41 protein-coding genes and 1 tRNA gene (1 of these 42 cut by a window edge) are annotated in these 46,279 nt (G+C 67.9%); 12 read left to right on the forward strand and 30 right to left on the reverse strand.

Annotated elements, in window-relative coordinates:
* The 15 genes from U1H99_RS09435 to wrbA all read right to left on the reverse strand — a co-directional run.
* Window positions 1–87, reverse strand: the 5' end (the start) of a protein-coding gene (locus tag U1H99_RS09435) for an ATP-binding protein (RefSeq protein ID WP_323141479.1). It extends 1,284 nt beyond the left edge of the window; the window shows 87 of its 1,371 coding nt (coding positions 1–87); it begins with the start codon at window positions 85–87; the stop codon falls past the left edge of the window.
* Window positions 63–737: a response regulator transcription factor gene (locus tag U1H99_RS09440; RefSeq protein WP_323141480.1), complete on the reverse strand. Its 675-nt coding sequence runs from the start codon at window positions 735–737 to the stop codon at window positions 63–65. The genes U1H99_RS09435 and U1H99_RS09440 overlap by 25 nt, the downstream gene beginning before the upstream one ends.
* Complete coding sequence (locus U1H99_RS09445; protein WP_323141481.1) at window positions 734–1,930, reverse strand: YbdK family carboxylate-amine ligase; 1,197 nt, start codon at window positions 1,928–1,930, stop codon at window positions 734–736. Before U1H99_RS09445 ends, U1H99_RS09440 begins: the two co-directional genes overlap by 4 nt.
* Window positions 1,927–3,138, reverse strand: a complete 1,212-nt coding sequence (locus U1H99_RS09450) for a cation:proton antiporter domain-containing protein (RefSeq protein ID WP_323141482.1) — start codon at window positions 3,136–3,138, stop codon at window positions 1,927–1,929. Before U1H99_RS09450 ends, U1H99_RS09445 begins: the two co-directional genes overlap by 4 nt.
* The gene (locus U1H99_RS09455; protein ID WP_323141483.1) at window positions 3,131–4,234 is read right to left on the reverse strand and encodes a hypothetical protein; all 1,104 of its coding nucleotides are present in this window, start codon (window positions 4,232–4,234) and stop codon (window positions 3,131–3,133) included. The genes U1H99_RS09450 and U1H99_RS09455 overlap by 8 nt, the downstream gene beginning before the upstream one ends.
* Window positions 4,235–4,328: 94 nt before the next feature.
* Window positions 4,329–5,165: a thymidylate synthase gene (locus U1H99_RS09460; protein WP_323141484.1), complete on the reverse strand. Its 837-nt coding sequence runs from the start codon at window positions 5,163–5,165 to the stop codon at window positions 4,329–4,331.
* A 40-nt stretch (window positions 5,166–5,205) separates the two neighbouring features.
* Window positions 5,206–6,294 carry a threonine aldolase family protein gene (locus tag U1H99_RS09465; RefSeq protein ID WP_323141485.1) on the reverse strand — a complete coding sequence of 363 codons (1,089 nt, stop codon included), beginning with the start codon at window positions 6,292–6,294 and terminating at the stop codon, window positions 5,206–5,208.
* 222 nt (window positions 6,295–6,516) lie between these two features.
* A complete protein-coding gene (locus U1H99_RS09470) occupies window positions 6,517–8,541 on the reverse strand; it encodes a methyl-accepting chemotaxis protein (RefSeq protein WP_323141486.1) in 2,025 nt (674 codons plus the stop codon).
* Between the two features lie 160 nt (window positions 8,542–8,701).
* On the reverse strand, window positions 8,702–10,558 hold the full coding sequence (locus U1H99_RS09475; protein WP_323141487.1) for an ABC transporter transmembrane domain-containing protein: 1,857 nt from the start codon (window positions 10,556–10,558) through the stop codon (window positions 8,702–8,704).
* 37 nt (window positions 10,559–10,595) lie between these two features.
* Entirely contained in the window at window positions 10,596–11,663 is a 1,068-nt protein-coding gene (locus U1H99_RS09480; protein WP_323141488.1) for a lipocalin-like domain-containing protein, read from the reverse strand.
* The gene (locus U1H99_RS09485; protein WP_323141489.1) at window positions 11,663–14,236 is read right to left on the reverse strand and encodes an ABC transporter permease; all 2,574 of its coding nucleotides are present in this window, start codon (window positions 14,234–14,236) and stop codon (window positions 11,663–11,665) included. The genes U1H99_RS09480 and U1H99_RS09485 overlap by 1 nt, the downstream gene beginning before the upstream one ends.
* Entirely contained in the window at window positions 14,224–14,688 is a 465-nt protein-coding gene (locus tag U1H99_RS09490) for a DUF4124 domain-containing protein (protein ID WP_323141490.1), read from the reverse strand. Before U1H99_RS09490 ends, U1H99_RS09485 begins: the two co-directional genes overlap by 13 nt.
* Before the next feature lie 12 nt (window positions 14,689–14,700).
* Window positions 14,701–16,113: an FAD-binding oxidoreductase gene (locus U1H99_RS09495; RefSeq protein ID WP_323141491.1), complete on the reverse strand. Its 1,413-nt coding sequence runs from the start codon at window positions 16,111–16,113 to the stop codon at window positions 14,701–14,703.
* Window positions 16,106–16,504, reverse strand: coding sequence for a DUF2069 domain-containing protein (locus tag U1H99_RS09500; protein WP_323141492.1), 399 nt, complete (start codon window positions 16,502–16,504; stop codon window positions 16,106–16,108). Before U1H99_RS09500 ends, U1H99_RS09495 begins: the two co-directional genes overlap by 8 nt.
* Before the next feature lie 2 nt (window positions 16,505–16,506).
* A complete protein-coding gene (gene wrbA, locus U1H99_RS09505) occupies window positions 16,507–17,118 on the reverse strand; it encodes an NAD(P)H:quinone oxidoreductase (protein ID WP_323141493.1) in 612 nt (203 codons plus the stop codon).
* 61 nt (window positions 17,119–17,179) lie between these two features.
* On the opposite strand from wrbA, the gene U1H99_RS09510 reads away from it, so the two are divergent.
* Window positions 17,180–18,592: a YihY family inner membrane protein gene (locus tag U1H99_RS09510; protein WP_323141494.1), complete on the forward strand. Its 1,413-nt coding sequence runs from the start codon at window positions 17,180–17,182 to the stop codon at window positions 18,590–18,592.
* Here the strand turns inward: U1H99_RS09510 and U1H99_RS09515 are convergent.
* Window positions 18,582–18,890 (reverse strand): Mpo1-like protein, encoded by a 309-nt coding sequence (locus U1H99_RS09515; RefSeq protein WP_323141495.1) that lies wholly within the window; start codon window positions 18,888–18,890, stop codon window positions 18,582–18,584. The genes U1H99_RS09510 and U1H99_RS09515 overlap by 11 nt on opposite strands.
* Window positions 18,891–18,909: 19 nt before the next feature.
* The gene (locus U1H99_RS09520; protein WP_323141496.1) at window positions 18,910–19,671 is read right to left on the reverse strand and encodes an alpha/beta fold hydrolase; all 762 of its coding nucleotides are present in this window, start codon (window positions 19,669–19,671) and stop codon (window positions 18,910–18,912) included.
* Window positions 19,672–19,874: 203 nt separating this feature from the next.
* On the opposite strand from U1H99_RS09520, the gene U1H99_RS09525 reads away from it, so the two are divergent.
* On the forward strand, window positions 19,875–20,330 hold the full coding sequence (locus U1H99_RS09525; RefSeq protein ID WP_323141497.1) for a CBS domain-containing protein: 456 nt from the start codon (window positions 19,875–19,877) through the stop codon (window positions 20,328–20,330).
* Between the two features lie 175 nt (window positions 20,331–20,505).
* Here the strand turns inward: U1H99_RS09525 and U1H99_RS09530 are convergent, their stop codons facing one another.
* Entirely contained in the window at window positions 20,506–22,806 is a 2,301-nt protein-coding gene (locus U1H99_RS09530) for a putative bifunctional diguanylate cyclase/phosphodiesterase (protein WP_323141498.1), read from the reverse strand.
* A 226-nt stretch (window positions 22,807–23,032) separates the two neighbouring features.
* Between U1H99_RS09530 and aroC the strand changes: the two genes are divergently transcribed.
* Window positions 23,033–24,127, forward strand: coding sequence for a chorismate synthase (gene aroC, locus U1H99_RS09535; RefSeq protein ID WP_323141499.1), 1,095 nt, complete (start codon window positions 23,033–23,035; stop codon window positions 24,125–24,127).
* A 164-nt stretch (window positions 24,128–24,291) separates the two neighbouring features.
* On the opposite strand, the gene U1H99_RS09540 is transcribed toward aroC, so the two are convergent.
* Both U1H99_RS09540 and U1H99_RS09545 read right to left on the reverse strand, forming a co-directional pair.
* On the reverse strand, window positions 24,292–25,788 hold the full coding sequence (locus U1H99_RS09540; RefSeq protein WP_323141500.1) for an HDOD domain-containing protein: 1,497 nt from the start codon (window positions 25,786–25,788) through the stop codon (window positions 24,292–24,294).
* Window positions 25,785–27,551 carry a putative bifunctional diguanylate cyclase/phosphodiesterase gene (locus tag U1H99_RS09545; RefSeq protein ID WP_323141501.1) on the reverse strand — a complete coding sequence of 589 codons (1,767 nt, stop codon included), beginning with the start codon at window positions 27,549–27,551 and terminating at the stop codon, window positions 25,785–25,787. Before U1H99_RS09545 ends, U1H99_RS09540 begins: the two co-directional genes overlap by 4 nt.
* A gap of 323 nt (window positions 27,552–27,874) precedes the next feature.
* On the opposite strand from U1H99_RS09545, the gene U1H99_RS09550 reads away from it, so the two are divergent.
* From U1H99_RS09550 to U1H99_RS09565, 4 genes are all read left to right on the forward strand, one after another.
* On the forward strand, window positions 27,875–29,572 hold the full coding sequence (locus tag U1H99_RS09550) for an isovaleryl-CoA dehydrogenase (protein WP_323141502.1): 1,698 nt from the start codon (window positions 27,875–27,877) through the stop codon (window positions 29,570–29,572).
* Window positions 29,573–29,680: 108 nt separating this feature from the next.
* Complete coding sequence (upp, locus tag U1H99_RS09555) at window positions 29,681–30,331, forward strand: uracil phosphoribosyltransferase (protein WP_323141503.1); 651 nt, start codon at window positions 29,681–29,683, stop codon at window positions 30,329–30,331.
* Window positions 30,332–30,349: 18 nt separating this feature from the next.
* Window positions 30,350–30,724 (forward strand): Hpt domain-containing protein, encoded by a 375-nt coding sequence (locus U1H99_RS09560; protein ID WP_323141504.1) that lies wholly within the window; start codon window positions 30,350–30,352, stop codon window positions 30,722–30,724.
* Window positions 30,725–31,038: 314 nt separating this feature from the next.
* Window positions 31,039–31,242: a cold-shock protein gene (locus U1H99_RS09565; protein ID WP_050408059.1), complete on the forward strand. Its 204-nt coding sequence runs from the start codon at window positions 31,039–31,041 to the stop codon at window positions 31,240–31,242.
* 109 nt (window positions 31,243–31,351) lie between these two features.
* Here U1H99_RS09565 and U1H99_RS09570 read toward each other — a convergent pair whose 3' ends face one another.
* Window positions 31,352–32,266 carry a LysR family transcriptional regulator gene (locus tag U1H99_RS09570; protein ID WP_323142097.1) on the reverse strand — a complete coding sequence of 305 codons (915 nt, stop codon included), beginning with the start codon at window positions 32,264–32,266 and terminating at the stop codon, window positions 31,352–31,354.
* A gap of 137 nt (window positions 32,267–32,403) precedes the next feature.
* Between U1H99_RS09570 and aceB the strand changes: the two genes are divergently transcribed.
* Complete coding sequence (gene aceB, locus U1H99_RS09575) at window positions 32,404–33,993, forward strand: malate synthase A (RefSeq protein WP_323141505.1); 1,590 nt, start codon at window positions 32,404–32,406, stop codon at window positions 33,991–33,993.
* A 136-nt stretch (window positions 33,994–34,129) separates the two neighbouring features.
* Here aceB and gloB read toward each other — a convergent pair whose 3' ends face one another.
* Window positions 34,130–34,939 carry a hydroxyacylglutathione hydrolase gene (gene gloB / locus U1H99_RS09580; RefSeq protein ID WP_323141506.1) on the reverse strand — a complete coding sequence of 270 codons (810 nt, stop codon included), beginning with the start codon at window positions 34,937–34,939 and terminating at the stop codon, window positions 34,130–34,132.
* A gap of 30 nt (window positions 34,940–34,969) precedes the next feature.
* Here gloB and U1H99_RS09585 point away from each other — a divergent pair, with 30 nt between their 5' ends.
* The 4 genes from U1H99_RS09585 to U1H99_RS09600 all read left to right on the forward strand — a co-directional run bounded on the left by U1H99_RS09585 (window position 34,970) and on the right by U1H99_RS09600 (window position 37,165).
* A complete protein-coding gene (locus tag U1H99_RS09585; RefSeq protein ID WP_323141507.1) occupies window positions 34,970–35,767 on the forward strand; it encodes a class I SAM-dependent methyltransferase in 798 nt (265 codons plus the stop codon).
* A gap of 15 nt (window positions 35,768–35,782) precedes the next feature.
* Window positions 35,783–36,223, forward strand: a complete 441-nt coding sequence (rnhA, locus tag U1H99_RS09590; protein ID WP_141829590.1) for a ribonuclease HI — start codon at window positions 35,783–35,785, stop codon at window positions 36,221–36,223.
* A gap of 81 nt (window positions 36,224–36,304) precedes the next feature.
* On the forward strand, window positions 36,305–37,012 hold the full coding sequence (gene dnaQ / locus U1H99_RS09595; RefSeq protein ID WP_323141508.1) for a DNA polymerase III subunit epsilon: 708 nt from the start codon (window positions 36,305–36,307) through the stop codon (window positions 37,010–37,012).
* 78 nt (window positions 37,013–37,090) lie between these two features.
* A tRNA-Val gene (locus U1H99_RS09600) sits at window positions 37,091–37,165 on the forward strand.
* 475 nt (window positions 37,166–37,640) lie between these two features.
* Here the strand turns inward: U1H99_RS09600 and U1H99_RS09605 are convergent.
* The 8 genes from U1H99_RS09605 to U1H99_RS09640 are packed head-to-tail and all read right to left on the reverse strand — an operon-like array spanning window position 37,641 to window position 46,127.
* The gene (locus tag U1H99_RS09605; protein WP_323141509.1) at window positions 37,641–38,330 is read right to left on the reverse strand and encodes a class II aldolase/adducin family protein; all 690 of its coding nucleotides are present in this window, start codon (window positions 38,328–38,330) and stop codon (window positions 37,641–37,643) included.
* Between the two features lie 38 nt (window positions 38,331–38,368).
* Window positions 38,369–39,109: an ABC transporter ATP-binding protein gene (locus U1H99_RS09610; RefSeq protein ID WP_323141510.1), complete on the reverse strand. Its 741-nt coding sequence runs from the start codon at window positions 39,107–39,109 to the stop codon at window positions 38,369–38,371.
* 2 nt (window positions 39,110–39,111) lie between these two features.
* Complete coding sequence (locus U1H99_RS09615) at window positions 39,112–39,882, reverse strand: ABC transporter permease (RefSeq protein ID WP_323141511.1); 771 nt, start codon at window positions 39,880–39,882, stop codon at window positions 39,112–39,114.
* 1 nt (window position 39,883) lies between these two features.
* A complete protein-coding gene (locus tag U1H99_RS09620) occupies window positions 39,884–41,836 on the reverse strand; it encodes an MFS transporter (protein ID WP_323141512.1) in 1,953 nt (650 codons plus the stop codon).
* Window positions 41,833–42,879 carry an ABC transporter substrate-binding protein gene (locus U1H99_RS09625; RefSeq protein WP_323141513.1) on the reverse strand — a complete coding sequence of 349 codons (1,047 nt, stop codon included), beginning with the start codon at window positions 42,877–42,879 and terminating at the stop codon, window positions 41,833–41,835. The genes U1H99_RS09620 and U1H99_RS09625 overlap by 4 nt, the downstream gene beginning before the upstream one ends.
* Window positions 42,870–43,907 (reverse strand): ABC transporter substrate-binding protein, encoded by a 1,038-nt coding sequence (locus U1H99_RS09630; RefSeq protein WP_323141514.1) that lies wholly within the window; start codon window positions 43,905–43,907, stop codon window positions 42,870–42,872. Before U1H99_RS09630 ends, U1H99_RS09625 begins: the two co-directional genes overlap by 10 nt.
* Window position 43,908: 1 nt before the next feature.
* Window positions 43,909–44,955: an ABC transporter substrate-binding protein gene (locus U1H99_RS09635; protein ID WP_323142098.1), complete on the reverse strand. Its 1,047-nt coding sequence runs from the start codon at window positions 44,953–44,955 to the stop codon at window positions 43,909–43,911.
* 2 nt (window positions 44,956–44,957) lie between these two features.
* Window positions 44,958–46,127: an LLM class flavin-dependent oxidoreductase gene (locus U1H99_RS09640; RefSeq protein WP_323141515.1), complete on the reverse strand. Its 1,170-nt coding sequence runs from the start codon at window positions 46,125–46,127 to the stop codon at window positions 44,958–44,960.
* Window positions 46,128–46,279: the final 152 nt, after the last annotated feature.

The raw sequence follows: 46,279 nt of genomic DNA on the forward strand, positions 1-46,279 counted from the left end.
AAAGGCGCCGAGCAGGATCGTGGCCGAGATCCAGGCCGACAGCCGGAACCGCAGCGACGAGGCTAGCGGGCCTTCGCGACCATCCATCCCACGCCCCTGACGTTCTTGATGACCTCGCTGCCCAGCTTCTTGCGCAGCGCGTGGATCAGGAATTCGATCGCATTGCTTTCGACTTCCTCGTTCCAGCCGTACACGCGGTGCTCGAGTTCGGCGCGCGACAGGATCGCGCCGGGGCGCACCAGCAGCGCCTGCAGCAGCGAGAACTCGCGCGCGGTCAGGCGCACGGCTTGCGCATCGCCGCTCTTCGCTTCATGGGTGACCGGGTCCAGTTCGACGATGCCGTTCCCCAGCCGCAGCGCGCCGCCGTTGCCGCCGCCATCCCGGCGCCGCACCAGCGCGCGCATGCGCGCCAGCAGCTCGCTCATCGCGAACGGCTTCACCAGGTAGTCGTCGGCGCCTTCGTCGAGGCCGGCAACGCGGTCTTCGGTGGCTTCGCGCGCGCTCAGCACCAGCACCGGCACGTCGTTGCGCGCCGCGCGGATCGCGCGCAGCACGCTCATGCCGTCGGTGCGCGGCAGGTTGAGGTCGAGCAGCACCATCTCGTAGTGCAGGGTCTGCAGCGTGGACAGCGCGCTCTCGCCGTCGCACACCCAGTCGGCGGCGTAGCTGGCGTCGCGCAGCGCCGATTGCACCACGCTGCCGATCATCGGGTCGTCTTCGACCAGTAATACTCTCATCCCGGCATGCTCCCGTTCCTGGCCGGCGCGTCGAACATCTCGGCGGCCACGCGCGCCAGGTCGTTCATGCCGGCGCCGGCCGCCATGTGCGCGTTCAGCCAGCCGGCCTGGCCGCCGTCGCGCAGCAGTTCGTCGATCAATACGCAGGCCGCCGGGAAATCGGGATCCTCGGAGCGCGCGGCCAGGCGCGCCAGGTCGGCGCGCACCACCTGCTCGACCGGACGGGCGATGCCGCTCTCGGGGTCGATCCAGCTGGCGTGCACGCCATCCTTGGCCGCGTTGAAGCGGTTCCAGGTGTAGACGTCGCGCGAGCCCTCGGCCGGCCAGGTGCCGGGCTGCGCGGCGACCTCGATGCACAGCTCGCGCGCGTAGCAGGCCAGCGCCGCCGCGTGCGACGGGTGGAGCGGCGTGTCCAGCACGCGCAGCTCGATGGTGCCGTATTCCGGCTTGGGGCGCACGTCCCAGTAGAAGTCCTTGATGCTGTTGACGATGCCGTGCGCGGCCAGGCGCGCGAAGTGGGCCGCGAACTGGTCCCAGCTGCGGATGTCGGGCGGCATGGTGCCGCTCATCGGGAAAGCGCCGACCACGTTGCTGCGCGCGCTGCAAAAGCCCGAGTCCTCGCCCTGCCAGCACGGCGAACTGGCCGACAGCGCGATGAACAGCGGCGCGCGCTGGGTCAGCCAGGCGCCCACGCGCACGGCTTCGTCGGCGCTCGGCATCCCGATGTGCACGTGCATGCCGAACACGGTGAACATCTTGGCCAGGTAGCCGTACTTGCGCGCCGATTCGCGGTAGCGGTCCTTCGGGTAGATGCGCTGCTCGTTCCATTTCTGGAAGGGATGGGCGCCGCCGCCTGAGATCGCCGCGCCGACCGCGAAGGCGGCGTGCTGGACGCTGGTACGGATTTCCTCCAGCTGCCCGGCGGCGGCGCGGAAACCGGTCAAGACCGAGGTGGCGACTTCCAGCATCGAGGTGGTGATTTCCGGCGTCGCGACCCAGTCCTTTTCCTGCCTGTCGAGCAGCAGCAGGATGTCCGGCGCCGCCGGCAGCAGGTCGTGGGTCAGGCGGTCGAGCACCATCAGCTCGAGTTCGATGCCCATTGTGCCCAGCTGCGAGCGGGCGAACGGCGGCAGGAAGGCGGGGCCCTGGCCGGCGACGGCGCGGGCCTGGGCGTCATCTATCGTGGTCGTCATGCTTCGTTCCCTTCATGTGTTTCAGCGGCCAGGCGCAGGCCGGCCCAGGTGACCGCCGGCGCGACCAGCACGTTCAGTGCCAGCAAGGCCTGCATCAGGCGGTGTGCGGTGTCGCTCAGGTAGGCCGCATTCGAAATCGAGCTGTCCACCACCAGCGTGCTGAAGCTGACCAGCGAGCAGGCGGCCAGCGCGATCGCGTGCTTCTTGCGCCCGCTCCAGGCTTGCCCGGGCACCAGCGCCAGCCGGGTCAGGGCGATGCGCGCGCCGAACACCAGCAGCGCCGCCAGCAGGACCGACCAGTGCAGCACCTGCTGGAACTGCACCAGCGCCGCCGACATCATGAACAGCAGCGCGTAGCCGATGTCCTGCACGGTCTTGATCTGGGCCTGGAACACGTTGTCGCGCTTTTCGGCGTTGCGCAGCAGGAGGCCCATCAGCAGCAGCGACAGCAGCGCGCTCGACGAAGTCACCGAGCACAGGCCGAGATCCATCATCAGCGTCGCCAGCAGGATACCCGGTCGCAGGCCGGCCTGGGCGCTCGACAGGCGTGCGGCGACGGTGTAGACGGCGTAGCACGCCAGCGCGATGCCGGCGCCCTGCAGCAGCTTGCCGCCCTGCAGCAGCAACTGCTCGGCGAAGGGTGCTTCCTGCACCACGCCGTGGCTGCGCAGCCAGGCCAGCGACACCGACAGCGCGACCAGCGCCACCAGGTGGCTCAGGCCGACCGTATTCGCGGCGGCGTAGGTGGCCACGCCGCTGGCATGGTTGTCGGCCACCATCGAGGTGAACACGACCGGATTCACGGCGACCAGGATCGCGGCGATGAAGGCCGCCTCGGCCCAGGCCAGGCCGAACACGCGCAGCAGCACCAGGGTGCCGGCGCCGCGCAGCACGCAGCCGAGCGCCAGCGAGGCGCCCTGGGCGCGGCTGCGCCACAGCCAGGCCAGGTCGGTCTTGCGCCCGGCCTCGAACAGCACCAGCGCCGAAGCGGCGTTGAGCAGCTCCTGGAAATAGGTCAGCAGGGCGCCGTCGACCACCTTCAAGCCGCTCACGCCCAGGATCAGGCCGGCCACCACGGCGCCGTACAGCCGCGGCACGCCACGCTTCTGCAGCAGCACGCCGATCACCTGCGACAGCAGCAGGCCGGCGCCGATGATGGCCAGCGGCGAGAACAGGAACAGCGGCAGTCCGCCGCTTTCCTCATTCATGGCGCACCGCCCATTGCACGGCGAGTGCTTCGAGTTCGTGTTCGACGGCTTGCCGGGCCCTGGCGACCGGCGCCGCCTCCGGATGCGCGCCCAGGCCCGGCGCCAGGCGCGTGCGCATGCGCACGCGGACGGCGCGGCCATCGCCCCTGGCCGGCATCCACAGCTGGCTGTTCAGGTCGTCGCCGTCGAGCCAGGTGGCGAGATACTTGGCGCCGGCCGCGGGAACCGCCGGCAGGGCCAGCAGCTTGAACGGCGTCAGCCATACGGCGTTCGGGAACTGGCGGCTCAGCTGCAGGTGGCTCGCCGCGCGCTGTTCGAGGCGGCTGTCGGCGGCGCTGTAGGACAGCGGCAGCGCCGACTGGCCCGGCAGCGGGTTGCTCAGCCCGATGCATATGCCGCCCGCATCCATGGCCATGCCGTCGCTGCCGAGTTCACCGGCACGGCCGCCCAGCACCGCGGCAAAGACGGCCTGCAGGCGTGCGGTGTCGGGGGCGACGGCGGCGCTCTGCGGTGCGCTGGCGCCGCCGGCGCGGGTGGCGGCATCGACGAGGGCTTGCCAGCGGCCCTGCTGCCAGCGGCGCGTGGCGGGCCGCGGGTTCGGGTCCCAGCGCCACTCGGTGGCCGCCCACTGGCCGCCGCGCTCGCGCCGCACCAGCAGCAGGCGGCGCTGTTCGCCGATGGCGAGCAGGGTGGCGTGACTATTCCAGTTGGCGTGCCAGACGCTGCGCACGGCTTGCGGCGGCAGCGCCGACTGGGCCCAGGCCCACCAGCGCGCCGGATGGCCGATGCAGGACGCAGCCGCATCGCCGGACCAGGTCCAGCTGCGCCGGCTCAAGCGGTTTTGCCAGGCGCAGCTGGCGTCGCCGGCGGCGATGCCCGGCAGGTTCGGCAGGGCCGACGGCGTCGCGCAGGTCCATGGACGCTGCTGGGCCAGCAGGTGGAAATCCGCCAGGACGTCGGCGGCCGCGGTGGCCTTGGGCGCTTTTGGCGCCGCCTGGGCATGGCCGGCGCACAGGACGCCCAGCACGCCGGCAGCCAGGGTGACGGTGCGTGCGGCGCCCAGCGTGCGGCCGGAAGCGTGGTTCAGCTTGGTCAATATTCCCCCATCTCACTAAGTTGCCCAGATTTAACGAGCAATCAGCGGGATGGTAGGGACCAACACTTAGCGCATACTTAGCGAGCCGGCGGCGTCAGATCGCGATCGGCGCCGCGATGTGCGGATGCGGGTCGTAGCCGGCGATCTCGAAATCGTCGAAGCGGTAGTCGAAGATCGACGCCGGCTTGCGCTTGATGATCAGCTGCGGCAGTGGACGCGGCTCGCGCTCGAGCTGCAGGCGGGCCTGCTCCAGGTGGTTCGAATACAGGTGCAGGTCGCCGAAGGAATGCACGATCTCGCCCGGCGCCAGGTCGCACTGCTGGGCCACCATATGGGTCAGGAAGGCCAGGCTGGCGGTGTTGTAGGGCACGCCGATGAAGCAGTCGCCCGAGCGCTGCGTCAGCATGCAGCTCAGTTTGCCGTTGGCGACGTAGAACTGGTACATGACGTGGCAGGGCGGCAGCGCCATGCGCCCGGCGGCGGCATTGTCGTGCGGCTTCATGCGCTCGTCCGGCAGCACGCCGACGTTCCAGGCGTTGATGATGTGGCGGCGGCTGTTGGGGTTCTTGCGCAGGCCCTCGATCAGCGCGCCGACCTGGTCGAACGTCTGGCCGTCGCGGCCTTCCCAGCGGCGCCATTGGGCGCCGTAGACCGGACCGAGTTCGCCTTCCGGCGTCGCCCATTCGTCCCAGATGGTTACGCCATTGTCGTGCAGGTAGCGGATGTTGGTCTCGCCCTGCAGGAACCATAGCAGCTCGTGCAGGATGGAGCGGATGTGCAGCTTCTTGGTGGTCAGCAGCGGGAAGCCGGCGGACAGGTCGTGGCGCACCATGCGCCCGAACACCGAGATCGTGCCGGTGCCGGTGCGGTCGCCTTTTTGTACGCCGTTGTCGAGAATGTCCCGGAGTAGGCCGAGGTATTGTTGGTCCATGCACGCTCCTTCAAATGATGCGCGCATATGATACCTGACTTCAGGACCGCGCCACTGCCGCCGCCAGCAGCGCCACCGCCTCGCGCACCCGGGCGTCGTCGGCGGCCAGCAGGTTGTCGCCCACGTACAGCTCGAAGTAGCTGGAGCCGGGCAGCACCCCGTGGTTGATGCGGTTGAAGAGCCAGATGCCGTGGTCGACGGCCAGCTCCTGGCGGATCGCCAGCGCACGCTCGGCGTCGACCGGCAGGTGGATGTGCAGCATGTTGGCCTGCGGCTGCGCCGGGTTCACCTGCAGCACCGGGTGGGCACGCAGCGCCTCGTACAGGAACCGGGTGCGGCGGAAGTAATCCGGCATCGCCGCCAGGCGCGCGTCGAACTGCATCGCCGCCGCCACGATGTAGGGCGACCGGTGGATCACGTTGCCGCCCTGGCGCCGGAACCACTCGGCGGCACGCACCACGAATTCGCGGCTGCCGGCCAGCATGGCGCCACCGAGGCCGCCGATGCCCTTGTACAGCGAGACGTAGACCGAGTCGAAGCCGGCCGCGATCTCGCTCACGTGGCGACCGTAACCGGCGGCCGCTTCCCACAGCCTGGCGCCGTCCATGTGCAGGTGGATGTCGCTGGCCTTGCAATGCGCCTTGATCGCCTGCAGTTCGTCCCAGTCGGACAGCTGGCCGCCGATCTCGCGCATCGGGATCTCGAGGCCGATGGCGGCCAGGCGGTCAGGAATGCCGGTGATGTCGGCCGCCCGCCAGGGGCGGTTGCGGTCGCCGACCTGCAATGCATCGAAGTGGTCCAGCAACTGGTGATTGGCGCGCTCGTGCACGAAGATGTGTGAGGTCGGATGCAGGGCCACCGGCGCCCGGCCGCGGTCCATCGAGGCCAGGCGCAGCGCCGTCACCTGGGTCATGGTGCCGCTGATGCAGAACACGGCGGCCTCGAAGCCGAGCAGTGCGGCGATCTTGCGCTCGAAGTCCTGGATCAGGGCGCCCTCGCCGTAGATGTCATGGCGCACGCCATTGGCTTCGCACCAGGCGCCCATGGCGGCATACAGTTCGGCGGGCGTGCGGGCGCGATGGCCGGGCAGGATGGTGGTGCAGCGGGCGAGCAGGTCGGTGTCTGGCAAAGGGGGACTCCGGTGGGTGGGCGGGCGGGTGGGCCACACTGTACACCGAAGGGAGGGAGCTGGGGAAGGCAGGGGGGATTGGAGCACCCGCTGCCTAAGCACGTCGCCCCCGCGAAGGCGGAATAGCGCATGTAGCGCTATTCCCCCAAGTTGTACGCGCTGTCGAGACGTCGGCAAACTTGGGCCCCTGCCTGCGCAGGGGCGACGTGCGTATGGTATTGCTTAAAACTGCGTCAGCTGCGGGCGCGCATTGGCCTGTTCCAAAGCAAGCGCCTGGTCCAGCTTGAACAGGCGCACCGCCCGCGCCAGCTGGTCGGCCTGCTCCTGCATCGCCTGCGCCGCGGCGCTGGCTTGCTCGACCAGCGCCGCATTCTGCTGCGTCACTTCGTCCATCTCGCCGATCGAGCGGTTGACGGCTTCGATGCCGCTGCTTTGCGCGCTGCTGGCAGTGCTGATGCGGGTCATGATGGCGGTCACCTGCTCGGTACTGGCCAGCACGTCGTTCATGGTGCTGCCAGCTTCCTGCACCAGGCGGCTGCCGGCGTCGACCTCGTGCGCCGAGGCTTCGATCAGGGACTTGATCTCCTTGGCCGCGGCGGCGCTGCGCTGGGCCAGGCTGCGCACTTCGGTGGCGACCACGGCGAAGCCGCGTCCCTGCTCGCCGGCGCGCGCCGCTTCCACGGCGGCGTTCAGCGCCAGGATGTTGGTCTGGAAGGCGATGCCGTCGATGACGCCGATGATGTCGCTGATCTTGCCCGAGGATTGCTTGATGGTGTCCATGGTGTCGATCACCTGGCGCACCATGCGGCCGCCTTCCTGGGCCACCATCGAGGTATTCAGCGCCAGCTGGTTGGCCTGGCTGGCATCGCCGGCGTTGCGGCGCACGGTCTCGGTCAGGTCCTTCATCGAGTTGGCGGTGGAGGCCAGGCTCACGGCCTGTTCTTCGGTGCGCTGGCACAGGTCCAGGTTGCCGCTCGAAATCTCGGTCGAGGCGTTGGCGATCTGCTCGGCGCCCTGGCGCACCTGGCCGACCACCGAGGACAGGCCGCTGCTGATGTCGTTCATGGCGTCGAGCATCAGCCCGATCTCGTCGCGGCTGCGCACGTCGACGCGGGTGCTCAGGTCGCCCGCGGCGATGCGCACGGCGGCGTCGCGGGCTTCCTTCAGCGGCCGCGTCACGATGCGCTTGATCAGGGCCGCGAGCAGGAAGGCGAATACCGCCAGCGCCGCCAGCCCGATACCCAAGTTGCGGTTGCGCAGCTGGATCGATTCGCGGGTGATCTCGTCCTCGTAGGTGCCGCCGGCGATCAGCCAGTTCCAGTCCTTGAACAGGGTGAAGGCGGTGACTTTCAGGCGCGGCGAGGTCTCGCCGTTTTCCGCATTCTGCCACGGGTACTCGATCGTGCCTTCCTTTTGCGCCAGCATGTCCTGGACGAAGGCGCGGCCGCTGGGGTCGCGGCTGTCGAGGATGTTCTGGCCTTCGCGGGTCGGGTGCACGATGGCGTCGCCCGCGGCCTTGCCCGGCGCGGCGTTCAGCACATAGTAATAGCCGGTCTCGCCGACCTTCATGGAGCGGATCTTGTTCTTCAGCGCGGTAATGTCGCGGTCGACGTCGACGCCGACGTACAGGATGCCGATCACCTTGCCGGCGGCGTCGCGGATCGGTTCGTAGTCCGTCATGAACTGCTTGCTGAACAGCTTGGCCATGCCGATATACGGCTTGCCCTGTTTCAGGGCGGCGTAGGCGGGGCCGCTGCGGTCGAGCGCGGTGCCGACGGCGCGGTCGCCGTTTTCCTTTTTCACCGAGGTGCTGATGCGCACGAAATCGTCGCCCGAGGCGACGAAGATGGTGGCGTTGCCGCCGGTCTGGCGCGTGAAGCGGTCGGGTGCCGTGAAGTCCAGGTTGAGCGGCTTGCCGCCCAGGAGCAGGGTCGGCACGTCCAGCTCGCCGACCTTGACGCTTGCCTGCGGGTCGAGGCTGAATTCGCCGTCCAGGACGGTGGCGAAGATGCGGCCATAGCTGCTGGCCTGGCTCGACATCGCCTGGTTGAACAGCTCGACGGTGTTGACGACACCGTGCAGCTCGGAGTTCATGTTCTCGATGGCGCGCTTGCGCAGCATCGAAGATGTGGTCGAGCTGACGGTGATGACCAGGCCAAGCAGGATCAGGCTGACGAGGGCGAAGGTGAACGCGGTGAGCTTGGTGCCGACGGTCCAGTCCCGGATGCTGAACGATTTGCTTTGCATGGGAGAACGAAAGTACGTGGATAATTTCGCTATGTTACGTCAAGTATCCCAAAGGAAACTAACACTTTAACCGGATTTACCGGTTTAGCGGCATCCACGCAACATCGTGTCGCACATTTAGCGACTTGCCATGTGCCGGTGTAACGACGACGGCTTGCGCTCAGTGCTCGACCTGCACCTGATGGAACTGCAGCGCCGCCAGGTTGGCGTAGATCCCGCCCAGCGCCACCAGCGAGGCGTGGGTGCCGGTTTCCACGATGCGGCCATCTTCCATCACGATGATGCGGTCGGCGCGCTGCACGGTGGCCAGGCGGTGGGCGATGATCAGGGTGGTGCGTCCGACCATCGCCGCTTCCAGGGCACGCTGCACCAGGCGTTCCGACTCGGCGTCGAGGGCGCTGGTGGCTTCGTCGAGCAGCAGCAGCGGCGGATTCTTCAGCAGCGCGCGGGCGATGGCGATACGCTGGCGCTGGCCGCCCGAGAGACGCACGCCGCGCTCGCCCAGGAAGGACGCATAGCCTTCCGGCAGGCGCTCGATGAATTCGTGGGCGGCCGCCAGCCTGGCCGCCGCGATTACCTCCTCATCGGTGGCGCCGGCGCGGCCATAGCGGATGTTTTCCATGGCGCTGCTGGAAAAGATCACCGTATCCTGGGGTACGATGCCGATCGCCCCACGCAGGGTGTGCAGCTCAAGGTCGCGGATGTCGACGCCGTCGAGCAGCACGGCGCCCGACTGCGGATCGTAGAAACGCAGCAGCAGCTGGAACAAGGTGGTCTTGCCGGCGCCGGACGGGCCGACGATGGCCACCGTCTCGCCGGGACGGATATCCAGGTTCAGGTGCGACAGCGCGGCCGACTCGGGGCGCGACGGATAATGGAAGCCGACGTCCGCCAGGCGCAGGGCGGCGCCGCCGGCATGGCGCACCGGGAGCGGCTTGGGTTGCGCCGGATTGCGGATCGGCGAGCGTACCGCCAGCAATTCCATCAGGCGCTCGGTGGCGCCGGCCGCGCGCTGGGCTTCGCCCATCACTTCCGACAGGGCGCCGATCGCACCCGAGACGATCGAGGCGTACAGGATGAACTGGCCGAGGTCGCCGCCGCTCATGGTCCCGGCCAGCACCGCGTGCGCGCCCAGCCACAGCACAAACACGATGGCGCCGAACACCAGCACGATGGCGATCATGGTCAGCAGCGAACGCGCGCGGATGCGGCGCATGGCGGTGGCGAACGCGCCTTCGACCGAGGCGCCGAAGCGGCGCGCCTCGATCTGCTCGTGGGTGAAGGCCTGCACCGTCGGCATCGCGTTGAGGATCTCGCCCGCCATCGCCGAGGCGTCGGCGATGCGGTCCTGCGAGTCGCGCGACAGCTTGCGCACGCGCCGTCCGAACAGCACGATCGGCACCACCACCAGCACCAGCAGGCCCAGGATGATCGAAGTCAGCTTCACGCTGGTCACGAACAGCATCGCCAGGCCGCCGACGAACAGCAGCGTGTTGCGCAGCGCCAGCGAGATGCTGGTGCCGACCACGGTCTGGATCAGCGTGGTGTCGGTGGTCAGGCGCGACAGCACTTCGCCGGTGCGCGTGGTCTCGTAGAACTCGGGGCTCTGCTCGACCACGTGGCGGTAGACCGCTTCGCGGATGTCGGCGGTGACGCGCTCGCCCAGCCAGGACACGGTGTAGAAGCGCGCCGCGGTGGCCACGGCCAGCACGGCGGCCACGCCGAACAGCGCCAGGAAGGTGGCGTTGACGTTCTGGATCGAGCCGCCGGCCGCGCCGGCGCCGGCGGCACCGAAGCCGTGGTCGATCATCTGCTTGAAGGCGTAGGGAATCGCCAGCGTGGCGCCGGCGGCGACCAGCAGCGCGATCCCGGCCAGCACGAACTGGCGGCGGTAGGGCCGCAGGAAGGGCAGCAGCCCGCTCAGGGTGGCGAGCGCGCTCCTGCCTTTGAAGGGCGCTGCGCCGCTGGCGGCATCGCTGGTTTGTCGGTCGGTGGCACGCTTGTTCATGTCGTTCATTTCTTGTTCTTGCAAATACGGGGGAAATACAGTGTGGTTACAGCGCCATGGCGTCGACGTAGCCGGTCAGCTCCAGGTAGCCGCGCCCGGCCGGGCCGCCGTCGCGCTCGACGCGCACCGCGCCTTCCCAGTAGACGGCGCCGGTCGAGCGGCGCGAATCGAGTTCCTGGTCCGGCTGCAACGGCAACAGGCGCCATGTGGTGGCCCCGGTCGTGACCACGGTGCCGACCGGGTAGCTGGCGCCGGTGCGCGGCGACTTCCAGTGCTGCTGCGGCGCGAAGCTGACCTGGCCCGGACCGTACTGGGTGACGTGGCCGGCGCCGTCGCGCACGGCGGCGTGGGCCCAGAGTGTAGCACCGCCGGCGCTGCGGATGCGGAAGGCCATCAGGGCGCCGCCGTCGTCGAGGTTGACACCAGTCCAGTCCCAGCCGGTGGCGCCGGGGTCCAGCACCTGGCTCGACCATTCGTGATCGAGCCAGGCGGTGCCTGTCACGGATGTGGTTTTGCCGGCCCGTGCCACCTGGCCTTCGACCTTCAGCTGCGGTTCGCTGTAATAATAACTGGCGTGCGAGGGGTCCTTGCCCTTGCGCGAAAAACCGTTCTCGCCCTGCGGCAGCAGCGGCTGGGTCGGCGCCAGGCGCAGGGTCAAGGTCAGTTCGCCGGAACGCACCACGACGTCGTAGCGGCCATCGGGCAGCCGCCGCATGTGCCAGTCGTCGAGCTTGACGTCGGTGGTGCCGGTCTTGGCGTAGGCCAGGCCGAAGCCTTCGCGCGCGCTGCGCTGGTCGTGCACCAGGTGGCCGAGCGCGGGATCGGACAGCGCCGCGTGGCCGATGATCAGCTGCTTGGGTGCGAAGGCGCTCGGGTTGGCCGGATCGGTGCTGGTGCGGCTGCGGAAGAAGGTGACCTGGAAGCCGAGCGGCTTGCGCTCCGGGGTCTCGAGCCAGCCCGTGACGTACCACCATTCGGTGCGGTGGCCGGGGTGGGCGCCGAAGTCGCGCGGGAATTGCAGCGCGTGGCCGGGCGTGACCGGGTCATAGACCGGCGGCGCGGCCTGCGCGAGCGCCGCGGCCAGGAACAAGCATACCAACCAGAGCAGGCGCATCACCAGTCCTCCCGTACCGCGCGCACCGGTCCGCCGGAGAGTGCATGGCGCCCCGACACCAGCGCCGTCGCCACCGACGCCGCCAGCAGCGCCGCCGCCACCGACGCCAGCAGTGTCCACGGCAGGTGCAGCTGCATGGTCCAGTGGAAGGACTGCGGATTGACCACGTACACCAGGATCAGGCTGATCAGGAGCCCGAGCGCGAAACCGGTGGCGACGCCCAGCGCCGTCAGGGCGCCGCCTTCGATGGCGAGGATGCCGAGGATCTGGCGCCGCGTCACGCCGACGTGGCGCAGCATGCCGAATTCCTTGGCGCGCGCCAGCGTCTGCGCCGAAAAGGTGGCGGCCACGCCGGACATGCCGATGGCGATCGCGATCGCTTCCAGCAGATAGGTGACGGCGAAGCTGCGGTCGAAGATGCGCAGGCTGGCGCTGCGGATATCGCCCGGCCGCGCCAGCGTCAGGGCGGCGCCGAAGGGCAGGGTGCGCAGCGCGCTTTCGATGCGCTCGACCGGCACGCCCTCCGCCGCCCACAGCGCGGCATCGGTAACGGCGGTGTCGCCGGTGAGGGCGCGGTAGTCGGGCAGGCGCACGATGGCCGAGCCGGACTGGTTGGCGTAGTCGCGCCAGATGCCGGCGATGAAAAAGCTTTGTGCGCGCCCGCCCAGCGGCAGCTGCAGCGCCTGGCCGGGCCGCAGCCGGTACAAGTCGCTCATCGCTTCCGAAATCCACACCGGCCGCGCGCCCGCCGGCAGCGGCGCGCCCGGCCCCACCAGCACCAGCAGGCGGCCCGGGTCGGTGGCGTCGATGTCGCGCGCGATCAGGGTGATGTCGGGCCGGGCCGGATCGATCGACAGCGGCCGCGTGCGGAGGAAAGCCGCGCGCGCCACGCCGGGCGTTTGCGCCAGCGCCGCCTGTTCGCCCGGACCGAAGGCGCCGGTGCTGCCGCCGGTTGCGGTGCGCACGTACAAATCGGCCGGCAGGATGTGCTGGATCCAATCGTCGACCGACACCCGGAAGCTGGCCACCATGATCCCCATCGCCACCATCAGGCTGAAGCTGGCCAGTACGCCGCCCAGCGCGATAGAGGCCTGGCCGGGAGCGTTGGCCAGGCGTGCCAGGGTCAGGGACAGGACCGGCGAGCTTGCGCCGGACTGGCTGCGCCCCATGGCGGCGCGGTTGAGCGTGCGGAACACGGTGGCCGCCAGGCGCGGCATCAGGCCGATGCCGCCGATCAGCAGCAGCGCCACTGAAAAATAGCCGAACAGCGGCAGTTCCAGCACCGGCGGCGCGAAGGCAAAGGCGGCCGCCAGCGCCAGGCACACCATCGACGGCCAGATGCGCGCCAGGCGCTCCAGCGCGGTTTCGTCGTTGCCGGACTTGAGCGCGATCGCCGGCCGCGCGCGCGCCGCTTCCCAGGCCGGCGCCGCGCAGCCGAGCAGGGCCACGCCCAGGCCGAGCGCGAAGAACACCAGCGCCGCCACCGGGGTGAAGCGCACCTGCGGCTTCACGCCCGGAAAGTAGCCGGCGCCGAGGTCGCCGCCGAAGAAATGCAGCGCGGCGGCGGCCAGCGCGTAGCCGCCGAGGATGCCGAGCGCGGCGCCGATCACGCCCAGGCTGGCGCCTTCCAGCAGCACCTGGCGCAGCAGCGCGCGCCGCTCCAGCCCCAGCACGCGCAGCAGCGCGAACTGGCTGCGCCGCCGCAGCACCGACAGCGCCTGGGTCGAGAACACCAGGAAGGCGCCGGTGAACAGCGCCACCAGCGCCAGCACCGTGAGATTCACGCGGTAGGCGCGGCTGAGGTTATTGTTGCGGCTTTCCTGGTCGGCGTCGTTGGGGCGGGCGACCCGGAAGCGTCCCGGGAACTCGCGCTCCAGCTCGGCCGCCAGGGCGCGCTCGAAGGCCGCGCGGTCGACGCCGTCGCGCAGCTTGAGGTCGACCCGGGTCAGGCGCCCGAGCTGGCCAAAGCGCCACTGGGCGGCGCCGATGTCCATCACGGCGATGCGCTGGCCGCTGCGCGCGCGCAGCACCGGCCCGGCCACGCGCAGCGTGAAGTCGCGGGTGCCGGCGCGCAGCGCCAGCAGTTCGCCCTGGCGCTTGCCGAGCCATTCCTGGGCCGCCGGCGACAGGAACAGGGCGTCGTCGGCCAGGATGTCCGAAGGACTTTCCTTGGCCGGTACTCCGGTGAGGTCGGGCGAAATGAAGCCGGCGCGCAGCGGATCGAGGCCGACGATCTTCAGCGCGCCCTTCACGCCGGGCAGGGCGGCGTCGATTTCGAGTACCGGCGAGGCCAGCGCCACGCCCTCGTGCCGGGCCAGGCGCGGATACACCGCTTCGTCGATGCTGGCTTCGCGCCCGAGCACTTGCACGTCGGCCTGGCCGGCGATGCTCTGGATCGCGGCCGAGAATTCGTTGAAGGCGGCGGCATTGATCAGGTGGATGGCGAAGCCCATCGCGACGCCGACCGCGATCGCGACGATGGCCAGCAGGGCGCGCACCGGATGGGCGCGCCATTCGCCGAACAGCAGCCAGCGCTGCAGGGAGCTCGAGACGGGACGGTTCAGGCCGGGCATTCCACCGCCAATGCTTCTGCCTGGCGCCTGGCCTTGCGGCGGGCGGCATCGTGGGCCTTGCCGCCGGCGCGCGCGGCGTCTTCGTCGGCCCACTTGCGGCGCAGGCGCAGCTTGTCGCAGGTCTTGCGGTGCGCCAGGGCGGCGCGGGCGCGCTGCTGGCGGTTGTGTTCGGCGCGCGCCTCTTCCCGGTTTTGCTCGCGGGCTTTTTCCTTTTCGCGGGCAAGGCGCAGTTTTTCGAATTCGACCAGCGTGCGCGCATCGCGCGTGGCGACCGCGCCGGCTTCCGGCGGCGTCACTCCGGCCGCGGGCGGCGGCAGGCGCGTCGACTGGCCTTCGGCGCAGGGCCGGTCGGCGTAGCTGATCTTGCCGCCGGCACTGCATTTATAGACGCCCTGGGCACTGGCTCCGGTCCAGAGCAGGAATAAACTAACTGAGAGAAACAATCGGATCATGGTGGGGTCCCGTCAAAGAATTTTGCCGGGGTTCATGATGCCAAGCGGGTCGAGCGCGGCCTTGAGCGCACGCATCAGGTTCAGCTCGACGGCGGACTTGTAGCGTGGTAGCTCGTCGCGCTTGAGGGCGCCGACGCCGTGCTCGGCCGAGATCGAGCCGCCGAACGCGGCCACGCTGTCGTGCACGATGCGGTTGACCGGCAACTGTTCGGCCAGGAAATCCTCGTGCGCGATGCCTTCGGGCGGGGCGATGTTGTAGTGCAGGTTGCCGTCGCCGAGGTGGCCGAAGCAGACCACCTGCACGCCCGGAAAGTCGGCCTGCAACAAGGCGTCGGTGGCCTCGATGAAATCGGCGATGCGCGAGATCGGCAGCGAGATGTCGTGCTTGATGTTCTTGCCGGCCGCGGCCTGGGCCAGCGGGATGTGTTCGCGGATCGCCCACAGCGCGCGCGACTGGGCGATCGAGGTGGCCACTGCCGCATCCTGCACGACGCCGGTTTCGAGCGCCTGCTCGATCGCGCCTTCCAGCAGCGCCACGCCGTGCTGCTCGGATTCGTGGCTCGACAGTTCGACTAGCGCATACTGCGGATAATGGCCGGGGAAGGGGCGCGGGAGGCTGGGGAAGTGGCTGGCCACCAGGCGCAGGCAGACGTCGCTCATCAGCTCGAAGCCGGTGAGGGTCGGCCCGCATTCGGCCTCGAGCAGCTTCAGCAGTGTCAGCGCGTCGCCCGGGCTGCACAGGCCGACCAGCGCCGTGATCGCCGCCTTCGGCTGCGGGAACAGTTTCAGCACGGCGCCGGTAATGATGCCGAGGGTGCCCTCGGCGCCGATGTAGAGGTCGCGCAGGTCGTAGCCGGTGTTGTCCTTGCGCAGGCCGCGCAAGCCGTCCCAGACCTCGCCCGCGGCGGTGACGACTTCCAGGCCCAGGCACAGTTCGCGCGTGTTGCCGTAGCGCAGCACGCCAGTGCCGCCGGCATTCGTCGCCAGGTTGCCGCCGATGGTGCAACTGCCCTCGGCCGCCAGCGACAGCGGAAACAGCATGCCGTGCGCCTCGGCGGCGGCCTGGACGTCGGCCAGGATGCAGCCGGCATCGACCGTCATGGTGCGGTTGAAGGTGTCGACCGCGCGCACCCTGTTCAGGCGCCGCAGCGACAGCACCACGGCATCGCCGGAAGCGTCCGGCACGCTGCCCAGCACCAGCCCGGTACGCCCGCCCTGGGGCACCACCGGCACCCGGTGCGCCGCGCACAGGCGCACCAGCGCCGCCACTTCCTCGGTCGAGCCGGGGACGACGACGGCGCGTGCGCGGCCGGTGAAACGGCCGCGCCAGTCGGTCAGGTAAGGCGCCGTGTCGTGCGCGTCGGTGAGCACGTGGGCGGCGCCGGCGATGGCGCGGCAGCCGTCGAGAAAGCCGGCGTCAGTCATGCGGCACTTTGACCTTGTCCAGCAATTCCTTGGCCAGCTTCTGCGCCTGCTTTTTATACGGCCGCAGGTAGAGCAGGGCGAACACGAAATACGCGCACACCAGCAGCGCCTCGCCCAGGGCCATGACGCGCGAGATTTCGGTCTTGTCGCTCCACGCGCGCACCACGCCTTCGACGAAATAGATCAGGATCACCATCGACGACCATTGCAGCGTGTACAGGTCGCGCTTGATGACGCCGCGCAGCGGCAACAGCAGCGGCAGCGCCTTGAGCGCCAGCAGCGAGCCGCCCGGGTGCAGCGGCGCGATCGCGATTTCCCAGCTCAGCAGCCAGACGCAGAGGATGACCAGGCTGGTCACCGCGCCCGTATGAAACACCCTTTGCGTTTGCATGACTATGCCATCCCCTGCAGTGTGCGGCTCGTTTCGGCCAGGCGCCGGCCGAGCGCGATCGCGAGCCGCTTCTCGTCTTCGGTGATCGGGCGCTTGTTGTCCACGCCGGCCCAATGGGTCGCGCCGTAGGGACTGCCCCCGCTCTCGGTCGTCATCAGTTCCGGCTGGGTGTAGGGCAGGCCCATCACCATCATGCCGTGGTGCAGCAGCGGAATCATCATCGACAGCAGCGTCGCTTCCTGACCGCCGTGCAGGCTGCCGGTGGAGGTGAACACCGCCGCCGGCTTGCCGGACAGGGTGCCCGACAGCCATTGCGCCGAGGTCCCGTCCAGGAAATACTTGAGTGCGGCCGCCATGTTGCCGAAGCGCGTGGGCGAGCCCAGCGCCAGTCCGGCGCATTCGTCCAGGTCGGCGAGTTCGACATAGGGGGCGCCGGCGCTCGGGATGTCCGGCTCGGTCGCTTCCGCCACCGTCGACACCGCCGGCACCGTGCGCAGCCGCGCTTCCATGCCGCGCACGCTTTCGATGCCCTGGGCAATGAGCTCGGCCAGGCGCCGGGTCTTGCCGTGCCGCGAATAATACAAAACGAGGATTATCGGATTGGTTGTGTTCATCGTTGGTATTATAGGGCGCTTTACAAAACGATATGCCTCGCGCAGGCACCACGCGGATACAATGCTATCGAAAACCGTCAATCACCTGTCGCGCAGTACCAGCGAGAAGTTCAATGTCGGCGTCGAGCGCGTGCGCGGCCTGACCTGGGCCGAGGCGCTCGACCTGGTCCGCTTCGCGCGGCGCCGCCTGCTCGAGGAGCGCCTGCCGCAGGTGGCGGGCAGCCTGACCTTCACCACCACGCTGGCGATCGTACCGCTGCTCACCATCGTGCTGGCGATCTTCACCACCTTTCCGGTGTTCGGCAAGCTGCGCAGCACGCTCGAAGGCTACTTCGTGCAGATGCTGATGCCGCGCGCCATCTCCAATACGATCATCTCGAACCTGACCCAGTTCGCCAGCAAGGCCACCGGGCTGTCGGCGGTTGGCGCGGTGGCGCTGATCCTGACCTCGGCGGCGATGATCGGCACCATCGAACGCGCGCTCAACCAGATCTGGCGCGTGCGCCAGCCGCGCCCGTTGCTGCAGCGGGTGCTGGTGTACTGGGCGCTGGTCACGCTGGGCCCGCTCGCCTTCGGCATTTCGCTGACCATCACCTCGCAGCTGTTCACCGCCACCGGCAGCATCAGCACCGCGCTGCCGTTCGTCGGCGCGCTGTTCTACACGCTGGTTTCGGTGGGGCTGACCACGGCCGCCTACGCCATGCTGTACATGACGGTGCCGAACCGCCACGTCGACTGGCGCGACGCGGTCTGGGGCGGGCTGGTGGCGGCGATCGCCTTCGAGATCGCCAAGCGCGTGTTCGCCATCTTCATCCGCCAGTTCCCGACCTACGCCATCATCTACGGCGCGCTGGCGGCGCTGCCGCTGTTCCTGGTGTGGCTGTACCTGTCCTGGCTGATCACGCTGGTGGGGGCGCTGCTGACGGCGGCGCTGCCGGTGGTGAAGTACGAGCGCTGGTGGTACGAACCGGTGCCGGGCGGCGCCTTCGTCGATGCGGTGGCGGTATTGAAGGTGCTGCACGGCGGCGCCAGGCTGACCGGGAGCGCGCTGGTGTCCAGCAGCCAGATCCGTGCCCATACCCGCATCGGCTACGACGAAATGACCGACCTGCTGGAACGGATGGTGGCGGCCGGCTGGGTCGGCCGGGTGCAGGCCGAACAGACGGTGCAGGCGCGCTGGGGCCTGGCCGCGCGCCAGGGCAGCGATAACTGGGTGCTGCTGGTCGACCCGGCCCTGATCCGCCTGGCCGACGTCTACCGGCTGTTCGTGTTCGGCGGACTGGGGGCGGACAACGTGCCCGGCGCGGCGCTGGCGGTCGGGGCCGAGCTGCCGCTGCCGACGCCGCTGTCGATGGCGCTGTCGGTCGACACGGTGGCGCTGGCGCGCCAGGTCGAGGCGGCGGTGGAGGCGGGGCTGGAGCAGACGCTGGCGGCGCATTTTGCGCAGGTGGAAACGCAGGCGGCTACCAGCTGAGCTTGCCCGTCACCATCTGCCAATACATCAGCCAATCCCCGCGGAACGACCACCAAGGATTGCCGAAACTCGCCGGCCGGTTCTTTTCATAGAAGAAGTGCCCGATCCAGGCGCCGCCGTAGCCGCACACCAGCGCCGCCAACAGCCACCATCCGTTGCGGCCGAGGACAGCCTCGGCGAGGCAGGCGATTGCCGCGGTGGTGCCGATGAAGTGGGCGCGCCGGCAGGTTCGATGGCCGTGCTGGGTCAGGTAGTAAGGATAGAACTCGGCGAAGCTGTGATAAGGCGCGGCCGCCATCTTGGTCTCCTTGAGCGTGTCATCCTTGTGCGCAAATGGCGGCGAATGCCGCAAGGGCGTCCAGCACTGCCTCGGGCTGCTCGGCCATCATGGCGTGGCCGGCGTCCACTTCGACGACCGTGGCGTGGCGCGCGGCCCCGATCAGCGCCGCGGCGGCGCGCGCCGGCGTCATCCTGTCGAGGCGGCCGAGGATGAACAGCACCGGGCAATCCAGCGCGGCGATCGCCTCGCCGCCGCCGGTGTAGGCCTTGCAGGCCGCCAGGTCGGTGTGCAGCAGGCCGGGCGGGCCGTCGGCGGCGATGCGGGTCATCAGCTGGCGCGAGCGTTCCTGCAGAGAAGGCTCTTCCATGCCGTCTACCTGGTCCGACAGCGGCATGTGCGACCACTGCGCCACCATGCCGATGGCGGCGTCCTGGTCTTCCAGCGCGCTGGCCAGCAGCCCATCCGACACCTTCATCGGCCAGGCGGTGCCGAGCAGCGCCAGGCCGGTGAAGCGCGCCGGCGCCCGGCGCGCCGCTTCCAGCGCGATCAGGGAGCCCATGCTGTGCCCGACCAGCAGCGCGCGTTCGATGCCGTCGGCCTCCAGGCGTGCCAGCAGCCAGCCGGCCATCGCTTCCACGCTGGCGAGCGCCGGGCCGGGGCTGGCGGCGCCATGGCCGGGCAGGTCGAGGGCAAGCACGGCATAGCCGCGCGCGGCGAGGGCGTCGCTCTGGTTCGACCATACAGAATGGTCGTTCAGGGCGCCGTGGAGGAAGACGATGGTGGGCTTGAAGGGCTGCATGTGGGGACGCGTGCGGGGAGTGTCGACGCAGTGCATCCTAGCACCGCAATTGTGCACTTCGGGTACTTTATTTACATAAATTCATGAATATGCGACGCCGTGCTCCACGGCTGGGCACAAAACTGGATTTTTTGGGGAGCATAGGCTAGAGTCCCTCTTATCTGTCATACAAGCAGTCCGATGCTCAACCTGGGGTGGCCAACATGAAAGTTTCCGAAATCCTGCAAGTCAAAGGCGATATCCTGTACACCGTGTCTCCGGACACGGCCCTGGGCGAAGCGTCCAGCACCATGGCCGAAAACGACATCGGTTCGCTGGTCGTGATGGAGTATGGCGACCTGGTCGGCATGCTGACCTTCCGCGAAGTGATCAAGGCGGTGCACGCCAACGGCGGCTCGATCGCCGGCGCCGGCACCGTGCGCAAGCACATGGACGACAGCCCGATCACGGTCACGCCGGACACCGACGTCAACGAGGTGCGCCGCATCATGCTGGAAAAGCACGCGCGCTACCTGCCGGTGATGAATGCCCGCACCCTGCTGGGCGTGATTTCGTTCTACGACGTGGCCAGGGCGGTGCTGGAGGCGCAGAGTTTCGAAAACCGCATGCTCAAGGCATACATCCGCGACTGGCCGGCGGAGCAGAACGCCGAGGATTGATTCCTTCGGCGCGCGTGCTATTGCGCTGCGCGCATCAAGCTACGTCGTTCCCGCGCAGGCGGGAACCCAAGTTTGTATGCACGGCCCCGGCTGAAGCTGTCGGTACCCATCGAACTTGGGCCCCCGCCTTCGCGGGGGCGACGGGCTTACGCCGCGGGTGAGAGCAAAGCCTGCATCAACCCGCCACCCCCAGCCACTCGATCAGCTGCGCCGGCGTCAGCGGCCGCGCAAACAGGTAGCCCTGCGCCAGCGGGCAGCCGAGCGACTGCAGGATCTGCGCCTGGCGTTCGTCCTCGACGCCCTCGGCAATGATCGACAGCCCCAGGTTGCGCCCCAGTTCGATCACCATCTCGGCGATGCTGCTGCCGCGCGCCGCGTCCGTGATTTCCGAGACGAAGGTGCGGTCGATCTTCAAACGGTCGACCTGCAGCCGCTGCAGGTAGGACAGCGACGAAAAGCCGGTGCCGAAGTCGTCGATCGCGATCGAGACGCCGGTGCGCTTGATCTGGGCCAGGCGCTCGATCAGCACGTCGGGTTCTTCCATCGCCATCGATTCCGTGATCTCCAGCTCGATCCGTTCCGGCGGCGCGCCGGTATCCTGCAGGGCGCGCGACAGCATCTCCAGGAAGTGCGGATGGCGGAACTGCACCTGCGAGACGTTGACCGACATCGTGAAGTCGAGGTGGCCGGCCGCGCGCACGCGCATCAGCTCGAAGCAGGCTTCGCGCAGCACCCATTCGCCGATCTCGATGATCAGCCCGGAGTACTCGGCGATCGGAATGAAGCGGTCGGGCGGCACGCTGCTGCCGTCATCGAGGCGCCAGCGCAGCAGGGCTTCGGCGCCGAAGGCGCGGCGTCCGTCCAGCTCGACCTGCGGCTGGTAGGCCAGGAACAGCTGGCCGCGCGCGAAGCCGCCGCGCAGCGCGTGCATCAGGCGCACCCGCTCGCGGATCTCGACCCCCATCCCGCGCGAGAAATAGAAGTGGCCGCCGCGGCGCTGGCTCTTGGCGCGCTTCAGGGCGATGTCGGCATCCTTGAGCGCGTCGGCGCCGCTGCCATCGTGTTCGCGCAGGCGCACCAGCCCGAGCGTGCCGGACACCTGCACGTCCTGGCCGTCGATCGAGAACGGTTCGTCGAACAGCGCATGCAGCGCGACCGGGTCGACCTCGTCGTCGCGTCCGAGCACGCAGAACACGTCGCTGCCGATGCGCGCCAGCGTCAGGCCGCGGTGCGGTCCCGCGCCCGGGTGCGGATCGAGGCGGGCGTCGAGATGGGCGCCGAGGCGCTGCGCCACCGCCACCAGCAGGGCGTCGCCGAACTGGTGGCCGAGGGCGTCGTTGGTCTCGGCGAAGTGGTCGATGTCGACCATGCACAGGGTAGTGTCGGCCGCTGCCGCGAGGCGCTCGTCGACCAGTTCCACCAGGCGCGTGCGGTTGGGCAGGCCGGTGAGGGCGTCGTGGAAGGCGGCGCGCTGCAGCGCCGTCATCAGCGCCACGTTGTCGAGCGCCACCGCGATGCTGCTGGCGAACAGATCGAGCAGGCTGCGGCGCAGGTCGTCGACCGGGCGCGCCAGCGTCAGCCAGGCCGCGAAGCCGTAGCCGGCATTGCCGCGGAAGTACAGCGCCACGCAATCCGGCAGGTAGATGTTGCGCCGTTCGGCCAACGCATGCGAGATGGTGGCGCTGGCGACGGCCGGGATGGCGGCGCCGGCGCCGCCCGCGGCCGCGGCACAGACGCCGCTGGCCGCCAGCACGGTCCAGTCGCGTACGCGTGCCGCCGGCGGGCAGGCGCACAGCAGGCCATTGGCGGGTTGCCCGAGCAGCAGCGCGGCCTCGCGCAGGATGCCGGCTGCCAGCGCGTCGGTGGTGTGCAGGGCCATCAGCTCGGCGTTCGCGCGCACCACGCGCGCCAGGCCGGCGCGGCTGTCTTCGAGCGCGCGCAACTGCTCGTAGGCGCGGATCGCCGCCGCCACGCTGGTGTACAGCTTGGTGCGCGTCAGTTCGGACTTGGTGCGGTAGTCGTTGATGTCATAGCCGCGGATCGCGTCCATCTCGGGAACGTAGCCGGGCTGCCCGGTACGCAGGATGATGCGCACGTCGCGCATGCCGAGCGTCTCGCGGATGTGGCGCACTAGGTGCAGGCCGGCGTCGGCCTGTTCCATGACGACGTCGAGCAGCACCACCGCGAGGTTGGCGGCGAGGTCGCGCTCCTGCTCCAGCAGGCGCTGCGCTTCCTGGTTCGAATAGGCGTGCACGAAATGCAGCGGCCGGCCCAGCACTTCGAGGCTGGACAGGGCGAAGGTGGTGGTCGAATGGACGTCGGCGTCGTCGTCGACGATCATGACACGCCAGGCGCCGGTAGCGTGCGCGGGCGGTTCGCCGGCGTGCCCGGTCCCGCCGGATGCGGCCGGCGTCTCGGCGACGAACACGAGCTCGTCGTCCGGTACGGGGCCCGGGGGCGGAATCGATGCTGGCATTGCTGCTTCTCCAGATGCTCGTATTGGATCGGCGACAGCGGCGGCGCGGTCGCGGCGCCGGTCGTGAAGTTGAACCTAGTATATATGCAATGACCATCACGCAGGAAAAAATTCTCCATGGAAACACTTCGGTGGCATCATGTCGCGGCCAGCCATGCCTGGAGGTCGCCCAAAGGGCGCGGTGCTGGTAGAATCTTTTGTTCCATTCGAACAAGCGTCCCTCTCTATGTCCGGCAACACATTTGGCAAGCTGTTTTCCGTAACCACTTTCGGCGAGTCGCACGGTCCGGCCATCGGCTGCGTGATCGACGGCTGCCCGCCGGGACTGGCCCTGTCCGAGGCCGACATCCAGCCCGAGCTCGACCGCCGCAAGCCGGGCACCTCGCGCCACGTGACCCAGCGCCAGGAAGCCGACCGGGTGCAGATCCTGTCCGGCGTCTACCAGGGCGTCACCACCGGCACCCCGATCGCGCTGCTGATCCAGAACGAAGACCAGCGCAGCAAGGATTACGGCAACATCGCCGAGACCTTCCGTCCCGGCCATGCCGACTACACTTACTGGCACAAGTACGGCGTGCGGGATCCGCGCGGCGGCGGGCGCTCCTCGGCGCGCCTGACCGCGCCGGTGGTCGGCGCCGGCGCCGTCGCCAAGAAATGGCTGCGCGAGCGCTTCGGCATGGAATTCATGGGCTGCATGCGCCAGCTGGGCGACATCGATGTGCCGTTCCAGGGCTGGGAGCACGTGCATGCGAATCCCTTCTTCGCCGCGACCGATGACGCCGACCTGCTGGCGCGCATGGAAGCCGCGATGGACGAGCTGCGCCGCGCCGGCGACTCGATCGGCGCGCGCATCGACGTGGTGGCGAAAAACGTGCCGGTCGGCCTCGGCCAGCCGCTGTACGACAAGCTCGACGCCGACATCGCCTATGCGATGATGGGGATCAATGCGGTCAAGGGCGTCGAGATCGGCGCCGGTTTCGGCTCGGTGGCGCAGAAAGGTTCCGAGCACGGCGACGAGCTGACGCCGGAAGGCTTCGTCGGCAACAACGCCGGCGGCGTGCTGGGCGGGATCTCGACCGGGCAGGACATCACGGTGTCGATCGCGATCAAGCCGACCTCGTCGATTCGCACGCCGCGCCGTTCGATCGACAAGGACGGCAATCCGGTGTCGGTCGAGACCTTCGGCCGCCACGACCCGTGCGTGGGCATCCGGGCGACGCCGATCGCGGAAGCGATGCTGGCGCTGGTGCTGATCGATCATGTGATGATGCACCGCGGGCAGTGCGGGGATGTGCAGGTCGGTACGCCGCGCTTGAGCTGACCGGCCGGCTGGCGATTCCCGTCGGCATATGAACGTCGCCCCTGCGCAGGCAGGGGCCCAGTTTGCATGCATTACGTCAGCGCATGCAGACCTTGGGCCCCGCCTTCGCAGGGGCGACGTGCTCCGTTTACGTCTTGTTGTTTTTGCCGCGGGCTCGGGCCTGGTTACTTCGCCACCTCGGCCTGCTGGCGCCGCTCCACCGTCTGCACCACCAGCGCCCGCAAATCGTTCAGCAGCGCGAACTCGGTCTGGTTCAGGTACACCGAAGGATAGCGGTCGTCCCAGTCGCCATAGATGAAGCCGACCGGCTCGCCGTGCGTGCACAGCGGGATGATCAAGAAGCAGTGGCCGTCGCCCAGCGTGCCTTTCCACCAGCCCGGCAGCTTGCTGGCGAACTTGGGGTCGCGCGCGTTTTCGATGAAGATCACGCGGTCGCTGCCGAGCGCGGCGAAGAACACGTTCGGTTCGTAGCTGTCGTCGAAGGTCAGCTGCGGCAGCATCGCCTTGGCGCCGTCGCCGAGGCCGATCTTGGCGCTGTACTTGCCGTCGCGGCGGCTGCGCAGAAAGCCGAAGGCGCGCGTGAACGACAGGCCGTGGTAGGCGGTCTCGATCGCCATCGACATCATCTGGCCCGGGGTGGCGCCGGCCGCGCCCGTCGACGCCTCGCGCATGTCGCTCACGCCGCTCAGCAGGACCTTGTTGCCGGCCTCGCGCATGCGCGCGCTGGCGGCGTTGCGGGCGCGCTTCTCGGGCGGGTTGGCCAGCGGGGCGATCGACAGTTCCGCGGCCGCTTCGGCCTTGGCCATCTCGACGGCGCCGACGATGGCTTCCGGGGCCACGCCGAGCATCGCCGAAAAATCGGCCGCCAGCTCGGCCACCCGCGCGGCGCCGGCTTCGTCGCCGTTCCACAGCGATTCCGCGCATTGCGAGGACATGGTGCCGAGCGCGGCCAGCCAGTCGTCGTGGCCGAAGGCGTCGGAGCGCTCGCCCGGCTCGACCCGGCGCATGCCGGCGGTCAGGTTGCGCGGCAGGCCCCAGTGCTCGGCGGTGGCGCGTCCGATCTGTTCCAGCGACAGGCCCAGGTGGTCGTGCGCGGCGGCGTCCTGGCCGCCGGCATCGTCGCCGCCGGCCTGCTGCTGGAGCAGGATCCAGTGTTCGGGCAGGTAGAAGGTGACCATCATGCGGCCCAGCGAGTGCAGGATCGAGCACACCACGGCTTCCTCGGGATCGCGGCTGGCCGACTGCAGCGCCACCTTCTGCGCCACCATCCCGGCCAGCACCGCCTTTTCCATCTCGATGTGGGCCTGCAGCGAGTCCGGGCTCGACTTGCCGAGTTCCTCGATCAGCTTCAGGCCCAGCGCCAGGTGGCCGATGGCCTCGGTGCCGAGCACCAGCACCGCCTTGGAGACGGTGTTGATGCGCTGGCCGAAGGCCGAGTACATGCCGCTGTTGGCCAGGCGCAGCACCTTCTGGGTGAGTACCGGATCCGACAGCACCGTCTGGGTCATCGAGAAGTCGCGCTCGTCCTCGCCGCGCATCGAGGCCAGGATGGCGGTGATGGCACGGGTAAAGCCGGGCATGTCGCCGCGCTTGCGGATGCGTTCCCACAGCAGGGCCAGGGTGGCCTCGGCTTTCGGCGAGCGCTGGATGGTCTCGTTCATAGTATGCCTGCTCGTAGTTCGTCGGGCAGCAGCGCCGCGTACAGGTTTTCCTTGAGGGCGGCCATGGCCACGTGGGCCGGCATCGGCTTGCCGGTGAGGTAGCCCTGCACGTAGTCGCAGCCGCGCGACGCCATGTAGCCCAGTTGTTCTTCGGTCTCGACGCCCTCGGCGACCACCGACAGGTCGAGGTGCTTGGCCAGGTCGAGCACGGTGTTGCAGATGGCCGCGTCCTTGGCCGACGCCGGCAAGTCCTTGATGAACGCGCGGTCGATCTTCAGCACCGAGATCGGGAAGCGCTTCAGGTAGGCCAGCGACGAGTAGCCCGTGCCGAAATCGTCGATCGCGATGCGCGCGCGCCGCTCGGCCATCTTTTGCAGGATCGCTTCGGCGTGCACCGGATCGATCATCAGCGTGCCCTCGGTGATCTCGAGTACCAGCTTGTCGCCCGAGGTGCCGGAAAAGGCGAGGGCGTCGTCGAGCACCGCCAGGAAGCGGTCGTTGCGGAACTGGCGCGGGCTGATGTTGACCGAGATGTAGAGGTCGCGCTTGGCGACTTCCTCGAACTGGCGGATCTGCACGCAGGCCGCCTTCAGCGCCCATGCGCCCAGCAGGTTGATCAGGCCGTTGGTTTCGGCGATCGGGATGAAGCGCACCGGCGGCACCATGCCCAGGGTCGGGTGCTTCCAGCGCATCAGGGTCTCGAAGCCTTCGATGCGGCGCGTGCGCGAGCAGACGATCGGCTGGTAATACAGCTGGAATTCGCCTTCGCGCACCGCCTGGAACATCGCCGCTTCCAGCGAGATGTCGTGCTGGGGCGGGCCACGCAGTTCGCCCGGCATCTTGGCGCTGTAGACCACGGTGCGGGCCCCGCCGGTTTCCTTGGCGCGGCCCATGGCGGCATCGGCCAGGGCCAGCAGGCGCACCTCGTCCTCGGCATGCTCGGGATACACCGAGACCCCGATAGAGGCGCCCAGGTAGATCGTGTGGCTGCCGACCTCGAACGGCGACTGCAGCGCCGCCAGCAGGCGCCCGGTGACCAGCTTGATCTGGGACGGGCTCAAGGTGCCGGGCAGCACCGCCACGAATTCGTCGCCGCCGACGCGCGCCAGCGTGTCGCTGTCGCGTAGCGTCTTACGCAGGCGCGCCGCGGCCTGGCGCAGGATGTCGTCGCCGACCGGGTGGCCAAGGCCGTCGTTGACCTTCTTGAAGCCGTCCAGGCCGATGTTGGCGATCGAAAAACCCTGGCCCGAACGGCGCGCGTTGGCGATCACCATGCGGATGCGGTCCGACAGCAGCAGCCGGTTCGGCAGCTCGGTCAGCGCGTCGTGGGTCGCCATGTGGCGCAGCTGCTGTTCGGTGGCGCGCTGGGCCGACATGTCACGGCCCACGGCCAGCAGATCGTGACCGCCGGCCAGGGGAGCGATGCGCAGCTCGAACCAGGTGTCGCCCTCGCCGCAGCGCAGCCGTGCCTCGACCAGGATCGCCTCGCCGCGCGCGGTAGCGTCGACGATCGCGTTGCGCAGCGCTGCCTGGTCGGCCTCGCGCGCCAGCAGCGGCAGCGCGCTGCCAGCCAGCGGCGCGCCTGCGCCCAGGCGCTGGCGGGCACGCTGGCTGGCAAACCGGATCAGGCCGGACGGGTCGAGACGGAAGACGACGTCGCCGGCTGCTTCCAGCAGGTGGTCGAGGCTGGACGCCTGCGCCGCCTGGCTCCCGTGCGTCTGATCCTGTTTCGCTGTCGCTGCAGCGGATGAACTGGAGCCCATTGTGTAAATAGTTACTTTCTTAACGTGTCCGGAACGTCGGGCGTGCTGTCGGAAACTGCCGAGTGTACCAAATCAGCAAGGACTGTATCACTGAAAGATTCCAATAGGCATTAAAAAACACAAGCTGCATCGCCGTTGGCCGCCGGGTGCTTGCCGGGTACGCATGTTTGCGCTAGCCTGATTGCCTTATCGATAAGCCGACCGACGCCCGACCCTTGCATTGTCGCCGATATAGTGCAACGAGGAAACTTTTCAGCGTGATCGATGATGCTTCATTGCAACACCGAGCGCGCTGCAGACCGCACAGTTCCCGAAAGACGCCCATGAACCGTTTCGATACGCACGAGGTATTCAACCAGGCGTCGGTATTCGCCGGCGTCAACCTGTTTGCCTGCGATCCGGCGCTGCGCGAAGGGCTGGCGCGCGAGGCCGGGGGCTGGGCGGCGCCGGGTCTGGCGCAGCTCGGCGCCCGTCTCGGCAGCGCGGCGGTGGCCGAGCTGGCCCGGCTGGCCAACGAGTTTTCGCCCAGGCTGGTCAACTTCGACCGCAACGGCCGCCGCATCGACGAGATCGAATTCCACCCGGCCTGGCATGAACTGATGGGCATGCTCATCGGGAGCGGCGCGCATTCGCTGCCCTGGGAAGGCGTCCAGCCGGGTGCACAGGTGGCGCGCGCCGCCGCTTACCTGCTGTTCGGCCAGGTCGAGAACGGCACGCAATGTCCGGTAACGATGACCTATGCCGCGGTGCCGGCGCTGCGCCAGAACCCGGCCATCGCGGCGCACTGGCTGCCGAAGATCCTGTCGCGCGAGTACGACCCGCGCTCGCTGCCGGTCGAGCAGAAGCGCGGCGCCCTGGTCGGCATGGGCATGACCGAGAAACAGGGCGGCACCGATGTGCGCGCCAACACCACCCGCGCCACGCCGCTGGACCCGCACAGCGCCAGGGCGCGCTTCGGCGGCGAGGGCGAAGGCGCCTGGAGCATCGTCGGCCACAAGTGGTTCTTTTCGGTGCCGCAGTCGGATGCGCACCTGATCCTGGCGCAGACCGACGAGGGTGGAAGCGCTGGCCTATCTTGTTTCTTTGTGCCGCGCTTCCTGCCCGACGGCAGCCGCAACGCGATCCGCGTGCAGCGCCTCAAGAACAAGCTGGGCAACCGCTCGAGCGCGTCGTCCGAAGTCGAATTCTGCGACGCCGTCGGCTGGATGATCGGCAAGGAAGGACGCGGCATCCCGACCATCCTCGAGATGGGCAGCCACACCCGCCTAGATTGCGTGCTCGGCAGCGCCGGCATCATGCGCGCCGCGCTGTGCCATGCACTGCACCATGCGCGCGGGCGCAGCGCCTTCGGCCGGCCGCTGGCGCAGCAGCCGCTGATGCAAAACGTGCTGGCCGACCTGGCGCTGGAATCCGAAGCGGCGACGGCGTTTTCACTCAGGCTGGCGCGCTGTTTCGATCAAATGGGCGACCCGGCGGCCGGTCCAGCCCAGGCGCTGCTGGCCCGCATCCTGACCCCGGCCGGCAAGTACTGGATATGTAAACGCGGTCCCGGCTTTGGCGCCGAGGCGATGGAAGTCATGGGCGGCAACGGTTACGTCGAAGACGGTCCGCTGGCGCGCCTGTACCGCGAATTCCCCGTCAATTCGATCTGGGAAGGCTCCGGCAACGTGATGTGCCTGGACGTGCTGCGGGCGGCCGCCAAAGGACCCGCCATGCGCGACGTGCTGGAGGCCGAGCTGGCGCTGGCAGCCGGGCGCGACGCGCGCTTCGACGCCCATGCGGCGCGGCTGCTCGACGGGCTGGCGGCCGCGGCGCAGGACGAATTCGGCGCGCGCCGGCTGGCCGAAGGGCTGGTGCTGGCGGTGCAGGCCGGGCTGCTGCTGCGCCACGCGCCGGACTACGTGGCCGATGCCTTTGTCGCCTCGCGTATCGCGCGCGAGCCCGGCGGCGCCTTCGGCCGCCTGCCGGACGGGGTCGACAGTGAGGCGATTCTGGGGCGGGCGCTGGTCGAAGCACCGTAATTGCTATCAAGAAACAAACAGTTTTTATTGTTAAAGACGCGACAAAGCGGCGCGCGGCTGGGATAATGCGGGCCACCGAGTTAGAAGCCACAGCATTCCATGTCGATAATGAAACAAGATCCGCGTTTTCCGAACCTGTTCATCCTGAACCATCCCCTGATCCAGCATAAGCTGACGCACATGCGCGACCGCGGCACCTCGACCCGCACCTTCCGCGAGCTGCTCAGGGAGATCACGCTGCTGATGGGTTACGAGATCACGCGCGATCTGCCGCTGACGACGCAACGGATCGAGACCCCGCTGGTCACGATCGACGCGCCGGTCATCGCCGGCAAGAAGCTGGCAATCGTGCCGATCCTGCGCGCCGGCATCGGCATGAGCGACGGCCTGCTGGAACTGGTGCCGTCGGCACGCGTCGGCCACATCGGCGTGTTCCGCGACCCGGCCACCCACCAGCCGGTCGAATACCTGGTGCGCTTGCCGGACACCACCGAACGCACCTTCATCCTGTGCGATCCGATGGTCGCCACCGGTAACTCGGCGGTGTACGCGGTCGACGTGCTCAAGAAGCGCGGTGTGCCCGACGACCAGATCCTGTTCCTGGCCCTGGTGGCGGCACCGGAAGGCGTCGAGGTGTTCCACAGGGCGCATCCGGACGTGAAGCTGTACGTGGCGTCGCTCGACAGCCACCTGAACGACCACGCCTACATCATCCCGGGCCTGGGCGATGCGGGCGACCGTATCTTCGGCACCAAGTAAGCGGAACGGGGAGGGCGCATGAGCGACACGGTCGATGCCGAATTCTTTACCCGCCTGTCGGAACTGAACGACAAGTTTGCAGCCAGCCTGCCGCACACGCTCGGACGCCTTGCCGAGGCGCGCGCCGCCTTCGACCCGACCCGGCCGGAGGCGGCGCTGGTGGACGAGATGCACGCGATCCTGCATACGCTGGCCGGCTCGGCCGCGACTTTCGGTTTCAGGGTGCTCGGCACGCAGGCGCGCGTGCTCGAGCAGCGGCTGCGCGTTTTCACCACCTTCGATGCGGTCCTGCCGGCGGACTGGGAGGCCTGGCTGGCCGAGCTCGACGTGTACGTCGCATGGGGGCGGAACGACCCGAAATCCGCCTACCCTAACGATGAGGCCGCTATTTAGCGTTGCCGCAAGGTTCCTGTTCTGAAAACGTTTGATCCAGAACAAACTTTGTGATCCTCTATGACCTATATTCACCGTACTGCCGACGCAAATGAAGTTTGTAACGAATCACCGAAGAGCCGGTAATAGTTGGTTTTAGGAATTGTTACGTGCTTTTTTTATTTTGCGAAAACCGTGTACATCTGGTTTTATTCGGTATAATTAGGGATCGTTGGATTCGAGTTAGCAGTGCAGTTAGTCTGTCATTTGTTTCTTGCTTCTTCAAACGATCGTAAACGGACGCAAGTCCACTTTAACTGAAATAGGAAATTGTAATGGCAACTGGCATCGTAAAATGGTTCAATGACTCGAAGGGCTTTGGCTTCATCACCCCGGACGAAGGCGGCGAAGATCTGTTCGCTCACTTCTCGGCTATCCAGAGCGCCGGCTTCAAGTCGCTGCAGGAAAACCAGCGCGTCTCGTTCGACGTGACCTCGGGTCCGAAGGGCAAGCAAGCTTCGAACATCCAGCCGCTGTAATATAGCGCCGCTGCATGTCTGGCAAAAAATCCTCGGAATTTCCGGGGATTTTTTTTGCCCCTTTGATTTGTTTCCGCTTATTATTTTCTCGCTGTAACTTCGAGTCCTGTCAAATCGCTGACTTATTCCGCCAGTAATCGGGCTGTGAATAGGCGCGGCGCAGAAAGTCGACGAAGACGCGGATGCGCAAAGGCAAATGCCGCCGCTGCGCGAACACCGCATGGATATCGTTTCCCGGCGCGGCGTATTGTTCCAATACCGGCAGCAAACGGCCGGCCTCGATATCGGCCCCCACTTCCCACATCGAACGCCAGGCCAGGCCACGGCCTTCCAGCGCCCAGGCGTGCAGCACCGTACCGTCGTTGCACACCATGTTGCCGCCCACTTTCAGGGTGACTGCCTTGCCGTGTTCGCGGAAGGTCCAGCCGCGCTGGCTGCCGGCGCTGCTGATCGCCAGGCAGTTGTGGCGTGCCAAGTCTTCCAGCGTCTGCGGCGTGCCGTGGCGCTTCAGGTAAGCGGGCGCCGCCACCACCACCCGGTGGTTGTCGGCCAGCTTGACCCCGACCAGGTTGGAATCCTCGAGGCTGGCGATGCGAATCGCCACGTCGACGCCTTCGCCGACCACGTCGACCAGGCGGTCGCTCAGGTTGAGATTGACGCTCACCTCGCGGTGCTCGGCCAGGAAGGAGGGCAGCAGCGGCGCCACGTGCTGGCGCCCGAAGCCGGCCGGCGCCGACACCAGCAGGTGGCCGCTGGCGCGTGCGCTGCGCTCCGACACCGCCGACTCCGCTTCCTCGAGCTCGGCCAGGATGCGCTGGCAATCCTCGAGGAAGGCGGCGCCCTCGTCGGTCAATGCCAGCTTGCGCGTGGTCCGCTGCAGCAGCTTGACGCCGAGCCGGCTCTCCAGCGCATCCAGGCGGCGGCCGATCATGGCCGGGGCGATGCCCTCGGCGCGGGCGGCGGCGGACAGGCTGCCGCGCGCGACCACCTCGACGAAGGTGGAGATCTGGCGAAAATGGTCCATCTCGGCGTGGGTTCCTTGGCTCATCTGTGACTTATACGCACAGATGAATATATTTATTATCTCGTTTAGTAATGCGGAAGTGAATATACTTGAGAGAACAGCAAACACCAAATTCATCATCAAAACAGGAGCATGCCATGACCATCGCCACCCCAGCCGGAATGGAGATCCGGGCCGAGATCAAGCCGGAATACGAACACATCCTTACGCCGGAAGCGCTCGCGCTGGTAGCGAAGCTAAGCCGCACGTTCGAGCCGCGCCGCCATGAACTGCTGGCCGCCCGTGTCGAGCGCGCCAAACGGATGGACGCCGGGGAACGCCCGGACTTCCTGCCTGAAACCGCCCACATCCGTGACGGCGACTGGAAGATCGCGCCGATCCCGCAGGCGCTGGAATGCCGCCGCGTCGAAATCACCGGCCCGGTCGAGCGCAAGATGGTCATCAATGCGCTGAATTCGGGCGCCGACAGCTACATGACCGACTTCGAGGATTCGAACACCCCGAACTGGGATAACCAGATCACCGGCCAGCTCAACATGCGCGACGCGGTGCGCCGCACGATCTCGCTGGAACAGAACGGCAAGCAATACAAGCTGAACGACAAGGTCGCGACCCTGGTCGTGCGTCCACGCGGATGGCACCTCGACGAAAAACACGTGCTGGTCGACGGCAAGCGCGTCTCCGGCGGCATCTTCGACTTTGCGCTGTTCATGTTCCATAACGCCAAGGAACTGCTGGCACGCGGCGCCGGCCCGTACTTCTACCTGCCGAAAATGGAATCCCATCTCGAGGCACGCTTGTGGAACGACATCTTCAAGATGACCCAGGACGAGCTCGGGCTGCCGCAGGGCACGATCAAGGCGACGGTGCTGATCGAGACCATCGTGGCCGCCTTCGAAATGGACGAGATCCTGTACGAACTGCGCGAACACAGCGCCGGCCTGAATGCCGGGCGCTGGGACTACATCTTCTCGTGCATCAAGAAGTTCAAACTGGACAAGAACTTCTGCCTGGCCGACCGCCCGAAAGTGACGATGACGGCGCCCTTCATGCGCGCCTACGCGCTGCTGCTGCTGAAGACTTGCCACAAGCGCAGTGCCCCGGCAATCGGCGGCATGTCGGCCCTGATCCCGATCAAGAACGACCCGGAAAAGAATGCCACCGCCATGGCTGGCGTGATCGGCGACAAGTCCCGTGATGCTACCGACGGCTACGACGGCGGCTGGGTCGCCCACCCGGGCCTGGTCGAGGCTTCCATGGCCGAGTTCAAGAAGGTGCTGGGCGACAAGCCGAACCAGATCGAGAAACAGCGTCCGGACGTCGTGGTGACGGCCGCCCAGCTGCTCGACTTCAAGCCGGAAGCCCCGATCACCGAAGCCGGCCTGCGCTACAACATCAACGTCGGCATCCATTACCTGGGCGCCTGGCTGGCCGGCAATGGCTGCGTGCCGATCCACAACCTGATGGAAGACGCGGCCACGGCCGAGATCAGCCGCTCCCAGGTATGGCAATGGATCCGTTCGCCGAAGGGCGTGCTCGAGGACGGCCGCAAGGTCACGGCCGAGATGGTGCGCGCGATGATCCCGGAAGAGCTGGCGAACGCCAAGGCGGCGGCGCCGAATGGCGACAATCCGAGCTATGCGCGCGCCGCCGAGATTTTCGAGCAGATGTCGACGTCGGAAGAGTTTGCCGAGTTCCTGACGCTGCCGCTGTACGAGGAAATCTGAGTCCTGCCGGGTCCGCGTCGAAGCGGATCCGCCGGCTGTTAAACGCGTGGACGGGAAACCCGTCCGCCCTACGAATACCTCACCGGTAGGGTGGACGGCTCCGCCGTCCACGCGTTTGACCGGGCTTCAATCCGCATCAAAACACGTTCTTCCACTCCCGCAAGGCGGCAAACGCCGTCACCGGCTCGGCGCCACGCGCCAGCCGTCCAGCAGCCACCAGGCTGTCCACGATCGCCGCCTCCTGATAGCGCAGGAAAGGATTGGTCGCCTTTTCGATCGCAATCGTCGACGGCACCGTCGGCAAATGCGTCCCGCGCGCCTGGCTGTCGGCCGCTACCCGCATCTGCAGCGCCCGGTTATCCGGCTCCACCGCTTCGGCAAAGCGCAGGTTCGACAGCGTGTACTCGTGCGCGCAATACACCAGGGTATCGTCGGGCAGGGCCGCCAGCTTGCCGAGCGACGCGGCCATCTGTGCCGGCGTGCCTTCGAACAGGCGGCCGCAGCCGGCACCGAACAGCGTATCGCCGCAGAACAGCCAGTGGACGTCGTCGTCTTCGCGCACGTAGGCGATGTGGCCGAGCGTATGCCCCGGCACGTCCAGCACCGAGAAGCGCAGGTCGAGGCCGGGCACCTGTACCCGGTCGCCTTCGCTCAGCGGATGCGTTACCGTTTTGATGCCGTCGTTGCGCGGGCCGAACACGGGTACCGCGGCCTGTTCCAGCAGGAGCGGTACGCCCCCGGTGTGGTCAGCATGATGATGGGTGAGTAAAATGGCAGTCAGGGTAAGCCCATTCGCCCGCAGCGCCTCGAGGATGGGTTCGCCATCGCCGGGGTCGACCACTGCCGCATGGACGCCATCGTGGATGAGCCAGAGGTAGTTGTCCTTGAACGCAGGCACCGTCAGAACGGCCAGTTTGGTGGGAGTCGGGGTCGGCGATTGTGTCATATGAGAATGTGGGATCGAACAAGGGGTTGCATGGACGGCGTGGCATCCGAAAAATCCATTATAGCGCTCGACCACTGGCTGCAATCGCCAGCGGGCGCGTACGTGCGCGCCTGGGAGCAGGCCTGCCTGGACGAGCTGACCGCCGACATCTTCGGCTTCAACGCGATCCAGATCGGCGTGCCGCAGATTGACGCGCTGGCCGCCAACCGCATGCCAAACAAGTGGCAGGCGGCCACGCGCACGTCGACCGCGGACGAACTGGCCTACGCGGCCGGCGGCAAGCAGATCGCGGTCGCGCTCGACTTCGCCGACCTGCCGTTCGCTTCGCAGAGCCTGGACCTGGTGGTGCTGCCGCACGTACTCGAGTTCGCCGCCGAGCCGCACCAGGTCTTGCGCGAGGTCGAACGCGTGCTGATTCCGGAAGGGCAGGTCATCATCTGCGGCTTCAATCCGGCCAGCATGTGGGGCATCCGCCAGGGCATGGGTCGCCTCACCAGCAGCGATTACCTGCCGACGGCGGGCGAGTTCATCTCTTTGCCACGTCTCAAAGACTGGTTAAAATTGCTGAATCTTGCCCCTTCGCGCAACTATTTCGGCTGCTACGCACCGCCGTTCCGTACCACCCAATGGCTGAACCGCTTCGCCTTCGTCGAAGGGCCGGGGCGGCGCTGGTGGCCCTATCTGGGTGCGGTCTATATCGTGCATGCGATCAAGCGCGTCAAGGGCATGAACATCATCGGCCCGGCCTGGAACAAGAAGCCGGGCAAGGCACCGGTCGTCGTGCCGGCGACCAACCGCAATGAGCGGCATCAATCATCCGAACAATAAAGGAAGCAACGCAGCATGACCAAAGTTGAGATTTTTACCGACGGCGCCTGCAAGGGAAACCCGGGCACCGGCGGCTGGGGCGCGCTGCTGGTCGCCGATGGCGGCCACGAGAAGGAAATCTTCGGCGGTGAGCCGAACACGACCAACAACCGCATGGAACTGCGTGCGGTGATCGAAGCGCTGGGCGTGCTCAACCGCCCATGCCAGGTGGTGCTGCACACCGACAGCCAGTACGTCCAGAAGGGCATCTCGGAATGGATCCACGGCTGGAAGGCGCGCGGCTGGAAGACGGCGGCCAAGGAGCCGGTCAAGAACGACGACCTGTGGAAGGCGCTCGACGCCGCCCAGCAGCAGCACGCGGTCGAATGGCGCTGGGTGCGCGGCCACAATGGCCATCCGGGCAATGAGCGGGCCGATTCGCTGGCCAACATGGGCGCGGCGTCGGTCAAGCGCTGAACGCCGCGGGGTCCGACCTGCGCGGGCCTTCGCTGGTATACTTGGTGATTCTTTCCACGCTTTAGATTGATCTTCACGCGCATGCGCCAAATCGTTCTCGATACCGAAACCACAGGCTTCAACCCGCGCACCGGCGACCGCATCGTCGAAGTCGGCTGCGTCGAAATCCTGGACCGCAAGCTTACCGGTAACAATTTCCACCGTTACGTCAACCCCGAGCGCGACTCGGACGAGGGCGCACTGGCGGTGCACGGCCTGACCACGGAATTCCTCAGCGACAAGCCGAAATTCCACGAGATCGCGCATGAACTGCGCGAGTTCTGCCAGGGCGCCGAAATCATCATCCACAACGCCCCGTTCGACCTGGGCTTCCTGAACCATGAATTCCAGCGCGCCGGCCTGCCGCCCTTCGTCGACCACTGCAGCGGCGTGATCGACACCCTGGTGAACGCCAAGGAACTGCATCCAGGCAAGCGCAATTCGCTGGACGCACTGTGCGACCGCTACGGCGTCTCCAACGCGCACCGCAAGCTGCACGGCGCATTGCTCGACTCGGAACTGCTGGCCGAGGTCTACCTGGCCATGACGCGCGGGCAGAACATGCTGTCGATGGATGTCGAGGTGGAAGCATCGGGCGGCGCCCAGCTGGTCGATGCCGGTCCGCTGGGCGAGATCATCGTGATTGCCGCGGCCGACGACGAGCTCGCCGAACACGACAAAGTGCTGGCTGCGCTCGACAAGGGCGTGAAGGGTGAATGTCTTTGGAGAAAATATTCTCTGCAGGGGTGACAAAACGCAAAACTCCCCCTATAATGCTCGTCATTGCAGCGATGCAAACGCAGCAAAGCAGTAGATAGTAGTAAAGCAGGGCGGTTAGCTCAGGGGTAGAGCACAGCATTCACACTGCTGGGGTCGCAAGTTCGAAACTTGCACCGCCCACCAGGATTAAGCGTTTGAATTCAAACACGCAAATTGCCATAGCGAGTTGACTAATACAACTTCGGGGAATCTGGGGAATTTGAACGCAACAGTAAAGGCCAGCGATTAGCTGGCCTTTTTGTTTTTGTCTCTTGGATGGTGAGCATCAATCAGGCGCGTGCGGCTCAGCGCGCAATCCGGTAATTCTCCTTCGACCATTCGGCAGCGTGAACAAGTTGAAGGCCTGTATCTCCGGTCGAGGGGCGATGTCGATCTGGCCGCAGTCCAGCAGCAGGTGCTGAAGTGCCGATTGCACTCGCGCGTCAGGATTCTGGTCGACCGCCAAGTCCAGCGAGCCCTAACGTCCGGGTCTATGTCGGCATCGGACGGACCAGAGGCGACCTTGTCTGCAGTGATGTTGTGGCTACCGTGGTCGCGCCATTTGGCCCTGCCGGGCGTCCGGCATCGCTCCTGCTACCGAAACCGTCAATACGGCATGTTAGTTTTCGCTGATTGCCTTGGCCAGTTGCCACTGCTGCTCCAGCACGCCCGGTCCGAATTCCCGGGAGCCGCCAATTGTCTCCGCGAGGGCCGTGAAGTAGGCGGCTTCCTCGAACAGCAGGATGTTCTTCGACACACTGGTGACGCTGGTCCCCCAGAACGTGGCGCCGCCGTTCGCCTCCAGGATCGCGAAGTGGCCGGCGTCTTCGGCCAGGCGATCGAGGATGAAGCTGGCTTCGCTCGGGCGGCGGTCGATGTAGTTGGGCAGTTCGCGGATCCGGGTGAAGCGTTGTGCGGGCGCATAGCGGATCGGCAGCACGCGGTGGGTGCCGGCCCAGGCGCCGAGGTAGGGCGTGTGCACGTGGATCACCGCGTGGACTTCGGGACGCTGTCGGAAAACCTCGATGTAGCGGCCGCCTCCGACGGCGGCGCGGCCCGGACCCTGCACGACCTTGCCGTCGAAGCCTAGTACGCCGGCCTTGACCTCCTGATCGAGGTTGAACGGGTCCGGTGCCGACAGCACCACCAGTTGCTCGGCGCCGGGCACGCGCACGATGGCCTGGAAGGTGTTGGTGGCGGACAGCGTGCGGGTGTCCTTCAATACGCGGTTGGCGTGCACGAATTCAGTGGTGATCGCGTCCACCGTGGCTTGCAGGGATGGCGTTGCGGGAATGGCGAGGTCGGTCATGATGGTCCTTGTCGGTGTGAAGTCGTAATGAATGAGGTTCAGGCGGCTTGCGCCGCATGTTCGTGGAAGTCGAGTAGCAGCCGGTCGTGCATGGCGCCGAATGCCGGGTCGCCGCGGCGGCGCGGATGCGGCAGGTCGATGGCCTGGATGCGCTGCACGCTCTGGTCGAGCACCACCACGCGCTGGGACAGCAGCACGGCTTCCTCGATGTCGTGGGTGACGATGACGACCGTCAGGCCTTCGTCGCGCCACAGCGCCAGCAGTTCCTGCTGGAGGCGGCCGCGCGTGATCGCGTCGAGCGCGCTGAACGGTTCGTCCAGCAGCAGCACCGGCGGGCGGTTCACCAGCGCGCGCGCGATGGCGACACGTTGCGCCATACCGCCCGAAATCGCTTTGGGATAGGCATCGACGTAGTTGCCAAGCCCCAGGCTGCGCAGGCGCTCGACCACGCGCGCGCGCTTGGCGCCGGCCGACAGGGGCAGTTCGGCCAGCGCCAGCATGACGTTGTCGGCCACGCTGAGCCAGGGGAACAGGCGGTGGTCCTGGAACACCACGCCGCGCCGCAGGTCGGTGCCGGTGATCGGTGCGCCGTCGTGCAGCAGGCGGCCGTCGTGCTGGCGGTCGAGGCCCGCCAGCAGCCGCAGTAGGGTCGACTTGCCGCAGCCGCTGCGGCCGACGATGGCGACGAACTCGCCGTCGCCGATCTCGAGGTCGATGTCCTTCAGCACCGGGCGGCCCTTGCCGTAAGCCTTGCTCAGGCCTTGTATCGATAAGCTCATGGTCATCCTTCGTGGTTCAGTGCGCGGCTGTCGCGCCAGCGCAAGAGGTGGTCGCCGAGCCGGGCGGCGGCGTGGTTCATCGCATAGCCCAGCAGCGCGATGACGAGCACGCAGACCAGCACCAGGTCCATGCGCGCGCCGGCTTCGGCCATCAGCATGCTGTTGCCCAGGCCCGGACCGGACGCGAACAGCAGCTCGCTGGCGACGGCGGCGATCCACGCCACCGCCAGCGCCTGCGACACGCCGGACAGGATGGCCGGCATCGCGGCCGGCAGCGCCAGCTTCAGTACGCGGCTGTGCGCCGGCAGCCGCAGTACCTGCGCCACATCCAGGTAGCGGCGGTCTACCTTGGCCGCGCCTTCGTAGGCGTGCAGCAGGCAGGGCGTGAAGGCCGCCAGCTGGACCATGAACAGGCGTGCCGGTTCGTCGCGGCCCAGCCACAGGCCGACCAGAGGAATCCAGGAGAACAGCGGTACCTGGCGCAGCGCGGTGAACAGGGGGCCGAACACGCGGTCCAGCGGCCGGCACAGCGCCAGCAGCAGGCCGACACCGATGCCGGCCAGCGCGCCGCTGGTCCAGCCCAGCACGGCGCGGCCGAGGCTGGAGCTGATCGCGCCGGCCAGCTCGCCGCTGCGCCAGAGTTCCGCGGCGGCGGCGCCGATCTGTTGCAGCGGCGGGAAGGTGGCGGCGTACAACGGGCCGCGCCCGGCCTGCAGCTGCCAGACGGCGAGCAGGACGAGCGGCAGTACCCATCCTTTCCAGGTCGACTTCATCTCAGGGCCTCCATTTCAGCAAACGGTGCTGGACCAGCTGCAGCAGCCGGTCCATCGCAAAGCCGATCACGGCGGTCAACACGATGCACAGCATCACGTGGTCCATGCGGAACATCTGGCGGCCGAATTCCATCAACTGGCCGATGCCCTGTTCTGCCGCCAGCTGCTCGGTCAGTACCAGCAGCATCCAGGAGCGCGCCAGGCCGGTACGCAGGCCGGTCAACATGCTCGGCGTGGCCGCCGGCAGCACCAGGCGCAGCAGCAGGCGCAGCGGCCGCAGCTTGTACAACGCGCCGACTTCGTACCACGCGCCCGGGATGTCGCGCACGCCGTCGCGTACCGCCACCGCCACCGTGAAGAACACGCCCTTGGCGACGATCAGGATCTTGAGGGTCTCACCGACGCCGAACATCAGGATGAACACCGGCACCAGCGCCACGGTCGGCAGGTGGCGCAGCAGCTCGAACAGCGGCGCGCAGAAGTCGCGCACGTTGCGCGACAGCGCCAGCGCGATGCCGCAAGCGACGCCGGCGAAGGCGCCGGCACCGAAGCCGGTTGCCAGGCGTCCGAGACTGAGCTGCAGGTGCGCCTGCAGCTCGCCGCTGTCCCACAGCTCGAGGCCGGACAGGAACACGGCCTGCGGCGTCGGCAGCATCTGCGGCGGGATCCAGGCGGATTGCGCCAGCAGTTCCCAGGCCGCGAGCAGCAGCACGATGGGCAGGACCGCATGGGCCAGGCGCAGCGCCTGCGATGCCAGCCCGGAGGTATCGGAGGCATCGGAGGCGCCGCGACGGCGCCTCCAGCACCACAGCGCCAGCAACAGCACCACCGGGATCCATGCCAGGAACAGGTGCTGCAGCCCGATCCAGGCGCTCAGCGCGCTGCCGAGCATGGCGCCGCCGAACGAACCGGCCATCGACGCCGTGTTGAACAGGCTGGAGATCTTGCTCTTGGCGGCGGGGTGGCGGCTCAGCTGGCCCATGTTGATCAGGTGGATCAGCGAGGCGCCTGCGCTGAGCAGCACGCCGCCCAGCGCGAACCCGGCGAAGCCGGCCGCCACGCCCAGCAGCGCCAGGCCGGCCACCGCCAGCACGACGCTGGCCAGGTACTGCCACGCCAGCGGCACACCGCGTACCAGGTAGCCCAGACCCAGCAGCGCCGCCACCGAGGCGACGCCGTCGATCATCACCAGCTGCACGGCCTCGGCCTGGCTCAGGTGCAGGACCTGCAGCGCGATCACGACCACGAAGGCCACGTAGGCGGCGCGCGCCGCGGCCGCCACGAATTCGACCAGGCAGCTTTCCCCGACCTCGACGTTGGCCAGCAGCGCGCCGATTTCGCGCAGCGCGCCGCCGCCGCCGGACGCGACGGCCGGTTCGTCCGGCAGGAAGGTCTGGGCGAACAGCGCCATGGCGCCGAAGCTGGCCGCCACCAGCGCGAAACTCCAGCCATAGCCGAGCGTGGCCGACAGCGCATTCGCCGCGAACGGCCCGCACAAGCCCATGCCGACCAGCAGCGCAGCGCGGTACCAGCCGGCCTTGGCGGCGCCGATGCGCTGCAGCTCGCCGAGGAAGGCGCTGTTCATCGACACCACACGGAAGGGAATGCAGAAGCCGATCAGCAGCTGGGTCAGCGCGATCCAGTACCATGCGCCGGTAAAGGGCAACACCAGGTTCAGCAGCAGAGGGCCGACGCTGGCGATGCCGTACACCGCGCGCGCGCCAAAGCGGGCGATCAGGAACCCGGCCGGCAGCGTGAGCAAGGCCATGCCCAACGATTCCATCGACGAGATGATGCCGACCTGCGCGGCGGTGGCACCCATCTGCAGCGCGTACAGCGTGGTCACCAGCTTGGCCATGCCGATGGTGGCGCCGCTGACGATCGCCAGCAGCAGGAAGCGCGCGATGAAGCGGCGGCTGTCCGGCGTGCTGCGGCTCAGGACGACGCTGTTCACCGTGCCGGTCCTGTCCAGTAGGTGGCGAGTCCCTGGCGCTGCAGGGCCGACTGCACGAAGCGCGGCTCGAAGGTCGACAGGATGTCGACGTCGGCAGCGATCAGGCGCGACTGCCTGGCGTAAGCCGCCAGGTCGCGGTAATGCTCGGCCAGCGCCGGCGTGAACAGAGGCGACCAGCGCTCCTTCCAGCTGCCGCGGCTGCCTTCGTAATCGCGTCGGATGACGCTTTCCGGCATGCCGGCCGTGGCGCCGATCCGGATCACCTCGTTCTTGTTCGCTTCATCCGCCGACCAGCGCGCATTCTTCACGAAGGCATCCACGACCAGTTGGGTGATCTCGGGATTGGCCTGGACGAAGTCCCTGGCGCCCCACAGTTCGGCGCGCATCTGCCAGCTGCGCGGCGCCTGCTTGCTGTCCCAGACGATTTTTGCCAGGCCCTTGTCGACCAGCAGCCAGGCGTCCGACAGCGTGAAGAAGGCGTCGACGCTGCCGGCACTGACGGCGGCGGCGCCGGCCTGCGGGTTCAGGTTCACCACCCGCACGTCGGACAGCTTCATGCCGTTCGCTTCCAGCAGCTTGACGAACGGGTATTCCCACGGCCGGCCGCGCATCAGCGCCACGCGCCTGCCCTTCAGGTCCTTGATGCTTCTGACCGTGGATTTGGCGGGCACCACCAGGTAGGTGTTCGAGGTGCTGGATGGCACCAGCAGGCGCGTCGGCACCCGCGCCGCGTTGACGATCACCGACGGCAGGTCGCCATAGGCGGCGAAGTCGATGCTGCGGTTGGAAAAGGCTTCATTGACCTGCGGGCCGACGGCGGCGGTCGATACCGGCACCCAGGTCAGCTTGACGCCGCGTTGGGCGAGTGCGCGCTGCAGCTCGCCCTGGCGGCTGATGGTGCCGACGCCGCCGGCGAATTCCTGCTTGCCGGCGTTGGTGTAGGCCACCACGGCGATGCGCACTTCGGTGGGCGGCGCAGCCAGGGCGCCGCCGGCCGCCATCAGGATGGCGAACGAAGCGAGGAAACGTCGAATCAGATGCATTGGGGTTCCTTATGCTCCAGCACAGAGTGGTCGATCCAGCCGGGCACCGAGAAATCGTGCGGCAGGAAGCCCCACTCCAGCAAAAAGTCCTTGAACTGCGACAGCGCGGCGACCGCCGCCGGCGCCAGCGCCGTGTCCAGGCGTGTGTGGACGTCGTCGCGGTAGGCCAGGCGCAGCCAGTCGTGGGTGGACCCGGTTTCCAGCCCCAGGAAATCGAGCACCTCGCGCGGACGGGCGCGGCCCCATGCGGCGACGTCGGTGACGCGCCGCAGGAAGCGTGCCACCAGGTCGGGGCGCGCTTCGATGAAGGCCGTGTCCACGGTCAGCGGCCGTGGCGAGCCGTTGTTGATGCGCACCAGCGGGTCGGGATGGAAGCCGATGTCGATCACGATGCGGGCGCCGATCAGGTGCGCCGTCTCCAGGCCCAGCGAGCCCTTGGCGTAGATCGCGTCGACCTCTCCGCGCAGCAGGGCGCCGACTTCCGCGACGTACAGCGCGCGGCTGGTGACACTGGACGGGTTGGCGAAGTGTTCGCCCAGTGCCGGCACCTCGGCGCGCGACAGGTCGGCGGCCGCCACGTCGACCAGCTCGACGTCGCGCGCCCCCAGGCCTTCGGTGGACAGCGCGCCGAGGACGCCGCGCAGCGCGGCGGCGCGGAAGATGTCGATCCGCTGCCCGGGGCGGCTGGGCAGGCCCACGCGGCGTCCGCGCAGGTCGCGCACATTGCGGATACCGCTGCGGGGCAGGGCCAGGATCAGCTGCGCCTCGTCGATCCAGGTCAGGCCGATCACGCTGGTGGCGGCGCCCTGCGATCTGGCCCACAGCGCCGGAATGCTGCCGCCCTGGCGGAACGAGTGGCGCAGCGAGTGGTCGATGTGCGAGGCGCGCAGCGCATCGTTGCGGCCGTCCTGCAGCGAGGCGACGGCGATACCGTCGGGCCCGAACTCCTCCTCGAACCAGCCGAGGTGGGCGGCGATGCCGAGCGGGGTCGGCACCGGGCAACGGGTAATATAGATGGTGTCGCTCATGTCAGGTTCCGGTACGTGGGTGAAGACGGGCCAGTGCCGCCAGCGGCGCCGGGTCGATCCAGTCGTCGACGCTGAAATCGGCGGCCAGGAAGCCGTGGCGCAGCAGGAAGTCCTTGAAGGCCTTGAGTCCGGCGATCGCACTGTCGTCGAGGCTGGTCTGCAGGCGCTGGTGCACGCTCGCGCCATAGCCGTAGCGCACCCATTCGCTCGAGGCATCGGTCTCGCGGCCGATGTAGGCGACCGCTTCGCGCGGATGGGCGGCGGCCCAGTGGCCGGCCGCGACCACCTGGCCCAGGAAGCGCGTGACCAGGTCGGGGCGCTGTTCGATGAAGGAGGCGTCGACCGTCAGCGTGCGCGGCGTGCCGTTGCCGTTGCGGACCAGCGGATCGGGGTGGATGCCGAGGTCGATCACCAGCTGCGCCGCCAGCATGTGCAGCACCTGGGTGCCGAGCACGCCCTTGACGAAGATCGCGTCGACGTCGCCGCGCAGCAGCGCCGCCACTTCGCTTTCGTAGTGGTGGCGGCCCGCCCCGCCAAAAGGGTTCGGGGCGGCGACGGCCGCGCTGTCGGGTGTGGCCTCCCGCACCGCATCCTTGACGTCGACCAGTTCCACCCGCTGCAGGCCGAGCCCTTCCAGCGCCAGCGCGGTCTCGAACGCCTTCAGCGCGGCGGCGCGCTTGAAATCGATGCTGACCGCGTGCCGGGTCAGGCCCAGGCGGCGCCCGGCGAGGTCGCGCGGCGCGCGGATGCCGCTGCCGGGCAGGGCGATGATGCCCTGGAATTCGTCGGTCCAGGACAGGCCGATCACGCGCGTGTCACGGCCCTTGGCGCGGGCCCAGATCGCCGGGATGTTGCCGCCCTGGCGGAACGAGTGCGCCAGGTGGTGGTCGAAGTGCGATTCGCGCACCTCGGCTTCGACATTGTCCTGCAGCGATTTCAAGGCGATGCCATCCAGCGCGAATTCGCGCGCCAGCCAGCCTTCCTGTACCGCGATGCCGAGCGGCGTCGGCACCGGGCAGCGGGTGTACCAGATGGTGTCGAGCGCCATAGTCAAGCGGCCCTTGCCGTGACCGGCGTGCGCGCGGCCTGGGCCACCAGGGGCAGCACTTCCTCGCCCACGCGGTAGGCTTCTTCCAGGTGGCCGTTGCTGGCCAGGATGAAGCGCGAGACGCCGATGTCGACGTATTCGGCCAGGCGCTCGGCCACCTGCTCGTGGCTGCCCACCAGCACGCAGCCCGGACCGCCGCGGATGGCGGACATGCCGGCCCACACGTTGCGGCCGACCACCAGGTCGTCGAAACCGGTGGCGCCGCCGGTCAGCGTGCGCTGGCGCTGGGCGCCCACCGATTCGCTGCTGCCGCCGGACCTGGCCGCGGCGCCGGCGAAGCTCCAGGCGCGGGTGGCGTCGTCCACGGTCGCGTGCATGCGGCGCAGGTCGTCCCAGGCCTGCTCTTCGGTCTCGCGCGCCAGGATGTCGATGCGCATGCCGAAGCGGATCTCGCGCTCGGCGCCGTTGGCTTCGAAGGCGCGGCGCGCGGCGTCCACCACTTCGCGCTGTTTCGCCAGCGGCTCGCCCCAGGTCAGGTGCACGTCGGCGTGGCGCGCGGCGACCCGCATCGAGGCGTCGCTGGCGCCGGCCAGCCAGATGCGCGGCACGTCCTCGCGCACCAGCGGCTCGAGCAGGCCGCCACCCTGCACCTGGTAATGCTTGCCGGCGTAGTCGAAGGGCGCGCCGGCGGTGACGCCGCGCACCACGTCGAGGAATTCCGACGTGCGCGCGTAGCGTTCGTCGTGGCTGTTGAAATCGCCGTAGCCGCGCTGCGCGACCGGGTCGCCGCCGGAAATCACGTTCCATTCGACCCGGCCGCGCGAGATGCGCTGCAGGCTGGCCGCCATCTGGGCCGCGTAGGCCGGCTGGATGAAGTGCGGCTGCAGCGCGATCAGCAGGCGCAGGCGGCGCGTTTCGCGCGCCAGCGCGGCCGCCACCATCCACGGCTCGTCGGTGAAGCGGAAGATCGGGATCAGCGCGCCGTGGAAGCCGCTGATCTCGGCCGCGCGCGCCACCTGCGACAGGTAGTCGATATAGCCGAAGGTGTCGTCGTCGATGCGCGGCGCCACGCGCGCGCCGGTGGAGGTGTTCCACTCGCCGCGGGTGTGCTTGTCGTGGGCCTTGCGGCCGTCGCCGTGCATGGGCAGGCGCCAGAGGAATTCGATGCTCATGGGTGTTCTCTCGTTATCCGTGTACGGTTGTCATCGCAGGTTTCGTGCCACCCCGGCCAGGGCGGTTTCCCGGGGCAGGGCAGGGGGCGGGGGGGGGGGGGGGGGGGGGCCCCCCCCGGGGCGGGGGGGGGGGGGGGGCCCCCCCCCCCCCC

The sequence above is a fragment of the Massilia phyllosphaerae genome (genome assembly GCF_034659755.1).
In the GTDB taxonomy this organism is placed as follows: domain Bacteria; phylum Pseudomonadota; class Gammaproteobacteria; order Burkholderiales; family Burkholderiaceae_D; genus Telluria; species Telluria phyllosphaerae.

What these genes read in the sequence shown, in the direction of transcription:
- U1H99_RS09440 (WP_323141480.1), bottom strand. Translation starts at nt 737, where the DNA reads ATGAGAGTATTACTGGTCGAAGACGACCCGATGATCGGCAGCGTGGTG.
- U1H99_RS09445 (WP_323141481.1), bottom strand. Translation starts at nt 1,930, where the DNA reads ATGACGACCACGATAGATGACGCCCAGGCCCGCGCCGTCGCCGGCCAG.
- U1H99_RS09450 (WP_323141482.1), bottom strand. Translation starts at nt 3,138, where the DNA reads ATGAATGAGGAAAGCGGCGGACTGCCGCTGTTCCTGTTCTCGCCGCTG.
- U1H99_RS09460 (WP_323141484.1), bottom strand. Translation starts at nt 5,165, where the DNA reads ATGGACCAACAATACCTCGGCCTACTCCGGGACATTCTCGACAACGGC.
- U1H99_RS09470 (WP_323141486.1), bottom strand. Translation starts at nt 8,541, where the DNA reads ATGCAAAGCAAATCGTTCAGCATCCGGGACTGGACCGTCGGCACCAAG.
- U1H99_RS09475 (WP_323141487.1), bottom strand. Translation starts at nt 10,558, where the DNA reads ATGAACGACATGAACAAGCGTGCCACCGACCGACAAACCAGCGATGCC.
- U1H99_RS09480 (WP_323141488.1), bottom strand. Translation starts at nt 11,663, where the DNA reads ATGCGCCTGCTCTGGTTGGTATGCTTGTTCCTGGCCGCGGCGCTCGCG.
- U1H99_RS09485 (WP_323141489.1), bottom strand. Translation starts at nt 14,236, where the DNA reads ATGCCCGGCCTGAACCGTCCCGTCTCGAGCTCCCTGCAGCGCTGGCTG.
- U1H99_RS09490 (WP_323141490.1), bottom strand. Translation starts at nt 14,688, where the DNA reads ATGATCCGATTGTTTCTCTCAGTTAGTTTATTCCTGCTCTGGACCGGA.
- U1H99_RS09495 (WP_323141491.1), bottom strand. Translation starts at nt 16,113, where the DNA reads ATGACTGACGCCGGCTTTCTCGACGGCTGCCGCGCCATCGCCGGCGCC.
- U1H99_RS09500 (WP_323141492.1), bottom strand. Translation starts at nt 16,504, where the DNA reads ATGCAAACGCAAAGGGTGTTTCATACGGGCGCGGTGACCAGCCTGGTC.
- wrbA (WP_323141493.1), bottom strand. Translation starts at nt 17,118, where the DNA reads ATGAACACAACCAATCCGATAATCCTCGTTTTGTATTATTCGCGGCAC.
- U1H99_RS09510 (WP_323141494.1), top strand. Translation starts at nt 17,180, where the DNA reads ATGCTATCGAAAACCGTCAATCACCTGTCGCGCAGTACCAGCGAGAAG.
- U1H99_RS09515 (WP_323141495.1), bottom strand. Translation starts at nt 18,890, where the DNA reads ATGGCGGCCGCGCCTTATCACAGCTTCGCCGAGTTCTATCCTTACTAC.
- U1H99_RS09520 (WP_323141496.1), bottom strand. Translation starts at nt 19,671, where the DNA reads ATGCAGCCCTTCAAGCCCACCATCGTCTTCCTCCACGGCGCCCTGAAC.
- U1H99_RS09525 (WP_323141497.1), top strand. Translation starts at nt 19,875, where the DNA reads ATGAAAGTTTCCGAAATCCTGCAAGTCAAAGGCGATATCCTGTACACC.
- U1H99_RS09530 (WP_323141498.1), bottom strand. Translation starts at nt 22,806, where the DNA reads ATGCCAGCATCGATTCCGCCCCCGGGCCCCGTACCGGACGACGAGCTC.
- aroC (WP_323141499.1), top strand. Translation starts at nt 23,033, where the DNA reads ATGTCCGGCAACACATTTGGCAAGCTGTTTTCCGTAACCACTTTCGGC.
- U1H99_RS09540 (WP_323141500.1), bottom strand. Translation starts at nt 25,788, where the DNA reads ATGAACGAGACCATCCAGCGCTCGCCGAAAGCCGAGGCCACCCTGGCC.
- U1H99_RS09545 (WP_323141501.1), bottom strand. Translation starts at nt 27,551, where the DNA reads ATGGGCTCCAGTTCATCCGCTGCAGCGACAGCGAAACAGGATCAGACG.
- U1H99_RS09550 (WP_323141502.1), top strand. Translation starts at nt 27,875, where the DNA reads ATGAACCGTTTCGATACGCACGAGGTATTCAACCAGGCGTCGGTATTC.
- upp (WP_323141503.1), top strand. Translation starts at nt 29,681, where the DNA reads ATGAAACAAGATCCGCGTTTTCCGAACCTGTTCATCCTGAACCATCCC.
- U1H99_RS09560 (WP_323141504.1), top strand. Translation starts at nt 30,350, where the DNA reads ATGAGCGACACGGTCGATGCCGAATTCTTTACCCGCCTGTCGGAACTG.
- U1H99_RS09565 (WP_050408059.1), top strand. Translation starts at nt 31,039, where the DNA reads ATGGCAACTGGCATCGTAAAATGGTTCAATGACTCGAAGGGCTTTGGC.
- U1H99_RS09570 (WP_323142097.1), bottom strand. Translation starts at nt 32,266, where the DNA reads ATGGACCATTTTCGCCAGATCTCCACCTTCGTCGAGGTGGTCGCGCGC.
- aceB (WP_323141505.1), top strand. Translation starts at nt 32,404, where the DNA reads ATGACCATCGCCACCCCAGCCGGAATGGAGATCCGGGCCGAGATCAAG.
- gloB (WP_323141506.1), bottom strand. Translation starts at nt 34,939, where the DNA reads ATGACACAATCGCCGACCCCGACTCCCACCAAACTGGCCGTTCTGACG.
- U1H99_RS09585 (WP_323141507.1), top strand. Translation starts at nt 34,970, where the DNA reads ATGGACGGCGTGGCATCCGAAAAATCCATTATAGCGCTCGACCACTGG.
- rnhA (WP_141829590.1), top strand. Translation starts at nt 35,783, where the DNA reads ATGACCAAAGTTGAGATTTTTACCGACGGCGCCTGCAAGGGAAACCCG.
- dnaQ (WP_323141508.1), top strand. Translation starts at nt 36,305, where the DNA reads ATGCGCCAAATCGTTCTCGATACCGAAACCACAGGCTTCAACCCGCGC.
- U1H99_RS09605 (WP_323141509.1), bottom strand. Translation starts at nt 38,330, where the DNA reads ATGACCGACCTCGCCATTCCCGCAACGCCATCCCTGCAAGCCACGGTG.
- U1H99_RS09610 (WP_323141510.1), bottom strand. Translation starts at nt 39,109, where the DNA reads ATGAGCTTATCGATACAAGGCCTGAGCAAGGCTTACGGCAAGGGCCGC.
- U1H99_RS09615 (WP_323141511.1), bottom strand. Translation starts at nt 39,882, where the DNA reads ATGAAGTCGACCTGGAAAGGATGGGTACTGCCGCTCGTCCTGCTCGCC.
- U1H99_RS09625 (WP_323141513.1), bottom strand. Translation starts at nt 42,879, where the DNA reads ATGCATCTGATTCGACGTTTCCTCGCTTCGTTCGCCATCCTGATGGCG.
- U1H99_RS09630 (WP_323141514.1), bottom strand. Translation starts at nt 43,907, where the DNA reads ATGAGCGACACCATCTATATTACCCGTTGCCCGGTGCCGACCCCGCTC.
- U1H99_RS09635 (WP_323142098.1), bottom strand. Translation starts at nt 44,955, where the DNA reads ATGGCGCTCGACACCATCTGGTACACCCGCTGCCCGGTGCCGACGCCG.
- U1H99_RS09640 (WP_323141515.1), bottom strand. Translation starts at nt 46,127, where the DNA reads ATGAGCATCGAATTCCTCTGGCGCCTGCCCATGCACGGCGACGGCCGC.